The following is a 57,671-nucleotide window of genomic DNA, read 5'->3' on the forward strand; positions in this document are numbered from 1 at the left end:
GTTTTACTGGACTTGATGCTGGTTTTAGGGGTGTTGGTGAAATTGTGAAATTGCCCAGGTGTTACCTCGCCTCTCGGTACTATTAAAAAGCAGTTACAATAGTAGCTGCTTTTTTTTGTGTTCAAATATTTAAACAAATGTGGCAGTATGATTTAAACTACCTGCGAAACTCTCTGATTTTAGCATTGAATGATTCTGTGGTGGCATTCGTACTTCTTCCATTGGAAATGAATTTTTAGGATTTAATACTCATTATTTGACTGAACAATTCCTCATTTCAAACCTTTTCTTGTCAAAAAGAATTACCAATGAGTCAATATAAAGATACACTGCACATCGTTTATGGCAGCCGCACCGGCAATGCCAAATCTGTTGCAGTTCTGGCCGATAAATATGCTAAAAGTCTAGGTTATCAGTCGACATTAGTGGCTATGCCTGATATGGATTATCAGGAATTGGCAAAAATCGAAAATTTAGTGGTTATTGTTAGCACACATGGAGAGGGTGAGCCGCCTGTGCAGGCAGAAGGGTTTTACGATTTCTTGCATAGTGAGAGTATTAATTCAGTCAAAGCAAAATATGCCGTTTTAGGATTAGGCGATAGTAGTTATCGCTATTATTGCCAGACTGGTGAAGATATATCACAGCGTTTGGGTGAGCTTGGAGGTGAAATAATGCTGCCTCTGGTTAAATGTGATATTGATTTTGAAGAAACCGCCAAGCAATGGGTATTGGACGTATTTGAAGCTTTTAAACCTGTTCTGCCAGTGCTTCATAAGCCCATGAAAGATGGCTTTACTTTTGATTTAAAACTCGATGGTGATACGCATTCGGCATACAAAGCGGAGTTGCTCGAAAAAAGACTACTAACAAGTTCTGATAGTACTAAAAAAGTACTGCATGTTAGTTTGTCGCTCAAGAATTCAGGGATGGATTATTTGCCTGGTGATGCCATCGGTGTTTACGGTACCAATTCGCGTATGTACGTCGATGAGTTATTGCTTGCTCTCAATGTTGATAAAGCCTACCCGATTAAGGATAAAGAAACAACGCGCTTATTAAAAGATGTGCTGATTCATGATTATGAGTTGACATTAATTACACCTTTAGTGGTTCAGAAATATGCTGATATTTCACAAAACCAAGCATTAAATCAACTACTTGATGATACTCAGAAGTTGGAGAAATATGCGGCAGAAAAGGATGTGTTGGATTTGGTGATGGATTATCCGGGAGTTTATTCGGTAGAAGAATTTCTTGGCGTATTACGTAAGCTAAGTCAGCGATTGTATTCTGTGGCATCCAGCAAGAGTCAGGTAGGTGAACAGGCCGATATTACGGTTAAAGTTATTGAAAATGCCGATGATAAAAGAACAAGAAATGGGGTGTGCTCATCTTTTTTATGGCATCGCCTTGATGTGGGAGATATGGTGCCGGTTACGCTCGAAAGTATTTCTAAATTCAGATTACCAGAAGATGATAATGTACCCATTGTGATGATTGGTGCAGGTACTGGTGTAGCGCCTTTTCGGGGGTTTCTGCAAGAGCGTTTCGCCAGAGACGCAAGAGGAAAAAACTGGCTTATGTTTGGTGAGCGAAATAGTCAATCAGACTTTTTATACAAAGATGATTTAACAGATTTGCAGAATAAAGGAATGCTTCATGAGTTAAATACTGCTTTTTCGCGCGATCAAAACGAGAAAATATATGTCAGCCATATTATTGAAGAAAGAGCAGCTAACTTGCTGGATTGGATTGAAAATGGTGCTGTCGTTTACGTGTGTGGAAGCAAAGATAAACTGGCTGCTTCAGTACGAAATAGTTTTGTAAAAATTCTTAGCAATCATCATGGCATCAATTCTGATGAGGCAAAAAGACGATTAGAGCAGTTGAAGGCCAATAAACAATTTCAGGAAGAAGTATATTAATCACTTCTTCCCGTTTAATTTACTAGCCTGAGTTTCATATTTTAACTTAACTCAGGCTTTTGTTATATAGTTTGCTTTAAGAATGATGATTCAACCGGCTTAAGTTGATCAATCCATGTCGCATTTTCATCGTAATGGGTTAAAAATGGTTTGTACGATAGTTTATAATCACGATGACGGATGTATTGAATTTGAAAATACTTCTCGCCATTTAGTGGATTTTCGATGATGCCCATAATTTGTGCTTTACCTTTGGCTGCCGACATGGATGGTCCGGTTACTGTTTTAGCCAGGCTTGAGGTTACCCGAATAGCATCACTATATATTTTGTAAGCTTTAGCCAGTGGAACCTGGAAATACTCAAACGGACCGGTTTCGCGCTCAACAAACATATAGTACGGAATCATCCCCATATTTACTTGCTGGTCCCACATTTTGGCCCATACTTCAGATGATGCATTGATGTTATTAAGCAATGGTGATTGCGTTCTTATTTCTGCACCCGTTGCTCTTATATTTTCAATGGCTTCGGCCACGGCACTGTTCGACATTTCCTGATAATGGTTAAAATGTGCCATAATAGACAGGTGAATGCCTTTGTCAACAATGCGTTTAAATAAATCCAGCATCTCCTGTGCTTCCTCGTTGTATTGTGGTAAAAACACAAAGGGCCACCAGGTCAGTGATTTTGTTCCGAAACGTATGGTTTTTAGATTCTTAATGTCTGCCTTAAAAATGGTGTCGATGTATTTACTTATCGTACGCGGACTCATAATCATTGGGTCGCCACCTGTAAATAATAACTCGTGCAGATGCTCATGCTGTTTAAAGTAATCACATACCTGACCTATTTCTTTCATCGAAAACTGTAGGTCGAGATCTTTAACGAATTGTGGCCAGCGGAAGCAAAAGGTGCAGTTGGCATGGCAGGTTTGTCCCTGAGTTGGAAAGAACAAAGCGATATCGCGATATTTGTGTTGCACACCTGGTAAAGGTTGTCCGTTTAGAGTAGGGATATTAGATTGTTGTTGTGCCGGGTGCGGGTTTAAACTCATACGGATGCTGTTGGCAATTCTGGTGATTTCTTCTTGTGACTTGCCACTTTCAACCGCCCATTTAATTTTCTCGTAGTCATCTTGCCTGAGCATGTGACGATTGGGGAAGGTAAGTATGTAACAAGGATCGGTTTCGTAATTAGCCCAATCAATCAAGTAATCCACCACATAATTATTGGCTTTAAAAGGCAAAACCTTCGATACAATTTCTATTTCCTGCTTCACCGTTTCAGGTAGCATTTTCATGTATTCGATTTGCCTAAAATTTTTAACGTTATAACTTATAATCTTCATATAATATGCAAGTAAATGGTCCTTAATTATACCAACACGGTCGGGCATAAAATGTTTGATTTTTACTCAACTAAGGCTTGATGATTTATGACACAAAAAAAAGCTACTTCGAATTCAAAGTAGCTTTTAGATGATTATGTATCTGAGTTTGTTTATTTGTCGCTGTCGGCATCAAAAACCTGGATGGCTTCTTCTAGCTGATGGGATAGCTGTTCAAGTGTTCGGGCGGCATTATTAATGTCGTCGGCGCCTGCTGCATTACGCTGCGTGATTTGATTCAATTGCTGCAGGGCACTGTTTATTTGCTCAACGCCACTTAGCTGCTCTAGCGATGCTGTCGATATTTCTTTTACTAATGTGGCAGTCTTTTCAATTTCTGGCGTTATTGTATCTAGTTTCTGACGAGCTACACGCGATGATTCACGTGTGTCTTCAGAGGCCGATGTTATCTCGTTGGCTGCCTGTTGGCTTCGTTCAGCTAGTTTGCGTACTTCAGCTGCTACCACAGCAAAGCCTCGTCCTTCTTGGCCGGCACGAGCCGCTTCAACAGCTGCGTTAAGTGATAATATGTTGGTTTGCATAGCAATATCACTTATTACATTTATCTTCTCCGAAATTTCTTCGATGTACTCACTGGCTATTTTTGAGGCTTCGTTGCTATCGGTAATGCCTTTAGAGGCTTCGCTGGCGATACGTTCAGTGGCTCTTGAATTATCGGTGTTCTGCTGAATGTTGGCAAACATCTCTTCCATTGATGACGACACTTCTTCGGCTGATGAAGCTTGTTGTGTGGCACCATCTGAAAGTTCATTGGCGCCATTTGAGAGTTGCGTGCTTGCAGCCACAATCTGCTTGGCACTATCGCTCACCTCAACCACCATGTTTTTTAAATTAACCACCATCGAGTTTAAGGCATCTGCCAGCTGGCCTACTTCATCTTTTCTGTCAGAGATAAATTCCACAGATAAATCGCCATTGGCCAATCGCTGAGCTTGTGCTATGCTTTGTTCAACAGGTCTGGCGATGGCTTTAGATAAAAAGAACACCAGGCTAAACCAAAGTATTAGAACAATTATTAAGGCATATATTAAAATTTGATGTTGTAGTGAGTTGATTTGTTCGCTATCATCGCCCATTTTCATCATCATATCCAAACCAACATCTGCTGTTGCTCCAACTTCCCACATTATACTCTTAGCTAATTCAAATTGCTTTAGTTCTTCTGTTTTAAGCTGTCGTAAGGTACTTAAATAGTCGTTCATCGAACTTAATGCTGAATAGATTAACTCATCCTCACTTTGATTATAGCTTTTGCTTTCGATTTGACTTTTTACGCTATTGAAATTGTCGATTGTTGATCCTATATCTGAATAATCTTGTATAGACTCTTTATTGTAAATTTCTAATATTATACCTGATAATTGCTGATGTGCCTGCCTGGCGTTGTAGGTGCCAAGTTCCTTCAGCTCATTCGTTAATTCAAGAAATGTTGTCTTGTGTTGAGTCGATTTAAGGAATAGTGTATAATACGATGAGGTCGTTTCGCGATACAGTTTTACTTGCTCGATTAACAATGGCATGTCAACACCGGCCGAAGTCATTATTGTCAAGTCGTTGTTTAAAACGCTTTGAAGTTCGTTTAATGCCGTTGCTGTTTTCTCAAAGCTTTTCTCAGCCCTATTTTTATAGTAAGAGTTTCCTGTAAAGTCATATGAGCGGGCAAACTCACGTGTTTCGTGCCAGTAACGATCTAGCTTTCCAGCTTCTCGTACAATAGGGATGTAGGTTTGTGTTAGCTCTTTGATGCCTTTGTTAACTTTCTGGAGGTTAACTAAAATGACGATTCCTAGCACGATGACGACCGCCATAATAAGGGCGAATCCACTCCCTATTTTGGAGCGAATTTTAAGATCTTTCCACTTCATACTTGTTGGTTGTTTTGTTGCAAATACTTTCCGAAAGTTGTGAAAAAAATCATGTTTTGAAAACAATATTGTGATAAAATGTTACTTTTAGGGCCCCAAACCTGTGATTTAAAATCAATATAAATATGCGCAATATCAATTTGATTGTATTCATGTGCCTGATTGTCATTATTAATGCATGTCAGTCAGACAAAGCTGTAAAACTGGGCTTTATCTATTCAACGCCTAATACAGAGCGATATGTTAAAGAAGCTAACTTCTTTAGAGCATATGCGGAGAAACATGGTGCAACCGTTTATCTTGAACATGGTAATGGTGATGAAGCTATTCAATATCAAAAAGCCCTTGAGTTGTTTGACAAAGGTATTGATGGCTTGGCTATTATTGCGGTAAATGCCAATACAGCTGCTGCTATTGTTAGAGAAGGGCAGGGGCGAGGTGTTAAGGTGATGGCCTATAATCGCTTGATAAAAAACTGTGACCTGGATTTTTTCGTGTCGGGTGATAATAACGCTTTAGGAAAAATGATGGTTGATGAAATCATTAAAGTTAAGCCACGGGGCAATGCGATTATACTAGGTGGTGATAAATACGACCGTAATGCAGTGGAGTTAGCAGCATCGATTAATAAGCATTTAAAGCCGCATATCGAATCGGGCAATATTGACGTGCTGTATGAAACGTTTGTAGAAGAGTGGAGTGATGTGAATGCAGCTTATGAGTTAGAGCAGTTTATTTCATTATCAGGTCAGGTGCCTGATATTATATTTGCCGGTTTTGATGGCATGTCAGGCGGTTGCATAAGGGTGCTTGGGGAGCGCAATGAGGAAAAAGTAGTTTATATCAGCGGGCAAGATGCCACAGTTGAAGGTGTTAAAAATATCGTAGCCGGCAAACAGCAGATGACGGCTTTTCACCCATTAAAAGATACTGGTAGTAAAGCAGCTGAAATAATGCTGCAGTTGGTTGCTAATGAGAAGAAAGCCGAAAAAATGGCCAACTCATATACCAATAACGGACAAATAGATGTGCCTACCGTAAAGGTGCCATCTATTGCTGTAACTAAAAGTAATGTCAAAAAAGTACTTGTTGATGATGCTAAGTTTTACACCTACGAAGAAATTTACAACTAGGCTTTTTTAATTACTTGAAGCGATTCTTTGTTCAACATTGCGGGCGAAGTTTCTTTTAAATTGTACATCTACATAATTATCGATGCGCATGCATACTTCCGATGAAAACTCAATGCCATACGAAGCAATGCTGACCCAATCTTTAGCGGTAATGGTAAGCTCGTTATTCTCTTTGTTGATCTTGTAATCTAGTAGTGCTTTAATAATACCGGCATTAAAATTATCACCTGCACCAATGGTGCTAACAGGATTGATAATAGGTACCTGAAAATGATGATGGTATGATGTGCCAAAAGCATAAACACCATTGGAACCAGCTGTTATAATCAGATTGTTACAATGAGCAGCCACTCGGGCATATACTTCTGTGGGATTTGATAGGCCGTAGATGTTTTCAAAATCTTCGTCGCTCCCTCTCACTATATCTGCTATCTGGAAATTTTCTTCAATTATCGGAATAAGTTTCTCTCTGTTTTTAAGATGGTGTTTTCTGAAGTTAGGGTCGTAAATGATTAACGCACCATTGCTTTTAGCCACTCGTAAATAATCCATTAGTCTTGGGCGTATGGCTGGGTTAAGCCCAAAGTAAGAGCCAAAAATGATGATGTCGTTATCAGTAAAATCAGGAATATTGCCTACGAGTCTTTGTTTAGGATATTCTTTAAAGAATTCGTATTCGGCATCATTATTCTCATTCAGATAGGCGAGTGCCAAGGCCGACTTCCCTTCGGTAAAACGACATACGTACTCAGTGTTAAGCTGGTTGTCACTCAGAAATTGCATGATGTTCTCACCAACTTTGTCTCGTCCTATTTCGGTAATGAAGTTAACTGGTACGTCTACTCTTGCTAATGATACCAATGTGTTTAAAGCGCTACCGCCTGCTTTGGCAGCAATTGGTTGATGATTCTTAAAAATGATGTCCAAAACGGTTTCTCCTATCCCAAAAACTCTTCTCTTGCTCACGTTACGTTTTTTAAAATATCCCAATAAAAAAGCCACCTCTTTAAAGGTGGCTCGCAAAATATGTATTTTCAGTTACTTAACCAATTTACTGATGGTTTTAAATGCATCAGAACCTGCAATACGACATAGTTCAAATAAGATAGATTCGTAGCTACTCACGATAACTCCTTCATGGCGTAGTCGCTCAAGCGCAATGCGTTTGTTTTCAGTAGTACGTGAACTTACACAATCTTCAACTATAACAGGTGTGAAACCTCTTTCTCGTAGGTCAATAGCTGTTTGTAGCATGCAGATGTGTGTTTCCATACCTGCCAGAATTACAGTGCGTTTTGTGCTTGTTTCGAGTGCTTCCATGAATTTTGGATCGTCGCAGCAGCTAAACGCCATTTTCTCAAAATGAGGGTCTTCTTTTACAAATGTTTCAATTCCTTCAATGGTATCGCCCAAGCCTTTTTTATATTGCTCAGTTACTAAAAAAGGAACCTCCAAGGCTTTAAGTCCCTGAACCAATATTTTTGTGTTGTTCTCTAACTGCTCATGCTCATTAATATGAGGGAATAATCTCTCCTGAATGTCAACAACAACGCCAATTACATTCTCTTTTAATAGTCTCATCTTATCTGTTAATTAATGATTTTAAGTCTAGTTCATTAAAATTCTCAAAAAAGCTTACCAACTCTTTGGCAATGACTTCAACACCACCTTGGTTATCTGACTCAATATTTAAGGGGATAACGGGGTCATGCAGCGACAAACGCAATAAAAACCATCCTTTGGTTCCGTTGCTATTGATGCTTACGCGCACGCCTTCATAATTATTTGGCACCAATTCCCAACCTGTTTTTGAAGCAGCCAAATGACCCAATTCACTGATCACCTTCTCGCCATATGACTTAAAGTCTTCAGCATTTATATTGATTCGAAATTCTTTACTTTCGGCAGGAACAGGTAGTTGGCTGATTAAAGAAGTAAGCGATTTACCTTCTTTTTTTAATTGTGCCATTTTGATAACACATTTCGTTACCAGATAAGCACCATCATCTAAAAAGTAATTTTCTTTTAATGCTGCGTGGCCTGATGTTTCAATTGCTAACCACGATTCTTCGCCTGTTTCGTTTAGTCGAATGGCTTCGTTTATCACATTTTTATAGCCCCGCTTAAAACGATGATGCTGACCTTTTAGTACATCAGTAATAAACCAGCCAAGGCCATCTGAAGTAATAGAATCAGTTACCACTGTTGAGCCCGGATGCTCTTCATTAACAATAGCTGCCGAAAGGGCTACCAATTCGTTACGGTTAATCGGGTTGCCATTTTCGTCAACAATTGCTGCCCGATCCACATCTGTATCGAAGATGATACCTAAGTCTGTATTGTTGTTTTTTACAGCATCGCAAATCGATTTCATGGCAATGGCATCCTCCGGGTTAGGCACATGATTGGGGAAGCGTCCATCTGGTTCTAAAAACTGACTACTACTCACATCAGCACCTAATACTTCCAATACTTTACTGGCATAAAAACCACCGGCACCATTTCCGGCATCAACAGTCATCTTAAAGCCACTTAATGGTTGTTCGTAGTTACTTATTGAGTTAACTTCTTTTCTGATTTTGTCAACCAGTAAATTTGAATAGACGCTTATAAAATCAATTTGCTCAACAGAGCCGCCATCTTTTTGAGTTGGCTCAGTCAGAGTTTCAGCTATGGCAAGAATTTCTGTAATGTCCTTTTTTTCTAATCCGCCTTCAGGTGTAAAGAATTTTAAACCATTGCGGTTAAAAGGCAAGTGACTGGCTGTTAGCATAACGCCACCATGGGCCTTATAGGGGGGCGTAATGGTTGTCATAAACATGGCTGGAGTTGAAGCCATACCACAATCCAAAACTTCAGCACCGCTATCGGCCAAAGAATTAATAAAAGCGGTTTTTAATTCCGGACCTGATAAGCGAGAATCCATTCCAACAGCAACTTTAATACGGCCAGAATTTCGCTTTTCTAACCATTGGTAGAAAGCTGCCCCTAAAGTGGCAACAATGATTGCATCAAGGTTAACTTCCTGACCGGCAATGCCTGTTAACGCTACACCTCGTATGTCAGAGCCGTTTTGTAGTTTCTTCCAGTTGAAATCCATACTTATTTGTTTTGTTTGGCTGCTTCACGTGATTTATGCCCCAAATACCCACCGTGGTGACGTTTGGCATAATCTGCATTCGTAAAGTTTATCATTTTCATGAGTAAGACTACTAATACATCTCCAATCACAGTCATGGTGGTAGTTGATGTAGTAGGTGTTAAACCTAGAGTACATACTTCTTTAGGATTGCCGGTATTGATGCAGACATTAGCTTCCTGAGCTAAAACAGACTCTGTGTTGCTGGTTATAACCACAATAGGGATATTTGGACGAAGTCCGCGGGCTAAGTCAATTAACTCAATAATTTCGCGTGTTTTGCCAGAGTTTGAAATCATCAATAACACATCGTTTTCTTGTACCACACCTAAATCGCCATGTTGCGCTTCGCTTGGGTGTAGGAAGCATGATGGTGTGCCGGTGGAACTAAATGTTGTTGCCATATTAATGGCAATTTGTCCGGCTTTCCCCATGCCCGATGTAATTAGTTTTCCACCTTTTTGATGTACAAACTCATGTATCAGCTCTGCAGCTTTAATAAAATCATCTGTTGCAGGGATGTTTTTTACAGCTTGAGCCTCATGTTCTAATATGCTTTTTACGTCTTCTAAAACCATGGTTTTAATTTTTAGGCTACAAATGTACCATTTTAATTAGGAAAATATTTTGAGCTTTATCATTGAAATTGGACTGTTCCTGATATCTTAATTGGGATATATGTTCTGGAGTTGAAGCAGCCACTGTTGATATGTATCTGGTTTATTATGCTTCTTGAGTTTTCTTAGCAGGCGTTTCAGCTCTTGATTTACCTGTAATGGATAGTGCCAAAAACTCATTAGGTGATTGAAGGCCTGGTTCCAATCTTTGAAATGAGTGGTGATAAGGTTGAAAAAATGATGGTGCAAAGAAAATATGGATGGAAAAGTTTCTTTCTTATCTTCAATCAGTAGGTGTAAGTGGGGTTGGGTAAGCAGGCCTCGCCCAAGCATTATTGTATCAATGTTCTGTAGTTGCTTTATTGCTTCAGCATCATTTGGTGAATTGATATCACCATTAGCAATGATAGTATGTTGACTGAAGCTGCAAAGGTGTTGAAATTCACCCCAATTAACGTCACCACTGTATTTCTGAGTAACCAGCCGTGGATGAATGATCAGCTCTTCGATTGGAAATTGATTAAGTAATTGCACTACATCGCGGCCTTGGTCTATTGAGCTTGTGCCCAATCGCATCTTCACCGACAGTTTTATATCTGTGGTTTTTGCATAAAAATCATTCAGCAGTTGTGTAATAAGCTCTGGGTGCTGCAGTAGTCCACCGCCTTTATTCCGCTTTACCAACATTGGGAATGGACACCCCATGTTTAGGTTAATTTCATGATAACCCAGTTGCTTAACTATCGTTGCAAAATTAACAATGCTATCGCCACTGTTGGTTGCAATTTGGGGTATTATGTTTAAGTCTTCATTTATGGCTGTAGATAGTTCAGGGTGTGCTTTTAAAGTGCAAAGCTCCACATCTGCATCTTCAAAGAATGGTGTAAAATATTTATTCATACAACCGTAGGTAAGCGCATGTGCTTTCCTGTAAAAAGAAGTGGTGTAGCTTTGTAAAGGCGCCATATATTGCTTCATAGCCATTTTAATATCGAGTTTTTAGAGCCTGATAGTTCTTGGCATTATGAAAATTGATTAAATCAACTACATAATTAGGTTGCTCAAGTACATTGAATCTTTCTTTTACTTCTGTGCTAAAAGGGATTGTGCCGTTCTTCATACTTTACGCTTCACTTCAATGAAAAGACAAATTAAACAAATCTTAATGGAAGCTTTGATTGTTTAAAGAAAGATATGGTAATGCAAGTTGCGTATCCTTTGTAATAAAGGGCTTGGACTTACGAAGATATATCAAAAAAAGCGTTAAAAAAGTTCTGACCCTTATTTTTATGACTTGCTTAATAATGAATAGTAACTAAATTGCTTTCATATGCTTGCTCAATAATATTTTTGCTTATTTTGTAGAAATAATTGTTAAGAATTAAGAAGTCAAACACTAACTCTAGATAAGTAAAGAACGTAAAATGAATAATTTCGATCCGACAACAACAGTTGGCCGTCGTGGCTTAATACTCAAATTATTAGACGAGAAAGGTCAGGTTAATGTTCATGAGTTAAGTGAGCAGTTTAAAGTAAGTGAAGTGACCATTCGAAATGATCTGACTCAATTGGAGCATAAGAATTTGTTGATCAGAGCTCGTGGGGGTGCTATTAAAACAGATAAGGTTACGCTCGACATGAAGCTTTCGGATAAGAAAGTAAAAAATGCAAGAGAGAAAGAGGCGATTGGCAGACGGGCATCACGACTAATCGAAGAAGGTGATACAATTGTTTTGGATAGCGGAACAACAACTAAGGAAGTATCAAACCATTTGGGCAAGTTTAAAAGTTTGACGGTGATTACAAATGCGTTGAATATAGCTGGTCCCTTGGCCGAATTAGAGCAGATCAATGTTATAATGCCGGGTGGTGTTATGCGCAAGAAATCCTTATCACTGGTAGGTTCAATTGCACAAAATAGTTTTAAAAACTTCTTTTGCGATAAGCTGTTTATTGGAGCTGATGGAATTGATGTTAATTTAGGCTTTAGTACGCCACATCTTGAAGAAGCGGCTTTAAACAGGACCATGTTAAAGATGGCCAAAAAGGTGATTTTGGTAATGGATTCGAGCAAGTTTAAAAAGCGTAGCCTAGCTGTTATTGGCCAAATTACCGATGTTGATATTTTAGTAACGGATAGAGGTATTTCAGAAGAGGAGCGAGAGAAGTTACTAAATGCAGGTGTCGAGGTAATTATTACTGAATAACGATTAATTTTATAATAGTAAGAGGACTGCATTTTTGTGGTCCTTTTTTTATGGTAGTGCCTGAACATTGAAAAAAATAAAATGTTTAAGCAATAATAGAACTTGTAAGACTAACAATTAACAGATAAAAATGCACATAATCATATCTCCGGCCAAGTCGCTTGATTTTGAAACGCCGGCACCAAAGACTGAGTTGTCCGATATAAGATTTCCCAAGCAGTCTAAAGCCATAGCTAAAGTGCTTAAAAAGAAAAAAGTTGAAGATTTGATGAAGTTGATGAAAATAAGTTCACAACTGGGGCAACTCAATCATCACCGTTTTCAACTTTGGCATTATCCGTTTTTGTCAGAGGATGTTAAGGCGGCACTTTTTGCTTTTAAAGGCGATGTGTATACTGGTTTAGATGCTTATTCATTAGGTACTGATGATGTAAATTATGCCAACGATAAGCTGCGCATGCTTTCTGGATTATATGGTTTGCTCCGGCCGCTCGACGGCATAATGCCTTACCGCTTGGAGATGGGAACAAAGCTGCCGGTTGGTAAAAACAAGCACCTTTATGAGCTTTGGGGAGATGATATTGTTCAATTGCTTGAGAAGGATATGGACGAACAAAATTCAGAAGTGTTAATCAACCTGGCTTCCAACGAATATTTTAAAGTGATCAAGAAGAAGCAATTTGGCAAACGCATTGTCACACCGGTTTTTAAAGACTGGAAGAATGGAGAATACAAGGTTATTAGCTTCTTTGCCAAGAAGGCAAGAGGTTGGATGACACGTTTTATAATTCAGAACAAAATTGACAACCCAGATGATTTAGTGGCATTTAATGAAGGAGGATATTACTATAAACCTGAATTGTCGAAGGAGGATGAGCTGGTGTTTGTTCGTGACCATGAAGTATAAAATGATGGAAGGTGTTTGATTGCCATTGTTTTTTTTAATAACTTTTTAGATGACAAACTGAATGTAATAACGGAGGTTAAACAATTTAAACACACATCTATGAGTACTAAAAAAATTATTTTACAGCGCTATGGAAACCTCCTAAAACAGGAGTCATTGGTGACCATGCAAGACAAAATTCTTCCGAATACTTTTGTGTTGGAAGCACCTGAGCCATTTCCTGGTTATTTTGGATATTATAGTGATATTCCGTCAGACTCTAAACCATTGTATATTTATCTGGTACTAAAAAAGCTATATACATTAGAAGAGGTTACGCGAGCTACGCAAAATATTAAGCGATACTTTAGTGCTGATTTTAATGCGGCAGCAGGTACTGTTCATCTTTATAATAAAGATTATCATGTAATTAGGGTGCGTCATTTGGATTCCTTTGATCAAATCATTGATTTGCAGGCAGGTTATATCGACGAAGGAATAGAGTTTAAAAAGAAACCTAAGAATCTCGAAGGCCAGGCAATTATTCGATTAAAAAAATTCTTTACACTGGAAGAAATTGAAGAAGGGGTTTATTTTGATTTGGATGAAAAGGATCATGGTTATTTTACTATACCTGATAAGCTAGGGTGGAAGTACTTCGAAGATTTAACAATTAAGGTGAAGCACAATTGGGATTTTAGCAAATTTGATGCCGCCATTGGGCATATTCATCAAGACTTCGGCATAGTTGATATAGTGAGGGTTTATAATCCGAATATTGATCGAGAGTACCTGCTGGGAGTAAGAAAAAAATATCTTGAACGAATTAAATAAAATGAAAATATGAGAGCTGCCTTTGGCGGCTCTTTTTGTATTCAAAAGAGTTTAAAAGTATTGAGTTGAAATATTCATAATAATTTAATCAATCTGTCAAAACCTTTTTGTAATCTTGTGCCTTATATTATAATTAGATTTAATCCATTTTAGCTAATGATTAGAGGTAAAATTCACATAATCAGTGCATGTATCTTGTTGATTTCGATATTGACAGCTTGTCAACATAGCGGATATAAGATCAATAATTCACAGGGAAGTTTTATTAAAACAGACAGCCTGGTCGGTTCTGGTAGATTAATTGAAGCGATAATTAGTCCATATAGGGATAGCCTCAAGTTGGAGATGGGTAAAGTTATCGGTAAAGCCGAGTACGAATTGTCAGGAGGATTTCCTGAAGGGCTATTGTCTAACTTTGTTACCGATTTAGTACCAGTTGAATGTGAGCGAAACGGATTTCAGAAACCTGATATTTGTATCGTGAATGTAAAAGGTTTACGCATACCAATAAGTAAAGGTGATATTACAGTTGAAAATATCTATCAATTAATGCCCTTTGAAAATGAGATTGTTTATCTGACAATGTCAAAAGATCAAGTACTTGAATTATTTGATTTCATGGCTAGCGTTGGTGGTGATGGTATGTCAGGTGCGTCGTTTGGTATTAATGGTGCCAGAGCTGTTGATATACGTGTTCAAAACAAACGTTTAGAGAATCGGAATTATATCATCGCCACATCGGATTACCTGGCAGATGGAGGTGACCATTTTGAGGTATTTCAGACGGCCATTGAACGAAAAAGTACCGGTTTAAAAGTGCGTGATGCCATCATTAAACACATCAAAGAACTGACTGCATCGGGTGATATGATAAGTAGCAAATTGGATAAAAGGATATACTATGCACAGTAGCAGGCGAAAATTTATAAAAAAATCATTAGTTGGCGTTTCTGCTTTGGGGCTAAGTTCATTGTTGAGTAATTGCGTCACTTCTGATTTGAAGTTAACGATATTGCACACCAACGATGTGCACAGTCAAATTGATCCTTTTCCCAAGAATCATTCACGATGGCCCAATCAAGGTGGTTTTGCCCGAAGAGCAGAATTGATTCAACAAATTCGTAAGGAGCAGGAACATGTTTTATTGTTCGATTGTGGTGATATTTTTCAGGGTACCCCTTATTTTAATATCTACAAAGGCAAATTGGAAATAGAACTGATGAACAAGATGGGGTATGATGCGGCTACTTTGGGCAATCATGAATTTGATAATGGTATTGAAGCATTGGCTGAGAACGTATCTCGGGCTGATTTTCCATTTGTTTGCAGTAATTATGATTTATCTGATTCGGTATTAAATGGCTTAACCATCCCTTATAAAATCATTCAAAAAGGACGATTGAAAATAGGTATTATTGGCCTGGGTATTGAATTGGCCGGATTGGTGAATCCGAAATCGTATAAGGAAGCAAAGTATAATGAACCTATGGAGGTCGCTAATGAGTTGGCTTCAAGGTTAAAGGGTGATGATGCATGTGATGCGGTTATTGTTATATCGCACCTGGGTTACAAATACAAAGATGAGAGGGTTTCGGATGTCGTTGTGGCTGAAAATTCAAAGAATATAGATGTCATCTTAGGTGGACATACACATACATTTATGGATGAACCGGATATGGTGCTTAATCAGGATGGTCGAAAGGTAATTGTTAGCCAGGCTGGTTGGGGTGGACTTCAATTAGGGCGTTTGGACCTGAATTTCTCTGTAAATAATGAAAAAACGGTAGCTTTGGTCAATTCAATTTATCATGTCTGATTCATTATTATTAAATACCGAGGGAATTGAACTTTTAAAGGAGCGTTTTCTTCTTGACGAACATTTTCAAAACATTGCATTGCCGCGCTTGCGTTTGATTTCGGCTGTCAAAGAGCAGTTGTCAGGCTTTGAAAATCTTCAGTGGAAAGTTAATTATGCACCTGTTAATCGTTCAGAAAACAGTGTGAGTATATCATTGTCAGATCCACGAAAGAAGTTCAATTTTCACTATGTTATTCCTTTAAGTTTACGTTTAAGTGTTCATTTGTATTTAGGCGACAATACCTTCAATTTTTTTGAAGCCTATCCTGTTCTTTTGAAGAATAATGTCATAAAAGAAGATGACTATAAGGTGAATGCAACCATGAATACACTACCGCATCTAATTGTTAACAAAGGAAGTGATAAATACGAACTGGAACTCTTGCGAAAAGAGAATTTGTTGACTACCGATGTTCATCAATCAAATTTGTACCTTTTATTAAAAAGTGCTTTTGAGAGATTCAACAGTTCTTTGTTCGATATTATTATCGGAACTGTACAGATATAACAAAGGCCCCTTTAAAGGAGCCTTTTATATTTATTTCAACAAATTCAATTTAGTCAATTGGCAATTGTCTTTTAAAGCTTTCGTCTAACGAAATAATTGTTTCAGTAGCCGAGATGCCTGCAATGGCTTGTAGCTTGTCGTGCAATATGCGCTTTAAATGCTCATTGCTTTTGGCATATATCTTAATAAAGATAGCATACTGTCCGGTTGTATAATGACATTCAACAATTTGAGGTACCTCTTCTAGCATCTTTACCACTTTGTCAAATAGGCTTGCTTTTTTAAGGAAAATACCCATAAATGCACAAGTGTGATAACCAATTTTGGCCGGATTGATAATAAACTCAGATCCTTTAATAACACCCATGTTCATTAAGCGCTGAATGCGCTGGTGAATAGCTGCTCCGGAAACTTTACATTCACGAGCAACTTCTAGAAAAGGGATTCTTGCATTTTTTGTGATAAGTGATAAGATTTTCTTATCAAGACTATCGATTTGTAAATTGGTCTCCATACTGTATATGACAAATGTTAGGATTCGTAACTAATTGCGCTTTTTTATTAATAGTTTGCTACGAAAATAAAACATTATAAGTAAATATCCAACGATAATTAACAATCAAACACCTAATTATCGGTGTAATGCTTTTAAATTCAAACCTTACGGAGGTTCTTAAAAATATCTAATTAACAATTGATTACAAAAATATTCTTCTTTTTAAAGTGTGGTGTTAACTTCAATTTATAACCATTATAAAGAGTGATTTCCGTAATTAAGCGAGTTAAAATCATTTCCACTTGGTAATTGATATATTTTTAAATCAAATTCGTTAACAACAGCAAGAATGTGATCGAAAATGTCAGCCTGAATAGATTCGTAATTCTTCCACTCTTGATCTTTGCTAAAAGCATAAATTTCAATGGGCTGCCCTTTTTCAGTTGACTGAAGTTGTCGTACCATAAAGGTCATATTATTGAGTGTCATTGGATGTTCACTCAAGTATTCGTTGAGGTATTTCCTAAACACACCAAGATTTGTTAATCGTCTACCATTGGCTAAGCTTTCTGAAACTGATTGCCCTTCAATGGTAGTGTTATGATTTAATAGTTCATCTTCTTTTTGCGATATGTAATCTTTCAATAATCTGATTTTTTTGAATCGCTCTATCATATCTGCACTACAAAATTTAACGGTTCGCATATCAATATTAACCGAGCGCTTAATGCGACGACCGCCAGATTGTTCCATTCCTTTCCAGTTTATGAACGAATCTTCAACCATTTTATAGGTTGGAATGGTGGTAATGGTTTGATCCCAATTCTGAACTTTTACAGTGTTTAGTGAAATATCGATAACTGTTCCATCGGTTTTATAAGTAGGCATGGTAATCCAATCGCCGGTAGTCACCATTTTATTGGCCGATAATTGTATGCTGGCCACAAAGCCAAGAATGGTATCTTTAAAAACCAAAAGTAGAACCGCTGCTGTTGCTCCTAATCCGGTTAATATCTTCGTAATATCGATATCAAATAATATAGATATAATAACAATTGCTGCTAGTGCCGAAACCGCAATTTGAATAATTTGAATAAGTCCTTTTATAGGACGTTCTTTGGCGTATGAGAAAGTGTTGTATATATCGTTAACCACACCTAAGAGGGCAATGAACGACAAAAGCAGAATAAACACAATGACACTGCTGGTTATTTTTTGCAAATGTCCAACAATGTCAGAATCGGCAAAGGCTTCAAAAATTATGCCCAACATCGAATAGATTATTATCGCTGGTACCAGGTTAGCTAATCGCTTAAATACCTGACGTTCTAATAGAATATCGTCGTATTTCGACTTTGTTTTACGGATAATTTTCTCAATAACTCTGGCAATGTATTTTTTAGTAATGCGATTCGACAGCCAGGCAATTAGCACTGTTATGATAATCCAGAAAGTGGCTAGCAGGTATTTTGTATAACCTTGATCAATTCCTACAGAGTTTAGGTATTCTTGTAAAATCTGACTGATTTTGTTTAACTCAGATATGTCCATTTGACTATTGTTTGATTTAAAAGTGTCATAAAACTACTATTATTGCAAAGAAAAATAAACACACATACATAGAAAAGAAGTAAGTTGGTTTAATTTCATTCGTTCATAAAATAGCACGTTTCTTAGTCTTAAAACAAATTCTTCATATGAGAACAAGTATCATAAGTTTATTGAGTCTTTTGTTGTTGGCATCGTGTATGCAGGCACAAAATGACTTTGAAAAGTTCTTTCAAAATTACTCGATGAGGGTTGATTTGGTATTAGCCGGTAATGAAAATGCGCAATCGGCTTATTTATTGGAATTAAAACAAGAGCCATTTTGGGGTGGTTCACAATCAAAATTGGTTGACAAGTTGGGCTATGGCGAATACCATTTTACCATAACCGATCTGAAAACAGATACACTTATTTACTCTCGTGGCTTCTGTACTTTATTTGAAGAATGGCGAACCACTGAGGAATCAAAATCAGTTAACAAAGCTTTTTTTCAAACAGTGACTTTCCCTTATCCAAAGCAAGAAGTGATTTTTACATTGAATGAGCGCCAGAAAGATGGTGCTTACAACCCCCTTTTAACCACCATTATTAATCCTGATGATACCAATATTCGTAAAGAAAAAGTACCAGAATACGAAGTGTTACAAGTGATAAATAATGGCGAGGCTGTAAATAAGGTTGATTTCACATTTATAGCCGAAGGGTATACGGTCAATGAAATGGATAAGTTTAAAGCCGATGTTAAGAAAATGGCGGATTATATATTATCGATGGAGCCATATAACTCAAATGTTGATAAATTTAATTTTTGGGCTGTTTGCTCTCCGTCAGCGGATAGTGGAACCGATAATCCACGTGAAGAAAAATGGGTAAGCACAGCTGTTAATTCGTCTTTTAATACCTTTTATATTGAACGATACCTTGAGACGTACGATGTGCGCGCTATTAGAGACATAGCTGCCTGTGCGCCATATGATCACATTTGTGTTCTGGTTAATTCTGACAATTACGGAGGCGGAGGTATTTATAACCATTTTTCAATTGGCACAGCCGATCACCCATTCGCCAAAGAGGTGATGCTGCATGAGATTGGACATGGTTTTGCAGGCTTAGCCGATGAATATTATACCTCTGATGTGGCCTACCAAAATTTCTTTGATTTAAATGTAGAACCATGGCAACCAAATGTCACTACTTTGGTTAACTTTGATAGCAAGTGGAAGCACCTTGTTGATGATTCAACGCCTATACCAACACCTGCTGATAAAGAATACGCTGATGTAACAGGTGTTTTTGAAGGCGGAGGTTATGTCGAGAAAGGTGTTTACCGGCCAGCTGTTAATTGTCGTATGAAAACGAATCAGGCCGAAGGATTTTGCCAGGCCTGTCAGGCTGCAATTGTGAAAATGATTGATTTTGTAACCGATTAAATGAGAACTATGAACTACCAAGCTGCAAGTACCAGATACAACAAAATGCAATACAATCGCTGTGGCAGAAGTGGACTTAAACTTTCTGCTATTTCCTTAGGCTTATGGCATAACTTTGGCTCTGAGGACGTATTTAGTAATGCCCGAGATATATTGCTTCATGCATTTGATAATGGCATTACGCACTTTGATTTGGCCAATAACTACGGACCTGTTCCGGGTTCAGCCGAAGAGACGTTCGGAAAGGTGCTTAAGCAGGATATGGCTGCCTATCGCGATGAATTAGTAGTGTCAACCAAAGCCGGTTATTACATGTGGGAAGGGCCATACGGTGAATGGGGCTCAAAAAAATACCTGGTATCGAGTCTTAATCAGAGTTTAAAGAGAATGGGACTGGATTATGTTGATATTTTCTACCATCATCGCCCGGATCCTGATACGCCCTTGGAAGAAACCATGGCAGCATTGGATTTAATTGTGCGTCAGGGAAAGGCATTGTATGTGGGACTATCAAACTATAGTGCGGAGGATACACAAAAAGCCGAATCGATATTGCGTGAGTTAGGCACGCCTTGTTTAATTCATCAGCCACGTTATAACATGTTTGATCGCTGGGTGGAAGATGGATTGTTAGAGGTGTTAGATAAACGAGGAATTGGAGGTATTCCTTTTTCGCCATTGGCCCAGGGTTTGTTGACCGATCGCTACTTAAAAGAAATTCCAAGCGACTCTCGTATGGCCAAAGCTCATTTTTTAAAGGAATCGGCTCTAACGGAGGTGAAACGAAATGCCATTGTAGCCTTAAATGAGATGGCAAGTAAGCGTAATCAGTCATTGGCTCAAATGGCCATTGCCTGGTTATTGAGCAACAAAACAGTGACTTCAGTTTTGGTAGGGGCTTCATCTACTAAACAGCTTGATAATAACCTGGCAGCATTGGATAATCTGAGTTTTACCGATGTTGAGTTAAAAACGATTAATGAAATTTGTGAACCTGTTCTAAAGGCATAAAAACACTTCAAAGGCCTTAAGATAATCGAAACCTTGAGGCCTTATTTCTTCTCCAGAACAAGCCCAATTCACTTCTTCAACAATTCACTACATTTTTCTTACAACTCACTACTTTTCGTTTTTCTTAAGGCTATTCATATTTTAATATTGTATTATCAAATATTGTAGATGAACAACTAAAGAATATACCTATGAGAGCGAAAATTACACACAGATTTAGGGGATTCATGATAGCATCGATGCTTATTGCATTAGGTGTTTCGGTGTCTCAGGAGGCTTTGGCCGACGAAAAGCGCGAACGAAGCAGAAGTCGCGAGCGATCAAGTATGTATGAACAGCGCGATGAATTAAGAAATGATTACCGCGAATTAAGGGCTGATTTACGTGAGAGTCTGGGAGAGATGCGCCGAGATTTGAACGGACGCAGAGAGATTAAAATATCGACCAGTGCGTCGGATTTCCCATTTGATTTAAAATACAAGGGTATTATTGAATTATCTGAGGATAACAAAATGATTACGGGCATTTCGGCCGATGGTTTTGTTGAAATTAATAAGACTGCTTTTGGTAATAACCGCCGATTATTTATTCATGCCGATGACAAGGGTACCATTACCTATGAGTATTTTGTAGGTAAAACAGAAACAGCTTTTAATCCGGAAGGCAAAAAATGGCTGAGTGAGGTGTTGCCTGATATAGTAAAGCGTAGTGATTTAGGTGTTGAGTCGCGTGTGCGTCATTTATATAATAGTAAAGGCTTGAACGCTGTGTTAGATGCTCTTGATGATTTACCTTCTTCATCGTCTTATTCTTATTCGAGTGAATGGAATGTATTTACTATAAAAACATCCTCATATAAATCAGGGAGTTCAGCCTCAAAAAACACCTATTTAAAAACATTGGTATTTGATAATCAGCTAAAAAGCAAGGACATTGTTCCGGTGTTAAATCAAATCGAAGAAGTGCGTTCAAATAGCACAAAGGGCACATTGATTCGTCATATTTTAGAGAATTATAAGTTAAATACAGAGCAGTTATCAGCTGTGCTTGACGCGACTTCAACACATGATTATAATACCGAGAGAGGTTCGACATTGCGCATTTTCAATCAGTTTTATTCAGATGATTTTGCAATACGTAAAGGCTATTTCGATATCATTGAAGACATGGAAATTAATTCTGAAAAAGGCAATGTGCTAAAGCATTTGTTAAAAACGACTAAGCTTTCTAATGATAGTTGGATTAGTATGTTGCAGGCCATTGACGAGTTTTCATCGGAACGCGAAAAAGGAGCCTTGTTACTGTATTTGATAAAATACATGCCCGATAATGAAGTGGTGATGGATGAGTTCAGAGATGTTTTGGATAATATGTCCGATAGCTACTACATTTTAAAGGGTGAAGTTACAACGGCTTTGTTAGATGCTGCTCTTGAATCAGGAAAGAAAAAGAGTGACAAAAGTACCTTATTGAACTATTTAAAAACAGCCAATGGTATTTCGTCAAACAGCCAGCGAGGTATGATTCTTCGCAAAGCCAATCGTTTATTCATTAATGATGAAGAAGTGGTGGATGCATACTTCGAAACATTAAATGGCTTGGATAGTGAAATGGAAATGTACAATGTGATGCTCGACTTGCTAAATACTAACAAACTAGAAGAAGCAGCCATGTATCGATTGTTAAAAACCTTAGATCGTTTGGTGGGCGATTTTCAGCATGGCACAGGCGCTGTTATGCGCGAAGTGGTAGCTCAATTTCCATTGTCGGCTAATAATTACAACCAATTCTTTCGCTTGATTAATCGCATGGATCAAAATAGTACCATTGAAGAATTGTTACGCTATGTAATTGACAGCTCAGCCATGGATGAAGGTATTGCGGCTAAGGTGATTGAATGTACACAACAAATTGATGTGGATGTTGAAAAGGCGACAGTTCTGGTACGTTTAAGTCCACATGTAAACAACAAAAACTCATCAACTGCTTATATATTTAAATCAATGGCCAAAGACTTTGACTCCGAATATGATAAAAACAGAGTGCTAAAAACTTTGAACTAAATTTATATTGACTAAAATGAATTAGAAAAGTCAGCATTCATCTTCTCTTTAGGTGGATGTTTGACTTTTATTTAGTTACTAATGTTCAGTGACAAAGTGATATAAGCAAATGGCATTGGTAAATAAAGATAATATTGTCTTAAATGCATTGACAGATATCTTTTTGAAATCTATATTAATGATATAACTTAGTGTTTCAATGACTGCCAACACCCAATTATATTCATCAAAAAAGCTGGTAACACAAATACTGGTCAGTACTCTATACGGTGTGCTGGCTTTTGTGTATCTGTATTATAGTGAAAACGGAGGATTACCAGTTCTCATAGAAAATATTGATTCCATCTCCTTCTTTACACTAAGTTCCTGGCTAATTTTTGGAATTCTCACACTCACTGCTCGTGGTATCAATATGATTTATCCATGGATTAAAGGGATGCCATCGCGATTTATGATTCAATTTGTACTTAATACCATTGTGGCAACAGTCTTCTTGTGGTTATCCATCAAGTTGCTTATTGCCATTAAGTACGATAATATATCGTTCAACCTCTTTATGGAAGAAAAAGGTGATGTAACCATCAAGTTCTTTATCATCTTCTTGTTAACGAATTTGATTTTTATCCTTGTTGATTTGTACCAGTATTCATTTACAAGTTTTATACAAGCCAATATTGAGAGTGAAAAGATGGTGCGAGAGCGCTTGAAATTACAATATGAGATTCTTAAGAGTCAGCTTAGTCCGCATTATCTGTTTAATACTTTAAATACCATTGCATCTCTCATTCATCGTGATGCGTCGACTACCGAAGGCTTTATTCGGAAGTTTGCACAAACATTTAGCTATATTCTCAATAGCCATCAAAAGGAATTGGTTCCGCTTTCACAGGAAGTAGATTTTATTAATGCCTATTATTATTTGTTGCGCATTCGGTTTGAAAAAGCTCTGGAGCTTGATATACAGCTCGATAAAAATGGCATTAAGAGTTATATTCCACCAATGACACTGCAATTGTTGGTTGAGAATGCCGTCAAACACAATCAGTTTTCAGAAGATAAGCCTCTGAAAATATGCATACGTTCAAATGGTGATGGTCGGATTGAAGTACGAAATAATTTTGAACGGAAGCCTGGATTCATAGAGGTAGATAATCAATTGGTTAAGAAGCCAGAGCCGCACGTGTCGCATAAAATCGGATTGGAAAATATTAAAAAGCGCTATGCGTATTTTACCAAGCATGAGGTTGAGATAAGCAAAAATGAAAACTTTGTTGTTCTTCTCCCATTGTTATTAAAGCACAAAATTATCAGGTATTAAAGCCTGATGTATTTAGTTGATAATATGAAAGCATTCACAACAAGTAAGCAACAAAAGTGGTTAAGGTTTATTCTTCCTTTCCCCATTGGAGCAGTCGGCTATATACTAATATTGTTGGTGTTTGATACCCTCAACCAGTTCAGTGCTAATTTCTTTAGTCAGGAAGTAGTGGTAACTGTCTTTCTGGCCTTTGTATTGCTTGAGAGTTTGCGTGCCGTATTAAATGGTATTGATAAAAGATATCCGCTCATTGAAAAAATGCTGACGACAGAATCGGAAGAGGTGAGCGATAAAGGACCTAATCATTCTCTGAGGATTGTACTTATTCCGTTGCTAAGTTTACTTGTATCCTTTATTGTTACAAGTTTTTTAGTAAGTATCTATTTTCGGTTTGTATTAATTATAAGCGATTTTAATACCGAGCTGATAGTTTTTAATGGCGTTTATGGGGTCGTAGCCATATTGTATGCAATAATTCATGTGAGCACTTCATTCTTAGCCGTTCACAAACAAATCCATTACAAGCAGGAAAAAGATTTGCGAAAGGGCCTGGAAACCGATTTGGAGAAGTTTAAGATGCAGATTAATCCACAGTTGCTTTATGATGGTCTTGAGAATCTGATATCCATTGTGCATGCGCAACCTCGATTAGCCGAGCAGTTTATTAATCACCTCTCACGAATTTATCGTTATAACCTTGATAACCGACATGTTGAGTTGGTCGATTTGAAGCAGGAGTTGGCGCTGAGTTCATCTCTGCTCCATGTGTTAAATGTTAAGTATAAAAATGCCATCTGCTTAAAGTCAGACTTACCCGATGAATGGTTAAGCAGACAAATAATACCTTGCACCATATCTGCTTTAATTCAGGAGCTGGTTGAGCGCTCTATTGTGAATGATTTTCAGCCAATTAATATAATGCTTGAAATAAAAGAAGCAGAGTTAATGTTTGTTTGCAAGCATAATCCAAAAATTGGTTTAAATGGTAATAGCGAATGGAATCTTAATTTTATAAACAGAGCCTATTCGTTCTTTAGTGAAAATAAACAGCTCGTAATCACCCATCATAATCAACAATTACACATCAATATTCCTTTATTTGAAATAGAGGAAGAATAATAATTTAAACCGCATGAGAGTATTAATTATTGAAGACGAAAAGCCAGCTGTTGAGAATCTGAAACACCTCTTAACGCGCTACGATAGCAGCATTGAAGTGGTTGGTGAGTTGGATTCCATTGCAGCCAGTGTCGATTGGCTATCAAATCCACTTAACTCCGTTGATTTAGTGTTTATGGATATCCACTTATCTGACGGCTTAAGCTTTGAGATATTTAATAAAACACAATTAAACCTTCCGGTAATCTTTACTACAGCCTATAATGAATATGCTATTCAGGCCTTTAAGGTGAATAGTATTGACTACTTATTAAAGCCGCTTGATTATGATGATTTGTTTCGTGCTATGGAAAAGCTGGAAAGCTTGCGTGAAAATTTATCGTCGGCCAGTCAACGAATTAAACTGGAGGAATTAAACGAAGCGCTATTGCACTACCGAAAAACATATAAAGAACGTTTTATGGTGAAGCTGGGCGAGCGTATTAAATCAGTGACTTCCGATAAAATTGTACTTTTTTATGCCGAAGGACGTAATGCGTTCATTTTAACTGCAAAAGGTAATCGATACATCATTGACTATAAACTTGAAGAGTTGGAGGAGATGTTAAATCCATCCACTTTTTATCGCATTAGTCGCTCTTTTATTGTTAATATCAATCATATTCAGGATGTGTTGGTGCACTCCAATAGTCGCTTAAAAATTCAATTTGAGCAAGCGTTTGATCGCGAAGTGGTTGTGAGCCGCGAAAAAGTAACACATTTCAAAAGTTGGTTTAGCGGGGCAGGAATTTAGGTCAACAGTTTTATCAGAGCGTTAAGTTTATCGTGTTTACTCTAGCATTATCATCATTAGTACCTGCTTAATTGGAGCTTCTGAGTTTCCCGTAAGCTAAAAGCTATTGTTGATGTCAGGTATAGTCTATGTTGTAAAACACTTATATCCTGTCCTATTTATTCGAGCCCACTCTTCTTTTTTTATATTTTTGGCATCTCCTAATAGTAAAACTTTCACTGTATGAGTACTGCTGTAAAAAAGAAAAAATCATTTGTTGATATATTCCTGAATGGGGTTGAACGTGTTGGTAATGTACTGCCACACCCGGCTTTGTTATTTGGTATTTTTGCTGTTATTGTTCTGCTTTTTTCAGGTTTATTTGCCTGGATTGGTTCAACAGCAACACATCCAACCACAGGCGAAACCATTGAGGTAATTAATCTTTTATCTGTCGAGGGCCTAAATCAGATTCTTACCGGTATGGTAAAGAATTTCACCAATTTTGCTCCCATGGGCATTGTTGTGGTGGCCATGTTGGGTATTGGTCTGGCCGAGAAGTCTGATTTAATTGGTGCGCTCATACGTAAATTGGTTTTAGCAGCTCCTAAAGGCTTACTCACCTTTGTAATCATTCTGGCAGGTGTCATTTCTAATGTTGCTTCAAGTGTTGGATATGTTTTATTAGTACCATTGGGCGGTGTCATCTTTCTGGTGGCAAAGCGTCATCCAATTGTAGGAATGGCTGCGGCTTTTGCCGGTGTTTCCGGGGGGTTCAGTGCCAATCTGATTATTGGAACCATCGACCCGTTATTAGCCGGATTAACCGAAGAAGCTGCACATATTGTAGATAAAAGCTACACCGTTAACCCGGTAAGTAACTATTATTTTATGGTAGTGTCTACTTTTATGGTGGCCCTCGTGGGTACCTGGGTAACCGAGAAAATTATAGCACCGCGCTTTGGTGAGTATAAAGGAGAAGTATCTGAAGAAGAAACACGATTGGACGAATTATCCCATACCGAGAAGAAAGGCTTACGTTGGGTTGGCATTGTTTCTATGGTGTTTTTATCCATCATGGCCTGGGGCCTAATACCTGCTGATGGTTTTTTACGTGGAGCTGATGGTCAATTGCTAACTTCGCCGCTATTAAAAGGAGTTGTAGCAGTACTGTTCCTTTGGGCCGGAACATGCGGCATTGTGTATGGAAAGATAACCGGTACTTTTAAAACCGACAAAGATATAATGGGCGCTATGGGGGAGGCCGCTAAATCATTGGGACCTTATCTGGTGCTGGTGTTTTTCGCGGCTCAGTTTGTTGCTTATTTTAACTGGAGTAACCTGGGCTTAGTCATGGCCGTAAATGGTGCAAATGCCATTAATGAATTGAACCTTTCTGTGATTCCATTGATGTTAATGTTTGCCTTATTCTGTGGTTTAATCAATCTGGTGATGGGAAGTGCTTCGGCCAAATGGGCCCTGCTGGCACCTATTTTTGTACCCATGTTTATGATGCTTGGTTATTCGCCTGAATTAACGCAGGTTGTTTATCGAATAGGCGATAGTGCTACCAATATTATTTCGCCGATGATGAGCTTCTTTGCACTTATCATCGTGTATTTCCAGAAGTATGATGAGAAAGCGGGAATTGGTACCATTGTATCCACCATGTTGCCTTATTCAATGGTGTTTTTGGTATCATGGATGATTCTATTGGCTATTTGGCTGCTAACAGGTTTGCCACTTGGTCCAACTGGAGGCTTGCATTACAGTATGTAAATAAGCTAATGACCTGAGTTTTTAAATTCAAATCGAACTCAACTTAGGATAGAAAATAAAGCGGGAATTATCCATGTGATGATTCCTGCTTTTTTTGTGCAGTTTTATTAGATGAAATGCATCTATTCAAAAGGAGAGGTGGTTTTTGACAGGTTGATAATATTTACAACAAAACTCCAATAAATATGACAGGCGTTTGGAAACTAATTGTTTACATGCGCCTGTCATGATTAATCTTTTCCTACTGAAATTATGTTTGACCAGCTTAAAAACGAGAAAGGCCTCTTTAGCCTAACCTTGCTTTATCGTTAAGATTGTATTAGCTGGCTCTTGTTTCTCTATTAATTGGCGAACAATAAGGTTTTTGGTGATTTGGCGGCCTAATGCTTTTAAATCAACTGAAACGTTTAGTGTTTCCTCAGGCTTGCTGCTCATTGAAAATTCCGGACTTTGTACCTTTCCATTGCTATTGCTTTTGAATTTGTCTGATACTAAAAAACCGCCGCTATAATTAAATCTTACCGGTATCATTTTTGCCGGATGCTTGTAACAATAAACAGAAACAATGGCACTCGACTCAGCAAGTTTCTCTTGAGCTGTCGCCGTTAATGTGCTAGTATTATATTCCAACTGTAATTCACTAATCAAATCGTTCAGAGCATCTTTGTTGACTTCAAATAGATCAATGGTGCCATTCTCAGTTTCAATAGATGTTTGCTCGTTTAAATACCCGCTAATGGCATCAATAGCTGCAGCATACTGCTCCAGTGCCAGAATGAAATCATAATTATTGCGAGCTTCTTGTGCTTGTTTGTATTTAAGTAATGATAACTGTAAGGCTTCTTGTTTGCGCTTAGCTTTAAGGGCATAAAACTCACTTTTCGATAATCGATAATAGGCGTAGTAATAACTCTGATCTTCCCATTTATCAACAAACTCATAACCCTCTAAAAACTCATTGGAAGTAGCCTTTACACGACTCTGGATATATTCATAAACGCCTTTGTTATCTTCCATGCGATAAAGGCTTTGCTCGCTTTTGATTTTGGTGCTTATTTGTTTCGACAGGTCAGCCAGCGCTTTTTCTTTGCCTTTGTCTTCGTAATAAATAACTCCACCAACTTTAGGCGTGATGCCAATTCCATAAAAGTAAATTGACGAAACAGGTCGATCTTTTAACCAGGCTGGTTTTGAAAGTTCCAGTAATTCAGCTTCCTTCTTTTTCGAAGAGCAGGCAAAAAGCACTAATGTTGCCAGGCATATAATTGTTAGAGCCTTCATTGGGTTTAGTTTTCAGGTTTGTATTCGGTCACGTTTTTAGCAACGTGCTGTGCGCATTCTTTTAATAGATTATTTTCAAGGCTTGAAAGTGATTGTATCTCTTTATCATTCTTGAATAAAGCATGTAATTGTTTGCTTGAAGCTTCTGTATCGTACACCTGATCTTCAGATGACTCCTTATCGATGTATTTCCAGGTGCCGGCAATCAATTGTTTGTAGCTGCCGTCAAAGGTGGCATAGTGTATTTTATCTTTTTTGCTGCCCTGAAAATTATCGGTAAAAGCCAGTTCATCTTTATCAATACGATCTAAACCATAGCTTAAAGCTATTTCAATACTGTTTTCTTGTTCGTATTCATAATAGCGCACTTTGGTGTATTTTACCTTTTGCTCTTTAAGTTTTGTTTCTGGGTTAGTAACTTCTATGGTTTGTTTGATGTAGCCTTTTTTCTCCTTTTTATAAATCTGACCTTGTTTTCTGGTGTATTTATCAATGCGAGCTGTAAAAATGGTTTTCGCTTCAAAATATGGGCCTTCTTGCTTGGCAATCTTTATCGCAGCGCTTAAATCTTTAGTCTTTGACCAGTTGGGGATGGAAGTTATTGCTTCGTCACTAATGAGTTGATAAAAAGGTGATTTGATTTGAGATAACTCATTCACAACCCGATCCTTCATTACTGAAGTGTAGTTGCGATAGTTACGGTACTTGTAGGTAAAAGGCAGAATGGCAATGGTAACCTTGGCTTCATCCAGACATTGTGATTGTAATTCGATGCTCTCTTTGTAGCCTTTGGTGGCTGTGTTAATCACATTGAAATCGTTGTAAGCACTTCTGAAAGATTCGGTTTGCATCAATCGGTTACCATGGCGATACACAGGTTCGTACCTGGCAGTAAGCCATTGTGTTTGTACATCTTTAAAGTTCTTATCGATGCTGATGATTTCATTGAATTGGGCTTCTGCACTGGGAAATTCCTCTAATGTGAGTGCTTTCATACCTTGCTGGTAAAGGATGTCAAGATATTTATCCTTTACCTCCAGATAGTATTCCTTTTGCTCTTCTGACAAGATGAGTTTTACACCAAGGACAGATAGTTGATTGTAATAACTCTCGGCTTCTCTGTATGCGTACACGGCATCTTTGGCCGTACCATTATTATATTGCTTCTGAAAAGCATCTACTTTATCTTCCAGTACTAATTGTCCGGTACGTTGAAGACCCAGCTTGGCATCAATGTTATTTTTGTTGGCTTTCAGTGATTTGTAATAAAGCGCAGCGGCATCAGCGTATAAACCGGCATTATCGAACTTTTGTGCTTTATTATAGTTGCGTTTACTGGCACATGCAGATAGTAAAAACAGGCCAATAAGTATTGGTAAAAATCGTTTCATATAATGATTTGAGTTATTCAATTTTGAGCTATTGAACGTGAAGAAACAAAAAGAGTTCCGATTTATAAGAGATTAATTTAGATTTGTAATACAAACCGTCAATACAGATAATTATGGGACTCGTCAAGCATATGGACATTAAGCAGAATTTCAAACAGTTAATGAGTAATTGGGGCTTGTTAATCATTTTGTGCTTCACCATATTTGCATTACCCATTCTGACCACGTTTATTAAATTTCGATTATTTGAAATCTTCATCACATTAATCGTTGTTGTTTCATCGTATGCCACTAGTGAAGATGGTAAGCCCAAAGTGATGTTGCAAGTACTGGTGGCTATTGTTGCCATATGGATGACTGATATTGCTAACTTGCAATTGATACATTATCTGTCATCTTTGTGGTTAGTGGTGTTTTTTTTGTTGCGGGTATTTCGTTTTATAGGAAAGGTGGCGCGCAAAGAGGATATTAACTCATTGGTTATTATCGAGGCAATAAATGGATATCTTCTTATTGGTGTCGGTTTTGGAGTATTGGTCAGTATGATTTCTCGTGAGCTTCCCGGTGCTTTTAATTTTGCTGTCGATAATTCTATCAGTCATGTGTATGACTCGTTTTACTATACTTTCGTTTCGATGACCACATTGGGTTATGGCGATTTGTTGCCGGTTACTCCCGTGGCTAAATCACTGGCTTTATTAATAACGCTTTGCGGACAGTTTTACCTGGTTATTATCATGGCATTTCTGATTGGGCGTCTTTTATCCAGACCTGATAATGGTGATGCTTAAAGCATACTGATTCGTTTGCCTTCTGTCGTTAAGTATTCGCCCATTAAGTTAGATGTTAGGCACGAGTGAACAGGCAGTATCGCGAGCATATCACCAATGTTAATTTGTTCGAACTGGTCAGTCGGTACTTTAATAATGCCGTGTTCCTGCGATAACTTAGCGATGTGTCCGATTTTGTGATTAGTATCCCAGTTTAAGCCGTCGAGTTTAATGACCGTACCAAATTGCGGCTTTCCATTAATAGATATCTGGTCCTTTGAAAAGTGCACGGCACCACCATGAATGATGATTTCCAGTCGTTCTGCATGTTTAGCTACTACCGGGCAAGCCATAGCAACAGCAATGTCATTTAGATGACACGAACCCAGGTGTGCTTGCATATTATCATAAAAGGCAAAATTGCCCGGGCGTATTTCATCGAAGCCTTCAAAATTATCGAATTGTGAGCACGATGGCGTGTCGCCATATGATAGTTGAATCAAAGGGAAGTCATTGGCCATAAAGGTTTTTAATGCCAATAGTTGTTGTCGGGATGATTCCATTATTTGGCCAACTTCATCATTGCTAATAGTGTTGTAAGTATGGCCTGCATGGCATAAGAAGCCAATGAATATAAGGTTTTTGCAAGTTTTTAATTTGCTTAGAAGCATTTGCATGGTCTCATAATTTTCCGCATTTACACCTGTTCGCCCGTAGCCGGTATCTGTTTTGATGTAGATCCCCACCGGGTTGCTAAGTTGCTTTTCCAGTGCTTGTATTGTTTCTATCGATTCAACAACAATATTGAGATTGATTCTTCCTGCCAGCTTATTAATAGTTGACCACTCTAGTATGTTAGCAGGAAAGGCAATCGTAATATCTGTCCATCCATTGTTAGCAAAATAAACAGCCATTTTAACTGAAGAAACCGTGATGCATTCTACTTCATAGTCTCTGAACCACGAACCAACTTCGGCCGATTGGTGTGTTTTAAAATGTGGTCGGAATAATACATTGGCATTTTTAGCTTTTGTGGCCATGCGCTCAATGTTGGCCAGGCATTTGGCTTTATCGAGAAGTAATGTTGGTTGTGTCAGCATCATCAATTGGTTTGTTACAAATATAGCTATTGATTAATTATTGATATATTTTTAGAGCATGAAGAATATTGGATTGTTAAAGAAGATGACCAGTCAGGCGCTTTATTATTACTATAAATTATCAGGTATAGCCAATAAAAAAGTAATGGTAAAATCAGTGAAGAGTGAAGTGTCATTTAATCATATTAGCCTGCCACAGCGTGAGTTTTCAGCATTGAGTAAAAGCGGTAAAGTGATGGCATCGGGCAAAGTGATGCTGGGCCGGTTTCAGGAATATAAATATCATTACTGCATATTAAATGGAACAATTGTATTGCCTTTGTATCGACGTAGGAAACTGGCCTCAAAACTCGTGAAGGCACGCATTCTGTTTTGCAGGAAAGAAGGTTTTGAAGTGTTAATTGTGGCAGTTGAAGCAAGTAACACTCCTTCGTTAAAAATGCTAAGTGCTTGTGGTTTTACATTTCCGGATAAGGAGCAATGGACGCCCTGGATGTATAAAGAGGCTCAGCTCTATAAGGAACAAGACATATTAATAGGACAAATTATTTTGCGCGATGTAAAATAAAAAGAGGCCAATCTTCCGAAAGGCCTCTTGAAATATAGAAAGTGATATTCTACATAAATACAAACTTCAGTGCAAATAAGACTGCCAATACATAAGCAATGATTGATATGTCTTTGTGTTTGCCCGAAAGTAATTTTAAAACCACATACGATAAAATACCAAATACGATACCTTCTGCAATTGAGAACGTTAATGGCATCATAATTAATGTGAAGAAAGCAGGGATAGATTCAGTGAAATCTTCTAAATCAAGATTCTGAATCGGCGTCATCATCATAACACCTACCAATACAAGGGCAGGAGCTGTTGCTGCTGCAGGTATCATTAAGAATAATGGTGATAAGAATAATGCTAAGATAAATAATCCGGCAGTTGTTAATGCAGTCAGACCTGTACGTCCACCTTCGGCAACACCAGCTGCTGATTCAACATAGGTTGTAACGGTTGAAGTTCCTAAGGCAGCACCTACAGTTGTACCAATCGAGTCAGCCATAAGCGCCTGCTTTACGTTTGGAATACGACCATCTTTGCCAATCATCTTCGCTTTAGTTGATACGCCGATAAGTGTTCCTACTGTATCAAACATATCCACAAATAAGAATGTGAATAATACAGTAATCATTGTAAAGATACCCTCTGCAGAATTTACCCAGCTCCAGTCAAATTTCCATGCAATTGAAGAAATTGAAGGAACAGAGAAATCAAAATGAGGTAATTGTGTTACACCTAATGGTAATCCAACAATGGTAGTTAATACCATACCTATTAATAATGCACCTTTAACTTTTAAGGCTAAAAGAACACCTGTAATCATGATGCCTCCTAGTGCTAAAAGAACGCCAGCCGATTTCATATCACCTAAATGAACGAAAGTAGCATCGTTGGCTACGATAATACCGGCGTTTTTCATACCAATAAAGGCAATAAATAAACCGATACCAACTGAGATGGCATTCTTGATGCTCGAAGGAATAGCATTGATAATTAACTCACGGATATTAAAGGCCGTCATTAGAATAAATAAGATACCTTCAAGGAATACAGCTGTTAGAGCAAATTGCCACGACATGCCCATTCCAATACACACACCAAATGCGAAGAAAGCATTTAATCCCATTCCTGGCGCTAATGCAAATGGTAGTTTAGCCCAAAGAGCCATTACCAATGTACCAATAGCGGCCGAAATAGCTGTAGCTGTAAAAAGTGCACCCTTATCCATGCCTGTAGCCGAAAGAATATCCGGGTTAACAGCCAGGATGTAAGCCATTGTCATAAACGTGGTAATACCAGCGATTACTTCCGTTTTAACAGTGGTTTTATTTTCTGATAATTTGAAGAATTTTTCTAACATAATAGTCTTGGATTAATTAGAATGTCCATTTAGCAGCTAAGGTTGGGTTAACCTGAAAGCCATCTTCAACAAAGTTGTTACTCATTTCAATTTCGCCACCAAATGAGAAGTTAGAGTTGAAGTTGTACCACAACTGAGGTTCAGTTAGGAATCTGTATTTCTTATCACCAAAGAAAGTGTCTTCTCTCCAGAAATCTGCAAAACCAAGACAAGAAAGTTTACCTTCCATAAATTGTAAGGCCCAAACAGCAGTTAATTGAAAGCCAACAAGATTTTCCTGAGAGAAATCGTCATTGATTGTGCCATCTTTAATGTGCTTTAAGTTGGCTTGCAGCGTAAGGATTTTAGAAAAATCAGCAGTATTGAAAGTATACTGTCCACCAACTAACCATGCATTGTTGATAGGGCCAAACCAGGCACCACCACTGTTGAACTCCACGCGTGGTTCAAACTTTTGAGTTTCTTTCCACTTAAAGCTTCTTGCAATTTCCATGTATCCTAAAGAAATACCGTTCTCTGTACCACGATTATCTTCGTTACTATAGTCGAAATCAACAAAGAAGAAAGTACTACCATATTTGTCTGGCTTAAACATTTCTAATGTGGTGGTAATCATTTTACGTTCTTTACCTAAATCGTAATGAACTTGTAGGTTTTGAGCTTTTGCAACGGTCCCAAATGCCATAGCGGCAATCAATGAAAATAGAATTCTTTTCATAAGTGATGTGTAATTAATAGTTTGTACAATGTTATTGATGGCGCAAAAGTAACTATTTTATCAAAGTAAATGAAGATTGATTTCCGTAATTGTTTAATGAAATGCTTATTTATAGTGATTAAAAGAAAGTAGGCAGAATTGTTTTGTAGAAGTGTTTAAGTGTTTAGAATCATTTGTTTTTCACTACACAACATCTATATTTGTAGACTTTTTAAAATTAAGGGTAAAAATATAGAATTAATGAGCGCAAAATTTCCGGAATATAAAGGTTTGAACTTGTCGCAGGTTAACAAAGATGTGTTAAATACCTGGGAAGAAAACGGAGCATTTGAGAAGAGTATCACTACGAGAGAGGGTAAACCAACGTTTGTGTTCTACGAAGGACCACCATCGGCTAATGGTATACCTGGGATTCACCACGTGATGGCGCGTACCATTAAAGATATTTTTTGCCGTTTTAAAACGCAGCAGGGTTTTCATGTTAAGCGCAAAGCTGGTTGGGATACCCACGGATTGCCAGTTGAGCTGGGCGTTGAGAAGGCCCTTGGAATAACCAAAGAAGACATTGGTAAAAGCATTACCGTAGAGGAATACAATGAAGCATGTCGTAAGGATGTGATGAAATACACCGATTTATGGGAAGATCTAACCCATAAAATGGGGTATTGGGTTGATATGGATGATCCATATGTAACCTACGACAACAGATATATGGAAACGCTGTGGTGGTTATTGAAGGAGTTGTATAAGAAGGATATGCTTTACAAGGGCTATACTATTCAGCCATACTCTCCGGCTGCCGGAACAGGTTTAAGTACACATGAATTAAATCAGCCGGGTTGTTATCGCGATGTGAAAGATACTACCTGTACTGCTCAATTTAAAATTGTTAAAAATGAAGCTTCGGAAAAGTTATTTGATAACGATGAAGAACTAAGCTTCTTAGCCTGGACGACCACTCCATGGACACTGCCGTCAAATACAGCTCTGGCTGTCGGTCCAAAGATTGAATACCTTAAAGTAAAGTCATTTAATCCATATACCGGAGTACCTGTTTCTGTCATTGTTGCCAAGTCTTTGGTCAATAACTATTTCAACCCAAAGAATGCCGATCTGGATTTTGATGCGTATCAGGCAGGCGATAAAAAAATACCTTTTAAAGTAGTTGCTGAATACAAAGGGACAGATTTGGAAGGTGTTCGTTATGAGCAATTAATGCCATGGGTTAAGCCCGATGGAGATGCTTTCCGGGTGATATTAGGTGATTACGTCACAACTGAAGATGGTACAGGTATTGTGCACATTGCACCTACTTTTGGTGCCGACGATGATCGGGTGGCTAAGGTAGCAGGTATAGCACCGCTTATTTTAGTTGATAAAGAAGGTAAGCGTCAGCCAATGGTTGATAAAACCGGTAAGTTCTTCAAAATTGAGGATTTAGACGACGATTTTGTTGCAAATTTTGTTAACAAAGAAACCTATGGCGAGTATGCAGGTCGTTTTGTAAAAAATGCTTACGATACTTCTTTAGCAGATGATGCACCTACACTCGATGTGGATTTGGCAGTCATGCTCAAGAAGGAGAATAAAGCATTTAAAGTTGAGAAACATGTTCACAACTATCCGCATTGCTGGCGTACGGATAAGCCAATCTTATACTATCCATTAGATAGTTGGTTTATTAAAACGACCGCGGTGCGCGATCGCATGATAGAGCTAAATAAGACCATTAATTGGAAGCCGAGCTCAACCGGAACGGGACGTTTTGGAAAATGGTTAGAGAATTTGGTAGATTGGAACCTGAGTCGTTCGCGCTATTGGGGAACGCCGCTTCCAATTTGGAAAACTGAAGATGGAACGGAAGAAAAATGCATTGGCTCTGTAGAGGAGTTGATGGACGAAATTAATAAAGCTGTTGAGGCTGGAGTAATGGACAAGAATCCATTCGAAGGTTTTCAGGTTGGCGATAACTCAAAAGAGAATTACGATAAAATTGATTTACACCGTCATCATGTCGACGGAATTGTATTGGTGTCAGAAAGTGGGCAACCAATGCAGCGCGAATCGGATTTGATTGACGTGTGGTTCGATTCAGGAGCTATGCCTTATGCTCAAATGCATTATCCATTTGAAAATAAAGAAGGTTTCGACCAGGTATATCCGGCCGATTTTATTGCCGAAGGTGTTGATCAAACGCGTGGTTGGTTCTTTACATTACATGCTATTGCCACCATGTTATTTGATACTGTTGCCTTTAAGAATATTATTTCTAACGGTTTGGTCTTAGATAAAAAAGGTAATAAGATGTCGAAGCGCCTGGGCAATGGTGTTGATCCATTTGAGGTGATTGAAAAATATGGTTCTGATCCATTGCGTTGGTATATGATTACGAATGCACAACCATGGGATAACCTGAAGTTTGATGTTGCCGGGGTTGATGAAGTGAAGCGTAAGTTTTTTGGCACCTTATATAATACCTATTCCTTCTTTGCTTTATATGCCAATGTAGATGGTTTTAATGGTAAAGAGGCAATTGTGCCAGTTGAGAAGCGACCTGAAATTGACCGTTGGGTAATGTCATTGTTGAATTCATTAGTGAAGGAAGTGACTGAAGCTTATGAGGCCTACGAACCAACGCGTGCAGGACGAGCTATTCAGGAATTTGTGATGGAGAACCTGAGTAATTGGTATGTGCGTTTGAATCGCAAGCGTTTTTGGGGTGGTGAAATGAATGAAGATAAGTTAGCGGCATACCAAACACTATATGCATGTTTGGAGAAGGTGGCTTTATTGTCAGCTCCTATTGCACCATTCTTTACCGATCAGCTATTTGCCGATTTGAATAAGATGTCAGGTAACTATTCTGATGTGTCAGTTCACCTGGCCGAGTTCCCGTCGTTTGATGAGAAGATGATTGATAAGGATTTGGAAGAGCGTATGGAATATGCTCAGTCCATCTCATCCATGGTGCTTAGTTTGCGTCGCAAGGTAAACTTAAAAGTGCGTCAGCCATTGAATAAGATTATGATTCCAATTTTGGATGAAGCTTTTGAGCATCAGTTGGAAGCTATTAAAGATTTAGTGCTGACTGAGGTGAATGTGAAAGGGATGGAATACCTGAAAGAAGATGCAGGGGTATTGGTGAAGAAGATAAAGCCAAATTTCAAAACCCTTGGTCCTAAGCATGGTAAGAATATGAAAGCAATTTCGGGGGCAATAAATGCCATGGGTCAGGAAGAAATTGCTATCTTCGAAAAAGAAGAACAATATAAATTGGATGTCAACGGGCAATCCATCGTTCTTACTTTAGAAGATGTTGAAATTATGTCAGAAGATATTCCGGGTTGGTTGGTTGCCAATGAAGGTAAGATAACCGTAGCCTTGGATATTAATGTGACCGATAAATTGAGAGAAGAGGGTATTGCCCGTGAGTTTGTTAATCGCATCCAAAACCTACGAAAAGATTCTGGATTCGATGTAACCGATAAGATTCGTTTACAGATACAGAAACACGATGCAATCAATACTGCAGTTGAGAAGCACGCCGATTACATCGGGGCACAAACACTGGCTGTTGAAGTTAAATTAGTAGAACAATGCAATAATGATGGTGTAACAACCGTTGAGATTGATGATGAAATAACCACAAGTATGTCTGTAGAAAAGGCATAAGTGGACTGTTTGATAACTAAAATTAGTCATTATGGCTGAAAAAACCCGTTACTCAGATGAAGAGCTTCAGGAATTCAAAGAGATTATCCTGAAGAAACTCAATAAGGCCAAGAAAGATTACGAATTGCTTAGAAATACCATCACTCACCAGGATGGTAATGATACGCAGGATACCTCACCAACATTTAAAGTGTTGGAAGAAGGGGCAGCTGTGTTGTCAAAAGAAGAGGCTGGTAAATTAGCCCAGCGTCAGCAAAAGTTCATTCAGCATCTTTCGGCAGCTTTGGTGCGCATCGAAAACAAAACCTATGGTGTTTGTCGCGTAAGCGGAAAATTAATTCCGAAAGAACGTTTACAAGCGGTTCCTCATGCTACATTGAGTGTTGAGGCAAAGCAAGGGCAAAAATAGACTGTTTTCGAGCCTGAAATTATTAAAGAACAAAAAAAAACAGTGGCCAATGGAGAGCTTATATCCATTGGTCATTTGTGCGTTTAATCGGATAACACTATTTAATGTTTATTTCGAAACTTGTAGCTGCTTAATACGTAGGTACAATCACAATTATATAACACCGCAACTATGTCTGTACTAAAAAAGTCATTTCTTATCATATTCTTAATCCTGCTGGTTGATCAGGTAAGTAAGTTCTACATTAAAACACACATGATGTTAGGCGACGAGATACCGGTTCTCGGCGATTGGTTTATCATTCATTTTGTTGAAAACAATGGTATGGCCTTTGGCATGCAGTTGGCTGGTAAATTTGGAAAGGCGTTTTTAAGCATCTTTCGTATTGTGGCAGTTATTGGAATTGGTTGGTACATGGTTAACCTAAGCAGGAAAGGTGCGCCCAATGGATTGATTTATTGTGTGGGACTGGTTTTGGCTGGTGCACTCGGCAATATCATCGATAGTGCTTTTTATGGTGTGATTTTCGATCATAGCTATGGACAGATTGCCAGCTTTATACCCGAGGCCGGTGGCTACTCTTCGTTTCTGCATGGCAAAGTGGTGGATATGTTGTATTTTCCTCTGATAGAAGGTCGCTACCCTGAGTGGTTTCCCTATGTAGGTGGTAATCCTTTTATCTTTTTTCGCCCCGTATTTAATATCGCCGATTCATCAATTACCATTGGTATATTTATAATATTATTCTTTCAAAAGCGTTTTTTCAAAGAGTAGTTGATTGAGTATCATCATTGATGATTTATCTCAGATATTATTATGTTGAAAAACCATTGTATTGATTAGCGTATTATGGGTATTTATCCATAACTTCGCGCCGTCTTTTTTATCACTGAAAGACGTTTTTTGCAGGCTGTTTGTTATCAGCTAATTAAGCTTTCTGCTACTGGTGAATCTTAGGATTTGGTGGGAGTGAGGAAGCGATAGCGTATTTAAAATTAACCTTTGAGCTCTAAGAGTTCAATAATTTGAGGATAAACGAATGAACTTACGTTGTTTTATTTTTTCTTTATTGATAATATTGAGTGCTTCGAGTATTCAGGCACAAAGCATTGATCCCAATTCAGTTGATGTCAGATCGATGAATGTGGATGATATGACAGATGCACAGGTGATTCGAATGATTCAGGAAATGAAAAAACGAGGCTTGTCTGAACAGCAGGTCATTGCATTGGCTCAGGCACGAGGCATGAGTCAGGATCAAATTGCCAAGCTGCGTCAACGTATCAATGAAGTGAAGTTAACAGGCGGAACGGGAGCCGGAAGTGTCGGAGCGTCAGGTATGACCAGTGATTCTGGTATGACCGAGTCCATTAAAAAGCCGGTTGATTCGGCTGTTGCTGACCAACGTATTTTTGGATTCTCCTTCTTTAACAACGAAAATCTCACTTTTGAACCCAATATAAACTTGCCGGTTCCTCCATCTTATGTGCTTGGCCCAGGTGATGAAATATTAATTGATGTATGGGGCGTCTCACAACAAAACTACAATTTACCAATTGATAAAAATGGTTCTATTAATATTCCAAATGTTGGTCCCGTTCAGCTTGGCGGTTTAACGCAAGAGGCAGCCCAAAAACGCATTTTTAGCAAGTTAACATCTATTTATAGCGATTTAAAATCATCGAATCCACGTACTTTCGCCAGTATCAATGTTGGTACGGTGAAGTCCATAAAAGTGAATGTCATCGGCGAAGTGTTCCTGCCCGGAACCTATACATTGCCCGGAACTGCAACGGCTTTTAACGCTTTATACCTTTCTGGGGGTCCTAACAAGGACGGTTCGTTTCGTAATATTCAGGTGATTCGCAATGGTGAATTGCTGGCCACATTAGATGTGTATGAGTTTTTAATTCGGGGTAAAAGTGATATCAACGTGCCCTTGAGTGATGGCGATGTAATATTGGTACCAACCTATGAGAAACGCGTAAAAGTAGGTGGAGAATTTAAACGCAATGGCATTTTCGAAGCCAAAGGCGAGGAAAAGATAAGCGATTTGGTAGAGTATGCTGGTGGATTTACCGAGGATGCCTATACGTATCGTGTGGAGCTATATCGTACTACCTCACGTCATCGGGCATTTAAAGATGTACTGGCCGATAATTATGAAAAGATTGTTATACAAAGTGGCGACAGTGTGTTTGCCGGTTCTGTATTGGAACGTTATGAAAACAAGGTAAGCATTGAAGGCGCTGTTTATCGACCAGGAAATTATGAGTTAAGCGAAGGCTTGACATTAAAACAATTGATTGATAATGCAGATGGCGTGCGTGAAGATGTATTCCTAAATAGAGGTTTGGTCACACGTTTAATGGATGATTTGACACTGCAGAATATCACCTTCAATGTCGGAGAAGTGCTTCGTGGCGAAACGGATATAGAATTGCAGCGGGAAGATATGGTGACCATTTCTTCTATTGATGATTTGCGAGAAATTAGAACCGTTGAAATTTTCGGTGAAGTACAATATCCTGGTGAGTTTGACTACAATGAAGACATGACTTTATCTGATTTAGTATTTAAGTCAGGTGGCTTTAAAGAATCAGCTTCTGAAGCCTTTATAGAAATTTCTCGTCGTTTGTCATATGATGAAGCACATAAGGCGGGTGATAAAATTGCGCATGTCTACCAGTTTACCATATCGCGCGAGTTGAAAATGAATGGTGAGGATGCTAAGTTTATTTTGAGTCCATATGATCAGGTGTTTGTTCGACAGTCGCCGGGTTACGAAAGAAAATCGGTGGTGAATGTCAAGGGTGAAGTGAATTATGCCGGGCAATTCAGTTTGACATCTAAGAAGGAGCGTGTTTCAACCATTATAATGCGTGCAGGAGGACTATCTCCTAATGCTTATTCAAAGGGTGCCATGCTAACGCGTAAAGTGGAAGTTTCCCAAAAGGTGAAGCGCCTTCGTGAACAATTAGCTGCATCTGATACCTCATTGGTATTTGATGATTTAGGCTTCGAGGTGGTGAGTATCGATCTTGAAAAAATATTAAATAACCCTGGTGCAAAGGATGATATATTCCTTCAAAATGGTGATGAACTGGTGATACCTCGTGAATTACAAACGGTTAAGATCAGTGGAGGGGTACTAAATCCATTATCAGCTTCATACATAGAAGGTAAAGGGATGAAGCATTACATTCGTTCTGGTGGTGGGTTTGATTTACGCGCTAAAAAAGGAAAAGCATACGTGATTTATCCCAATGGAGCAGCTGCTTCTACGAAGAGCTTTCTGTTCTTTCGAAACTACCCGAAGGTCATGCCAGGTTCTGAAATTGTGGTGCCACAAAAGCCAGATAGAGATCCTATACCAGCAACGGCCTGGATTGCTATGGCCAGTGCTTTGGCGTCTCTATCGTTGACAATTGTAACGATTGCTGATAGAATGTAATTCGTCTTTAATCTTATGTCTTTAATCTTGAATCTAATTAAATGACCCAAAATAACGAACGAAAAGAATTGCAAATAATCAAAGGCGATGAAATCGATCTCATCGCTCTTGTTAAAACCATTTGGAATGGCCGTAAAACCATTTACTACTCGGTTGGCCTAGCTGTTTTTATTGGATTGGTTATTACTTTTACCAGCCCGGTAAAATACCAGGCCTACTGTACTTTGATTCCATCAAAAGAAAAAAAAGGGGGAATGGGAAATTTGGGCGCTTTAGCTGGCATAGCAGGTATTAACTTAGGTGCTATGATGGGGCAATCATCAGGTATCCCTACTGTAATCTATCCGCAGGTAGTAAATTCCTACTCCTTTAAAAAAGAAATGGTGCATCAGAAGTTTCATTTCGCAGAATATACGGAGCCAATTTCCTTGTATGAATATGCATTAGCAGATACCGTTGAGTCGTTTGGTAGTAAAGTAATCAAATACACCATTCGCTTGCCATGGACCATAAAAAATGCTTTGTCTGCTTCAGAAATTGAAGAGAAGGAGCTTCCTGACTATGGTGTGCTTAATTTGAGTGAAGAAGAATTAAGAGCAATGGCTGCTGTTGAAGAGGTAATTAAAATCGAGGTAGACAATAAAACAGGCCTAATTTCAGTTTCTGCGGAAGTGGTTGAACCAGTTTTAGTAGCTCAATTGGTTCATAAAGCTGTGGAGCTGCTTCAAAATTATGTAATACGATATAAGACAAAGCAAGCTCGTGAACATTTAGAGTTTATACAAGACCAGTATAATAAAAAGAAGGATGCATACGAACAGGCTCAAAGAGCATTGTATGAATACAAGGACCAACACCGTAACATGGTATCAGAACGAGTGAACCTGGAGTTTCAACGTTTAAGTGATGAATACGAAATGTCTTCGACCGTGTTTAAAGGTTTGGCTCAACAGTTAGAGCAGGCCAAGATTGCCGTGAATGAACAAACACCTGCTTTTACCATTTTAGAACCAGCTAAGGTGCCCATTGAAAAGAGTGCGCCAAAGAAAAAGATAATTTTGGTTGTGAGTGTGTTTTTAGGTGGATTTGTTGGGCTCGGATTGATTTTTGGCCGATTAGTTTGGGATAACTTGAAACGAAGTTTCTAAGCAAAATGACTCAGGTAAATATATGAAAAAAGTACTTATTGTATTCGGAACAAGACCGGAAGCGATCAAGATGGCGCCGGTTGTAAAAGAATTCAAGAAAAAATGTAAAGAATTTGAAACAAAAGTTTGTGTAACCGCACAACATCGGGAGATGCTGGATCAGGTATTAAGTTTCTTTGATATTAAACCTGATTATGACTTGGACCTAATGAAACCAAACCAGAATCTATACTCTTTAACTGGGGATATCATTAATGGAATGAAACCAGTTTTGGATGAGTTTAATCCTGACGTGGTTTTGGTTCATGGTGATACGACTACTTCGAGTGCTGCAGCATTAGCAGCATTTTATAGTGGTGCGAAGGTCGGACATGTTGAAGCAGGTCTCAGAACCTATAATAAACTGGCACCCTTTCCCGAGGAGTTAAACCGACAGTTGACCGGGCGTATCGCTGACTATCATTTTGCACCTACAACAAAATCACAGAATAATCTATTGTCAGAAAATACTGATGCTAACTCAATTGTAGTAACTGGTAATACAGTAATTGATGCACTTTTTGAGAGTGTTGAAATTGTAAATAAAGTTGAAGGTAATGAGGATATTGATAAACTAAAACAATTAATTAATCCTGATAAGAAGTTAGTTGTTGTTACTGGTCATCGAAGAGAGAATCATGGACAGGGCTTTCTAAATATATGTGATGCTTTAAATAAGCTTGCTCAGCGAGACGACGTACAGGTTATTTATCCGGTTCATTTAAATCCTAACGTACAAAAGCCCGTCTACTCAATTTTAGGTGATAATGCCAATATTCATTTGATTGCTCCACTGCCTTATGAGGCTTTTATTTGGTTGATGGATAAAGCCTACTTGATTGTAACTGATAGTGGTGGTGTACAAGAAGAAGCGCCTAGTCTTGGAAAACCGGTATTGGTTATGCGTGATACGACAGAGCGTCCTGAAGCTGTTGAAGCTGGAACCGTAATACTAGTAGGTACTGATAAAAACAAAATCGTTAATGAGGCGACTGATTTGATTGTGAATGAGGAAAGGTATTGTCAAATGAGCGAATTGCACAATCCTTATGGAGATGGGAAAGCTTCTCAACGAATTGTTGAATTTTTAATGAATAATTAATATCTCATAACGATGACTAAAAATATAACAGTAACAACGGTTGGGCTTGGCTATATTGGTTTGCCTACAAGTGCCTTAGTGGCATCAAATGGGATCAGAGTAAATGGTATGGATGTTAATCCCAAAGTGGTAGAGACGATCAATCAGGGCAAAATTCATATTGTTGAGCCTGAATTAGAAAGCTATGTCTCTAAAGCTGTACAAGAAGGTTATTTAAAAGCATCTATAGATGTCAAGGCTGCAGATGTATACCTTATTGTCGTTCCAACACCTTTTAAAGGGAATCATGAGCCTGATATATCTTTTGTGGAAGCGGCTACTAAAAATGTTATTCCGCTATTGAAGGAAGGTGATTTATATATCATTGAATCAACTTCACCAGTAGGGACTACAGAGAAGATGGAACAGCTGATATACCTAGAACGTCCAGAGTTAAAGGGTAAAATATCATTGGCATATTGCCCGGAAAGAGTTCTGCCAGGTAACGTGATGTATGAACTGGTTGAGAATGATCGTGTAATCGGTGGTGTTGATGACACTTCAACTCAAAAGGCCATCGATTTTTACACTTTGTTTGTTAAGGGGCAATTGCACCCTACCAATGCTCGTACAGCCGAGATGTGTAAATTGACGGAAAATGCGAGTCGCGATTCTCAAATAGCTTTTGCAAATGAATTGTCTTTAATCTGTGATAAAGCGGATATTAATGTCTGGGAATTAATAGAGTTGGCTAATAAGCATCCACGTGTTAATATCTTGCAACCAGGTTGTGGTGTTGGCGGGCATTGTATTGCAGTTGATCCATATTTTATTGTGTCCGATTATCCTCGTGAAGCACAAATGATTGGTAAGGCACGTGAAACAAATAATTACAAGTCCTTTTGGGTAGCAGAGAAAATTCAAACGGCTAAATTAGAGTTCGAGTTAAAGCAGGGGCGTAAACCGTCTGTAGCCGTTATGGGTTTGGCTTTTAAGCCAAATATTGATGATTTACGTGAATCACCAGCTAAATACATTGCACAAAAGGTGCTGCAAAGTGCAAATAATGAGGAAATATTTTTCGTTGAACCGAATATTGAAGAGCATCAAGTATTTAAATTAACTAATTACAAAGAAGCAGTCGATAAAGCTGATATAATTGCTTTTTTAGTTGCACATAATGAGTTTATCGGGTTAAAATTACAAGAAGAAAAGGTGGTTTTAGATTTCTGTGGAGTGTTATATTCGTAACAAGTATTAAAAATGCTAAACAATTTTAGAAGTATTGCAAAATCTAAAGGATTTGCAAAATACTTTAACAATACCTCATGGCTATTTGTAGAAAAAATTCTACGAATGAGTATTGGCCTTATAGTTGGGGTCTGGGTTGCTAGGTATTTGGGACCAGAAGAGTATGGGATACTTAGTTACTCACAAAGCTTCGTGAGCATATATGCTGCAATAGCAACATTAGGTTTGGATAGTATAGTTGTAAGGGAACTTGTTAGAGATGATAGTAAGAGAGATATACTTATTGGAACTGCTTTTCGTCTTAGACTAATTGGAGCAATGAGTGTGTTAGTTTTAATAATTACATCTATTTTAATAATATCTAATGATAACGATATAAATTTATTGGTTTTTACAATAGCATGTGCAAGTATTTTTCAAAGCTTCAATGTTATTGATTTTTATTTTCGTTCTAAAGTACTAAGCAAATTTGTTGTATATGCCAACATAATATCCCTTTTACTATCTTCTCTTGTGAAAGTAGCTCTTATTCTTAATGAAGCACCACTCATTACATTTGGTATTGCGATATTATTTGATAGTATAATACTAGCATTGGGATATATTTATTTTTATTGGAAACACAAGTTATTAATTCGAGAATGGAAGTATGATAATTTACTTGCAAAAAAAATGTTAAAGGATTCTGCACCTTTGATAATTGCTGGTGTGATGAATTCAATATACATGAAAATTGATCAGGTCATGTTGAAAGAAATGGTTGGAGCAAGTAAAGTTGGGTATTACTCAGTGGCAGTGAAATTTAGTGAAATATGGTTTAGCGTTGGGGTTATAATTTGCAACTCTCTATTCCCTGCAATTATTAATGCGAAAAATGAATCGGAAAAATTATATTATCAGAGATTGCAAAACTTGTTTTCATTTTTGGTTATTATATCTTATTTAGCCGGGATAAGTATCTTTTTCATCTCAGATTGGTTAATACTCAACCTTTATGGAGAGGAATATATTTTAGCTTCAGCAGTTCTTTCAATACATTTCTTTTCAGGAGTATTTGTTTTTCTAGGAGTTGGTAGTGGTCGATGGCTAATAAATGAGAATAGAACAATGATTAATTTATATAGAAATATTTTAGCTGTAGTAGTAAATGTGCTGCTTAATATCTTGCTTATTAAAAATTACGGTATTATTGGTGCGGCTATTGCAAGTTTAACTGCTTATGCATGTGCCTTTTATTTTTATGATTTCTTTTTTAAAGAAACTAAAAGAATGGCTATTATGAAATCGAAAGCCTTAATGTTACTTAAATGGTGAAAAAATGAGGAAATTTATTACAATCATAAAGGGTAATAAAAAGCTACTATTATTAATTAGCCTTGCACGCTTTATTATGTCCTCTTCATTAAGGGGGATTAAAGGAGGTAAAAGGAAGTACCCAAAAGTTATTCAGCTACCTATTACATATAAATGTAATAGTAGATGTGTCATGTGTAATATCTGGAAAATGGGAAGTGCTCATGAAGCCTCTATTAATGAATTCAGAATTTTTCTTCAAGATGATATATTCAAAAAAGTCGAAGCTGTCGGGATTAATGGCGGTGAACCAACACTCTTGTTAAACCTTGTTGATTATGCAGAAGCGATCCTAGAATTGCCAAAAATAAAGTCATTAAACATCATCTCAAATGGTTTTAGAACAGATATTGTTCTTGATAAAATAGAATCTATTTATGGAGCTTGTAAAAAGAAAGGGGTTAATTTTCACGTTGCATTTTCGTTAGATGGTTATACCGAAATTCATAATACAGTGAGAGGAAAAGATGTTTTTAAACGAACAACAGCAACCATTGATAAATTAATAAGTAATATTGGTAAATATTGTGACAGCTATGATCTCGGTTGCACGATAGTTAAGCAAAATGTTAATTATCTAATTCAGTTAGATGAATATTGCAAAAAGAAGAATTATAATATAAAATATAGACTCGGGATTGATAACAAAAGAATTGAGAGTGACAAGTTGCGTAATCAATACTCGGTTATTTATAGTCCATTAAAACAAAGTGCCTTAGAGTTTTTTATTTATCAGCTTACACAAACCAAGGAATTAGGAAAGCGCTTCAAATATTATGCGATAATGAAATGGTTAAGTGAACAAAATCCAAAGAGACTATTAGGTTGTATTTGGAAAGATGAAGGCATAACTATGGATGCTAGAGGAGATTTGTACTATTGTGCTGTTGCAAGTAAAAATATTGGAGGGTTGAGGCATAAGAAGGGTGAGGATATTTTTTTTAATCCTGATAATATAAAACATAGGCAGGAGATAATTTCTGACAACTGTGATTCATGTATACATGATTATAATGGGAAGGTTAAATTGTCTAGTATTTTGACCTTTTTGTCAGATACATTCACCGAGATATATGGTAATAAATTGGCAATGAACTTGTATAAAATTAAAGCAAGATTATTATGAGAATAACGATCATAGGATGGTATGGAACAGAAACAATTGGAGATCGTGCTATCCTAGCTGGTATTATATCTATATGTAATAACGTTTATGAGAGTTTGGAAATTTCTCTTGGAAGTTTGTATCCTTATTTTAGTGATCGAACTTTAAATGAAGATTATGACTTCTACAAGAATTTAACTCAAAAGGATATAAAAATAAATATCTTTAATTCAACAAAACCAAAGGAACTTGTTAATGCAATCAAGAAAAGTGATTTGATCGCAATGGGAGGAGGTCCTTTGATGGATGTTAGGGAGCTTTATTTGGTTGAGTATGCTTTTAAGAAAGCAAAGAAACTTGGAAAAAAAACAGCTCTATTGGGATGTGGTATAGGTCCATTATTTAATAAAGAATTTAAAAAATCTGTTATTAATATAGTGACATATTCAGATATTGTAATATTAAGGGATAGTAAATCTGTAACCAATTTAAAAGAGATTATTTTGGAGTTCAATCACTCAACTTTTGATGTTGATTATAGTTATGATCCTGCAGTAGAGTGTGCTTTAAGATTTAATGAGTTAAATAGTAAAAGAGAAAGCGATTATATCTGTTTTAATTTAAGAGAGTTTCCTGTTTCTTATAGCAATACAAAAATTCAAAAAGATATTGATCGTGAATTGACTGTTTTTTTAGAACAAATAGCTAGGAAGTATGCAACTAAGGAGATTAAGCTTTTACCTATGCATTATTTTCATAAGGGCACTGATGATAGGGTTTTTTTAAATAAGATCGCTTTTGATTTAAAACTTGATAATATAAATGTACAAAATCCTACTTTAACCTTATCAGAAACGATGGAGGTATATCAACAAGCTGATATAAATATAGGTATGAGATTTCATTCAGTGGTTTTACAGACTATCGTTAGTGGGAAAAACTTCGTGTTGGATTATACAGAACCTTATAAAGGTAAGATTTCTGGATTCATAAACGATATTGATTGCAATAGTTTTTATGCTGATAGATATTTGAACTTACAATCAGATGATATTGATGCGAATATTATTAAGGATGTAGAGAAGAGGTTTGAGATTGATAAGGATGATGTCTACAAACGCCTTGATGTCTATAGTAAGAAATTAAAAGGATTAGTCAATTGAAAGTACTTATTGTTAATTTATCTGATATTGAAGGAGGAGCGGCAAGAGCAGCTTATAGGTTGCATCAATCTCTTTTAGGAGAGGGTGTTGATTCTCAGATGCTAGTAATTAATAAAAGAACTACGGATTATACTGTATTGAGTTCTAATACAAAGAGCTCAAAATTGCTTGATGCTGTTCGCCCGAGTATAGAACAATTGCCAGTAAAATTTTATAAAAACAAATCCAAAACAACATTTTCAAACTCCTGTATTGGAAAAAGAAATCTTTTTAAAATAATAAATGAGATAAATCCAGATATAGTTCATCTTCATTGGATATGTGGAGGAATGATACGTATAGAAGACTTTAAAAAAATTAAAGCACCTATTGTTTGGTCATTGCACGATATGTGGGCATTTACAGGCGGTTGTCATTATAATGAAGATTGTAATAGATACCAAGTTGGCTGTGGTGAATGTAAGGTGCTACATAGCAGGCATGCAAGTGATTTAAGTTCAAGAGTCTGGAAGAGAAAGAATAGAACTTACAATAGGGTAAATAGTTTAACGATAGTTGGTTTAAGTAGTTGGTTAAATGATTGTTCTAAAAACAGCTTTTTACTTAAAGGGAAGAAACATTATAATTTGCCTAATCCAATTAATACTAACCTTTACAGGCCTTTTGATAAAAGCCAAGCACGAGACCTATGGAGGCTCCCAAAAGATAAAAAGCTTGTTTTGTTTGGCGCAATGGGAGCGACAAGCGATCCACGGAAAGGTTATGTTTTGTTAAAGGAAGCCCTGGCTGAAATCAAACATAATGATGTAGAGTTAATAGTTTTTGGTAGTAGTAAACCAAAAGATTCCCAGAACCTGGGGTTTAAAACGCATTATTTGGGTCATATTCATGACGATGTAAGTCTAGTTACACTATATAGTTGTGTGGATGTAATGGTTGTACCTTCTGTGCAAGAAAATCTTTCAAATGCGATAATGGAAAGCCTCGCTTGTGGTACTCCTGTTGTTGGGTTTAATATTGGAGGAAATAGTGATATGATTGAGCATAAGCTAAATGGTTATTTAGCGCCAGCTTTTGATATTACAGAACTTAGTAGAGGGATTGACTGGGTTATTAATAATAATAGTAAAAATGAGATTTCAGAGTATGCTAGAACTAAGGTTGTAACTTGTTTTGACAGTGAAAAAGTAGGGAAGCGTTATCTCTCTTTATATAAGGAAATACTCAGAAACTAAAAAAAAGGAAGATTGGGAGATATGATTCGGAGTTTAGATACTAGATATAGTACGACAAGGCTAAATAGTGATAGAAGACCAACTATAACAGTCACATCTTCTGATAAATATAAAAGGAAATTGTTTCAGAAGGAATGTAAGAATGCTGGAGGTCTCAGAACTGAAGGTCATTACAAGCATAGCTATGAAAAGGTTAATAATGACTGGTGCATTGTTGATGAATCAGATAATGTAAAAGAAAAAGTAGTCTTTGAAAAGCCAATTGAGAAATACAATACATTACCACTTATTACGGTAATTACTGTGGTTTATAATTGCGAAAAACTCATTGAAGATACAATATTAAGTGTTATCAATCAGTCGTATCCTAATGTTGAATATATTGTTATTGATGGAGGCTCGAATGATGGAACTGTTGATATTATAAAAAAGTACGGAGATTATATTGACTATTGGATTAGTGAAAAGGATTCTGGAATTTATGATGCGATGAATAAAGGAACCGTTTTAGCTGGAGGTAGTTGGTTAAATTACATGAATGCAGGGGATAACTTCTTTGAGAATACAACTATTGAAAAATTGAAATTGGCTAAACATGAGCAGGATATTGTTTGTGGTAATATCTATGTAGTTGATCATTTGGCCAACTCAAGTGCAGTCTATAAGCCTATTGATTGGAGTATTAAAAGTTTTTATACGAGTATGCCAGTATTTCATCAGGGACTTTTTGCAAACGTAAAAGCGTTCAAGACAGTTGGTCTTTATGATGAATCGTTTAGATATAGTGGCGACTATGAGTGGTTAACAAGATTGTATCTTAGTGGTGGAACTTCCTTTTATTATGATATTAACGTTGCAAACTTTCTTGCCGATGGAGCAAGTTTCGATTATTATAATAAAATAGAAAACCTTAAATTGGCTAGGAAGTATTTTCCTCCTTTTCAAGTCTTTCGAAGATATATTATATTAATTTCAAGTTTGGTGAGGATATTCGTATTAAAAAAAATAGTTAATAAAAAATTGCATGGAATATATCGCAGGAAAAAATATGCAAAGAATATTGGAAAGTACATAAGATAAACAATTTATAAAAGCAGAATATTGAATGCAATAATTCGAAATACAGAACAAAATTCAAGCTTAATTAATTTTGTTTTTCTTATATCTATAGTTTTTTTGCCCCTTATGTTTATTTCTGATGGAGTTTCTAAAGTTCTTGCGATATATGGTAGTAGCTTTAGTCGAATTTCATTAATAACAAGGTTTGCTTTTGAAACTATAATTGTTTTTTGGATAATTTTGAAAGTTAATTATTCAATTGTAAAGTATCTCACCTTTATATTTATACTTTTAGTATTCTTTTTATTAGGCCAGTCAAGCATTGGTAACATAAATGATATATCTGAAAGTTTTATTACTTTTAATAAGTATATATACCTATTCTTGGTATATCTATTCTTAAGGGAAATAATTCAATTGTCAGAAGCTCAGTGCAATATTGTCTTTAAACTTTTATATTTTCTTTTTTTTATAAACATTTTATGTGTTTTGTGTGGATATATGTTCAAAATTAATTTTTTTGAAGCATATTATTCTAAAGAATATAGATTCGGGTATAATGGTGTTTTTCTTGCTCCTAATGAATCTTCATATATTTTTATGTCAATGGTTAGTCTGTTCTACTACAGGGCAATATATGAAAATAAAAGTAAAGTAATCTTAATTTTATCCATTCTAGCATCTTTGATTACAGGTATGAAAGCTGTTTATTTGTTCTTAATTTTGCTTCTTCTTTTTCATGCTATTAATCACATGAAAAAGAAATATTTATTTATATTAATCTCCTTCTCGATATTGTTATTTGGATATTTAATTAGATACTTGCAAAGTGATGAATTCAAATCTTTAATAGCACTCTTCATAAGGTTATATGAAGAGAAAGGCTTACTTCATATGCTATTGACAGGAAGAGATGACCTTCTTATCAATGAATCTCCATTAGTTTTTAAAAAATGGACATTTATTAATTACCTCACTGGAGGTGTAAACATAAAAATCTATTCAATAGAAATGGATTTTTTTGATTTGTTACTTTTCTTTGGTCTGCTGGGTAGTATCTTATATGTATTTATATTTTTTCAAACATTTATAAATGGTCTTTTAAAACATGCATTCGCTAAGTTTTTTATTTTCTCAATTCTTGCGCTTTCATTTTTTGGAGGACATTTCTTATACAGTCCGAGTTCTGCGGTTTATTTTTCACTAGTTATCATATATTTTAGGATGTCTAAATAAGATCGCGCCTATTGAACATGGAAAAAGAATAAAATTAGTTGCTTTTATGAAGAAAATATTAAGACTACTATCACCTTATTTTTGGTTAAAAATCTTTCTCTATTTAGCAAATAAAAGAAGGTTTAAAAGAGTGGGTGTTAATTTTAGGTTTGATCCATTTAGTTCTATTTCTTATGATAGAATAGTAGTTGGGGATAATGTATATATAGGTCCAAATTCGCATATTTCAGCTGAATTAGAAATTGGTAATAATCTTATGGTTGGTCCAAATTTTGTCGTTCTTGGTGGTGATCATTTGTTCGGTATTAAAGGCAAAAGAGCAAGGTTTATAAAACCCTGTAACGATTCAAATCAAGGAAAAATTAAGATAGGTGAAGATGTATGGATTGGTGCGAATGTAACAATCTTAAAAGGTGTCGTGATAGGAGATGGGAGTGTTATAGGTGCAGGAAGTGTTGTTAATAAAAATATCCCTCCATATGTAATAGCTGTAGGAATGCCAGCAAAGCCTAAAAAACGAATATTTGCTGATGATGATTTAATTTATCATTTAAAAGAGCTTAAATATTCGGACAAAACTATTTTGGATGTTTTAGATACCAGAAAAGGTTATATTGATCTTCCTGTATTCGATAATAGTAAATTAGCAGAAACGGATTATACCTATGAAATTGATTAATATTGATATATTCAGAGGTTATGAGTAAAGTAAAAGAAGCATTAGAGCGTTACAATAGGAAATTAATTCTTGGCCCGTATCCTCCTCCTTTAGGAGGTGTTTCGGTTTACATTTACAGATTAAATAAGCTATTATTGAATACTCATGTTTCAGACTTTTCAAAGAGTAATTATTTGGGAGTTTTACGAGATGTGCTGTTTAGAAAATATGATGTTATACATTTGAATACTAATGATGTTAGAATTTTTATTCTCCTAATTTTAGTTAAAAGGTTTTGGCAATTCGATATATTTCTCACTAGCCATAACCCGAGGTTATTCGATACGAAAAGCAAGCTGAAAATCTATGTTATAAAAAAGTTTTTTAAATCGGTTGATTGTTTATGTGTTGTTGGTCAGCATATTCTTGATAGTTATAAACAACAAAAGGTTACTTTACCTAAAGAAATAATTATTGAACCTGCTTTTGTACCACCACCTTTGGATGAAGAAAAAAAAATAATTAGTACATATCCAAAAGAGCTAAATGATTTCATTAATAGTCATAGTCCTGTTTTAGTTGCAAATGCCTTTAGAGTTGTTTTAATAAACGATGTGGATTTGTATGGCTTAGACTTGTGTGTTGATTTAATGACTAAAATTATCAACGAAAGACCAAATATAGGTTTTGTTTTTGCAATTGCAGATGAAATGACAAACGCTAGCTATCTTGACAAGATTAGAGATAAAATTTATGAAAGTAATTTAGAAAAAAACTTTTATTTCTTAACCGGTCAAAAAGAACTATGGCCATTGTTTAAGAAAGCTGATTTGATGATAAGGCCTACAGCTTCAGATGGATATGGTGTTAGTATTGCAGAGGCATTATTTTTTGATTGTCATTCTATTGCTAGTGATGTTTGCGATAGACCAAACGGAACCATTATATTTAAAAATCGAGATATAGAAGATTTATATAATAAAACAAAAATGGTTTTAGATAAAAATGTTTAAAATTATAAATAGCTCAGATGAAACAAGTAATACAAAACTTTAAAACAGGTGATCTTTATGTAGATGATGTTGCCACACCTTCTATTTCGAAAGGAATGGTTTTGGTTGAGAATGCCTTTTCGTTAATTAGTGCAGGTACGGAAAGAGGTACGGTGAAAGTTGGTAAAGCAAGTCTTATTGGAAAAGCGAAACAACGTCCGGACTTGGTAGCGCAGGTACTTCAAAATGTTAAAAAGGAAGGCATCAAGGCAACAATGCAAAAAGTTCAAACCAAGCTTGATTCATTAAAAGCACTCGGATATAGTACAGCTGGTATTGTGAAGTCTTCCCTTGATACAAATAATTATTATCAGCCAGGAGACAGGGTAGCATGTGCAGGTCAGGATTATGCTTCACATTCAGAGTATGCTAGTGTTCCTCAAAACTTAGTGGCTAAAGTGCCAGATAATGTTTCTCTTGAAGATGCTTCATTTACTACCGTTGGAGCTATTGCATTACAAGGAGTTCGTCAGGCAGAACCAAATTTGGGAGATAATGTCTGTGTAATTGGATTAGGATTAATTGGACAGATTACATGCCAGCTTCTAAAAGCGAATGGTTGTAATGTATTTGGAATAGACCTATCAAGTAGATTAATTGAAATTGCTTCGGAGAATGGTGCGCATAAAGCGATGCATCGATCAGATGATGCATTATTCGCAGCTATACAATCATTTACTAAAGGCAACGGTTTTGATAGTATTATTATTACAGCTGCTGCTCCATCAAATGATCCAATTGAATTATCTTCAGAGATAGCACGAAAAAAGGGAAAAGTCGTTTTAGTAGGAGCTGTAAAAATGGATATTCCTCGCGATCCGCATTTTTATAGAAAAGAGTTGGATTTAAGAATGTCATGCAGTTATGGGCCAGGTCGATATGATGTTAATTATGAGGAAAATGGAGTTGATTATCCTTATGCTTATGTTCGTTGGACTGAACAACGTAATATGGATGCTTTTTTAAACCTTCTTTCGAATGGTTCAATTACTTTAAAACACCTTATAACTCATATATTCGATATTAATGAAGCTGAGAAAGCTTATGATATCGTTTTAGGTAAAGTACAAGAACCTTCAATAGGTATATTGTTGAAGTATGAAAAGAAAGATACTGAGGTAAAGTCTTTTGTTCAGGTTAATACTAATCCTGAAAAGGAAGTCAATGTGGGATTTATTGGCGCAGGCAGTTTCGCACAGAGTTATTTAGTGCCAAATGTGAAGGCATGGGGTGCTTCTCTTGATACTGTTATGACCTCAAAAGGAATTACTGGGAAGAATGTAGCCGAGAAATTTACGTTCAATAAAGCAACTTCAAGTCAGGATGATATATTAAAAAATCAAAGTATTAATACCGTTTTTATTGCCACTCCTCACAATTCCCATGCGAAATATACGCTTGATGCATTAAAAGCCAATAAGCATGTTTTTGTTGAAAAGCCACTTGCCATGTATTTGGAGGAGTTAGATGAGATTGCTTCACTATATGAATCTTCAAAATCCAAATTAATGGTTGGATTTAATCGACGTTTTTCTCCAATTGCAGAAAAGATTAAACAAGAGTTTAAAGGTGTAAACCAACCGTTGGTTATGAATTTTCGCGTTAATGCAGGATTTATTCCTAAAGACCATTGGACACAAAATCCCGAAGTTGGCGGTGGCCGTATAGTAGGTGAAATGTGTCACTTTATCGATTTGATGCAATTCTTCACTGATTCAAAACCAACTTCTGTATATGCAGATTGTATTAATATGCAAAACTCTGAGATTACAAGTGAAGATAACATAACTGTTATCGTTAAGTTCGAGGATGGGTCTATAGGTAATTTAATTTACCTGGCTAATGGTGATAAATCAATGCCAAAAGAGCGCTTAGAAGTTTTTGGTGGCGAAAAGATAGGTGTTATTCATGATTTCCGTTACGGAGAAATTTATAAAAACGGTAAGTGCCAGAAAATTTCTGATAGTGGCAAAGGACATAAGCAAGAAGTTACAGCTTTTCTTGATTCGATAAAAGAGGGCAAGTGTGTTCCAATATCTTTTGAGTCAATTTATTTAACTACATTAGTAACTTTTAAAATCAATGATTCATTGGCTACTGGAGTAGTTCAACAGATTGACGCTTAAACTAATTTTAAAATCATTAATCTTGTAACAAAAAAATATAAGGTAACGTTAAAGGATATCCGTCTTAAGTTAAAGTCGGATATTTCTTTGTTATTACAATAAATTGTGTTATCAGTTCTTCTTTAATTTTTATAGGATAGCAGTTATTACTATAAACCATACTATATGATTGTGGTCTTAATTAACGCATTTATTATTAGGTGATTATAATGGCTTTGTTGTTGTATTATACTGTAGGAGTTGTAAAAAATGAATAAGGAAGTTTTGACTCAGATAAGTGATGTTTTTGAGAGACTAAAATCATTCGTTGAAAAGGAAGATTACAAAGGATGGGATCCCTTTGATGGGTTAAATAGTCAAATTTTTAATAAGTTACCTGTAAAAAACAGTCGTTTTATACGCCTAGCATGGTTACAGGCATTTAAGATATCTCCAATTAACATGCGACCACTGTTGCATGTGCCGAAACAGCATAATAATAAAGGATTAGGCTTGTTTCTAACTGGATATTGTAATATGTACAAGGGGGGG

48 protein-coding genes (1 of these 48 running past the window's edge) are annotated in these 57,671 nt (G+C 36.9%); 34 read left to right on the forward strand and 14 right to left on the reverse strand.

Translation table 11 applies throughout. From position 1 onward, the window contains the following. Window positions 1–308: 308 nt before the first annotated feature. Entirely contained in the window at window positions 309–1,928 is a 1,620-nt protein-coding gene (locus JIV24_RS11550) for a diflavin oxidoreductase (protein WP_200465199.1), read from the forward strand. 62 nt (window positions 1,929–1,990) lie between these two features. Here the strand turns inward: JIV24_RS11550 and JIV24_RS11555 are convergent, their stop codons facing one another. Together JIV24_RS11555 and JIV24_RS11560 are read right to left on the reverse strand one after the other, a co-directional pair. Beyond that, a complete protein-coding gene (locus JIV24_RS11555; protein ID WP_234445805.1) occupies window positions 1,991–3,229 on the reverse strand; it encodes a KamA family radical SAM protein in 1,239 nt (412 codons plus the stop codon). A 200-nt stretch (window positions 3,230–3,429) separates the two neighbouring features. Then, the gene (locus tag JIV24_RS11560) at window positions 3,430–5,202 is read right to left on the reverse strand and encodes a HAMP domain-containing methyl-accepting chemotaxis protein (RefSeq protein WP_200465201.1); all 1,773 of its coding nucleotides are present in this window, start codon (window positions 5,200–5,202) and stop codon (window positions 3,430–3,432) included. A gap of 125 nt (window positions 5,203–5,327) precedes the next feature. Here JIV24_RS11560 and JIV24_RS11565 point away from each other — a divergent pair, with 125 nt between their 5' ends. Continuing rightward, the gene (locus JIV24_RS11565) at window positions 5,328–6,335 is read left to right on the forward strand and encodes a substrate-binding domain-containing protein (protein WP_234445806.1); all 1,008 of its coding nucleotides are present in this window, start codon (window positions 5,328–5,330) and stop codon (window positions 6,333–6,335) included. 6 nt (window positions 6,336–6,341) lie between these two features. Here the strand turns inward: JIV24_RS11565 and JIV24_RS11570 are convergent, their stop codons facing one another. The 5 genes from JIV24_RS11570 to JIV24_RS11590 all read right to left on the reverse strand — a co-directional run bounded on the left by JIV24_RS11570 (window position 6,342) and on the right by JIV24_RS11590 (window position 11,075). Continuing rightward, the gene (locus JIV24_RS11570; RefSeq protein WP_200465202.1) at window positions 6,342–7,301 is read right to left on the reverse strand and encodes a carbohydrate kinase family protein; all 960 of its coding nucleotides are present in this window, start codon (window positions 7,299–7,301) and stop codon (window positions 6,342–6,344) included. A 72-nt stretch (window positions 7,302–7,373) separates the two neighbouring features. Then, window positions 7,374–7,916, reverse strand: coding sequence for a hydrolase (locus tag JIV24_RS11575; protein ID WP_200465203.1), 543 nt, complete (start codon window positions 7,914–7,916; stop codon window positions 7,374–7,376). 1 nt (window position 7,917) lies between these two features. Next, window positions 7,918–9,435 carry a phosphohexomutase domain-containing protein gene (locus tag JIV24_RS11580; RefSeq protein ID WP_200465204.1) on the reverse strand — a complete coding sequence of 506 codons (1,518 nt, stop codon included), beginning with the start codon at window positions 9,433–9,435 and terminating at the stop codon, window positions 7,918–7,920. A 2-nt stretch (window positions 9,436–9,437) separates the two neighbouring features. Beyond that, complete coding sequence (locus JIV24_RS11585; RefSeq protein WP_200465205.1) at window positions 9,438–10,052, reverse strand: SIS domain-containing protein; 615 nt, start codon at window positions 10,050–10,052, stop codon at window positions 9,438–9,440. An 87-nt stretch (window positions 10,053–10,139) separates the two neighbouring features. Beyond that, window positions 10,140–11,075, reverse strand: coding sequence for a tRNA-dihydrouridine synthase family protein (locus JIV24_RS11590; protein ID WP_200465206.1), 936 nt, complete (start codon window positions 11,073–11,075; stop codon window positions 10,140–10,142). A gap of 440 nt (window positions 11,076–11,515) precedes the next feature. On the opposite strand from JIV24_RS11590, the gene agaR reads away from it, so the two are divergent. The 6 genes from agaR (at window position 11,516) to JIV24_RS11620 (ending at window position 16,384) form a co-directional block, all read left to right on the forward strand. Then, window positions 11,516–12,298 carry a transcriptional repressor AgaR gene (gene agaR / locus JIV24_RS11595; RefSeq protein WP_200465207.1) on the forward strand — a complete coding sequence of 261 codons (783 nt, stop codon included), beginning with the start codon at window positions 11,516–11,518 and terminating at the stop codon, window positions 12,296–12,298. Between the two features lie 130 nt (window positions 12,299–12,428). Then, a complete protein-coding gene (gene yaaA / locus JIV24_RS11600; RefSeq protein WP_200465208.1) occupies window positions 12,429–13,205 on the forward strand; it encodes a peroxide stress protein YaaA in 777 nt (258 codons plus the stop codon). A gap of 99 nt (window positions 13,206–13,304) precedes the next feature. Next, window positions 13,305–14,018, forward strand: a complete 714-nt coding sequence (locus JIV24_RS11605; protein ID WP_200465209.1) for a hypothetical protein — start codon at window positions 13,305–13,307, stop codon at window positions 14,016–14,018. Window positions 14,019–14,174: 156 nt separating this feature from the next. Further along, complete coding sequence (locus JIV24_RS11610; RefSeq protein ID WP_200465210.1) at window positions 14,175–14,930, forward strand: 5'-nucleotidase C-terminal domain-containing protein; 756 nt, start codon at window positions 14,175–14,177, stop codon at window positions 14,928–14,930. Beyond that, window positions 14,920–15,834 carry a bifunctional metallophosphatase/5'-nucleotidase gene (locus tag JIV24_RS11615; protein WP_200465211.1) on the forward strand — a complete coding sequence of 305 codons (915 nt, stop codon included), beginning with the start codon at window positions 14,920–14,922 and terminating at the stop codon, window positions 15,832–15,834. Before JIV24_RS11610 ends, JIV24_RS11615 begins: the two co-directional genes overlap by 11 nt. Further along, window positions 15,827–16,384 (forward strand): hypothetical protein, encoded by a 558-nt coding sequence (locus JIV24_RS11620; RefSeq protein WP_200465212.1) that lies wholly within the window; start codon window positions 15,827–15,829, stop codon window positions 16,382–16,384. Before JIV24_RS11615 ends, JIV24_RS11620 begins: the two co-directional genes overlap by 8 nt. Window positions 16,385–16,433: 49 nt before the next feature. Here JIV24_RS11620 and JIV24_RS11625 read toward each other — a convergent pair whose 3' ends face one another. Both JIV24_RS11625 and JIV24_RS11630 read right to left on the reverse strand, forming a co-directional pair. Next, the gene (locus JIV24_RS11625) at window positions 16,434–16,898 is read right to left on the reverse strand and encodes an Lrp/AsnC ligand binding domain-containing protein (RefSeq protein WP_143304083.1); all 465 of its coding nucleotides are present in this window, start codon (window positions 16,896–16,898) and stop codon (window positions 16,434–16,436) included. 237 nt (window positions 16,899–17,135) lie between these two features. Next, the gene (locus JIV24_RS11630; protein WP_200465213.1) at window positions 17,136–18,431 is read right to left on the reverse strand and encodes a mechanosensitive ion channel family protein; all 1,296 of its coding nucleotides are present in this window, start codon (window positions 18,429–18,431) and stop codon (window positions 17,136–17,138) included. 146 nt (window positions 18,432–18,577) lie between these two features. On the opposite strand from JIV24_RS11630, the gene JIV24_RS11635 reads away from it, so the two are divergent. The 7 genes from JIV24_RS11635 (at window position 18,578) to JIV24_RS11665 (ending at window position 27,920) form a co-directional block, all read left to right on the forward strand. Continuing rightward, complete coding sequence (locus JIV24_RS11635) at window positions 18,578–19,858, forward strand: M64 family metallopeptidase (protein WP_200465214.1); 1,281 nt, start codon at window positions 18,578–18,580, stop codon at window positions 19,856–19,858. Between the two features lie 9 nt (window positions 19,859–19,867). After that, window positions 19,868–20,869 (forward strand): L-glyceraldehyde 3-phosphate reductase, encoded by a 1,002-nt coding sequence (mgrA, locus tag JIV24_RS11640; protein WP_200465215.1) that lies wholly within the window; start codon window positions 19,868–19,870, stop codon window positions 20,867–20,869. Window positions 20,870–21,060: 191 nt separating this feature from the next. Then, the gene (locus tag JIV24_RS11645; RefSeq protein ID WP_200465216.1) at window positions 21,061–22,932 is read left to right on the forward strand and encodes a hypothetical protein; all 1,872 of its coding nucleotides are present in this window, start codon (window positions 21,061–21,063) and stop codon (window positions 22,930–22,932) included. Between the two features lie 199 nt (window positions 22,933–23,131). Next, the gene (locus tag JIV24_RS11650) at window positions 23,132–24,250 is read left to right on the forward strand and encodes a sensor histidine kinase (RefSeq protein WP_200465217.1); all 1,119 of its coding nucleotides are present in this window, start codon (window positions 23,132–23,134) and stop codon (window positions 24,248–24,250) included. A gap of 24 nt (window positions 24,251–24,274) precedes the next feature. Beyond that, a complete protein-coding gene (locus JIV24_RS11655; RefSeq protein WP_200465218.1) occupies window positions 24,275–25,369 on the forward strand; it encodes a histidine kinase in 1,095 nt (364 codons plus the stop codon). 13 nt (window positions 25,370–25,382) lie between these two features. Then, window positions 25,383–26,162, forward strand: coding sequence for a LytR/AlgR family response regulator transcription factor (locus JIV24_RS11660; RefSeq protein ID WP_200465219.1), 780 nt, complete (start codon window positions 25,383–25,385; stop codon window positions 26,160–26,162). Between the two features lie 222 nt (window positions 26,163–26,384). Next, window positions 26,385–27,920, forward strand: a complete 1,536-nt coding sequence (locus tag JIV24_RS11665) for an AbgT family transporter (protein ID WP_200465220.1) — start codon at window positions 26,385–26,387, stop codon at window positions 27,918–27,920. A 291-nt stretch (window positions 27,921–28,211) separates the two neighbouring features. Here the strand turns inward: JIV24_RS11665 and JIV24_RS11670 are convergent, their stop codons facing one another. Both JIV24_RS11670 and JIV24_RS11675 read right to left on the reverse strand, forming a co-directional pair. Continuing rightward, the gene (locus tag JIV24_RS11670; RefSeq protein ID WP_200465221.1) at window positions 28,212–29,201 is read right to left on the reverse strand and encodes an LPP20 family lipoprotein; all 990 of its coding nucleotides are present in this window, start codon (window positions 29,199–29,201) and stop codon (window positions 28,212–28,214) included. A 5-nt stretch (window positions 29,202–29,206) separates the two neighbouring features. Then, on the reverse strand, window positions 29,207–30,592 hold the full coding sequence (locus JIV24_RS11675; protein WP_200465222.1) for a hypothetical protein: 1,386 nt from the start codon (window positions 30,590–30,592) through the stop codon (window positions 29,207–29,209). A 113-nt stretch (window positions 30,593–30,705) separates the two neighbouring features. Between JIV24_RS11675 and JIV24_RS11680 the strand changes: the two genes are divergently transcribed. Further along, window positions 30,706–31,383, forward strand: coding sequence for a potassium channel family protein (locus JIV24_RS11680; RefSeq protein ID WP_200465223.1), 678 nt, complete (start codon window positions 30,706–30,708; stop codon window positions 31,381–31,383). Here JIV24_RS11680 and JIV24_RS11685 read toward each other — a convergent pair. Continuing rightward, window positions 31,380–32,465 (reverse strand): alanine racemase, encoded by a 1,086-nt coding sequence (locus JIV24_RS11685; protein ID WP_200465224.1) that lies wholly within the window; start codon window positions 32,463–32,465, stop codon window positions 31,380–31,382. The genes JIV24_RS11680 and JIV24_RS11685 overlap by 4 nt on opposite strands. Window positions 32,466–32,520: 55 nt before the next feature. Here JIV24_RS11685 and JIV24_RS11690 point away from each other — a divergent pair, with 55 nt between their 5' ends. Beyond that, complete coding sequence (locus tag JIV24_RS11690; protein ID WP_200465225.1) at window positions 32,521–33,030, forward strand: GNAT family N-acetyltransferase; 510 nt, start codon at window positions 32,521–32,523, stop codon at window positions 33,028–33,030. Between the two features lie 49 nt (window positions 33,031–33,079). On the opposite strand, the gene JIV24_RS11695 is transcribed toward JIV24_RS11690, so the two are convergent. Together JIV24_RS11695 and JIV24_RS11700 are read right to left on the reverse strand one after the other, a co-directional pair. Then, the gene (locus tag JIV24_RS11695) at window positions 33,080–34,381 is read right to left on the reverse strand and encodes an NCS2 family permease (protein WP_200465226.1); all 1,302 of its coding nucleotides are present in this window, start codon (window positions 34,379–34,381) and stop codon (window positions 33,080–33,082) included. Window positions 34,382–34,397: 16 nt separating this feature from the next. Continuing rightward, the gene (locus JIV24_RS11700) at window positions 34,398–35,099 is read right to left on the reverse strand and encodes a DUF5020 family protein (protein ID WP_200465227.1); all 702 of its coding nucleotides are present in this window, start codon (window positions 35,097–35,099) and stop codon (window positions 34,398–34,400) included. Between the two features lie 240 nt (window positions 35,100–35,339). Here JIV24_RS11700 and ileS point away from each other — a divergent pair, with 240 nt between their 5' ends. From ileS to JIV24_RS11785, 17 genes are all read left to right on the forward strand, one after another. Continuing rightward, window positions 35,340–38,771, forward strand: a complete 3,432-nt coding sequence (gene ileS, locus JIV24_RS11705) for an isoleucine--tRNA ligase (RefSeq protein WP_200465228.1) — start codon at window positions 35,340–35,342, stop codon at window positions 38,769–38,771. A gap of 31 nt (window positions 38,772–38,802) precedes the next feature. Beyond that, entirely contained in the window at window positions 38,803–39,180 is a 378-nt protein-coding gene (locus tag JIV24_RS11710) for a TraR/DksA family transcriptional regulator (protein ID WP_200465229.1), read from the forward strand. A gap of 171 nt (window positions 39,181–39,351) precedes the next feature. Continuing rightward, window positions 39,352–39,954 (forward strand): lipoprotein signal peptidase, encoded by a 603-nt coding sequence (locus JIV24_RS11715; protein WP_200465230.1) that lies wholly within the window; start codon window positions 39,352–39,354, stop codon window positions 39,952–39,954. A gap of 265 nt (window positions 39,955–40,219) precedes the next feature. Next, on the forward strand, window positions 40,220–42,634 hold the full coding sequence (locus JIV24_RS11720) for an SLBB domain-containing protein (protein WP_200465231.1): 2,415 nt from the start codon (window positions 40,220–40,222) through the stop codon (window positions 42,632–42,634). Window positions 42,635–42,675: 41 nt separating this feature from the next. Continuing rightward, entirely contained in the window at window positions 42,676–43,782 is a 1,107-nt protein-coding gene (locus JIV24_RS11725) for a Wzz/FepE/Etk N-terminal domain-containing protein (RefSeq protein ID WP_200465232.1), read from the forward strand. Window positions 43,783–43,804: 22 nt separating this feature from the next. Then, window positions 43,805–44,923, forward strand: a complete 1,119-nt coding sequence (gene wecB, locus JIV24_RS11730; RefSeq protein WP_200465233.1) for a non-hydrolyzing UDP-N-acetylglucosamine 2-epimerase — start codon at window positions 43,805–43,807, stop codon at window positions 44,921–44,923. A 12-nt stretch (window positions 44,924–44,935) separates the two neighbouring features. After that, window positions 44,936–46,153: a UDP-N-acetyl-D-mannosamine dehydrogenase gene (gene wecC, locus JIV24_RS11735; protein ID WP_200465234.1), complete on the forward strand. Its 1,218-nt coding sequence runs from the start codon at window positions 44,936–44,938 to the stop codon at window positions 46,151–46,153. A 12-nt stretch (window positions 46,154–46,165) separates the two neighbouring features. Then, window positions 46,166–47,467: a flippase gene (locus JIV24_RS11740; protein ID WP_200465235.1), complete on the forward strand. Its 1,302-nt coding sequence runs from the start codon at window positions 46,166–46,168 to the stop codon at window positions 47,465–47,467. 4 nt (window positions 47,468–47,471) lie between these two features. Continuing rightward, a complete protein-coding gene (locus JIV24_RS11745; protein ID WP_200465236.1) occupies window positions 47,472–48,632 on the forward strand; it encodes a radical SAM protein in 1,161 nt (386 codons plus the stop codon). Continuing rightward, window positions 48,629–49,774: a polysaccharide pyruvyl transferase family protein gene (locus JIV24_RS11750; protein WP_200465237.1), complete on the forward strand. Its 1,146-nt coding sequence runs from the start codon at window positions 48,629–48,631 to the stop codon at window positions 49,772–49,774. Before JIV24_RS11745 ends, JIV24_RS11750 begins: the two co-directional genes overlap by 4 nt. After that, window positions 49,771–51,009 (forward strand): glycosyltransferase family 4 protein, encoded by a 1,239-nt coding sequence (locus JIV24_RS11755; RefSeq protein WP_200465238.1) that lies wholly within the window; start codon window positions 49,771–49,773, stop codon window positions 51,007–51,009. Before JIV24_RS11750 ends, JIV24_RS11755 begins: the two co-directional genes overlap by 4 nt. Before the next feature lie 21 nt (window positions 51,010–51,030). Continuing rightward, a complete protein-coding gene (locus JIV24_RS11760; protein WP_234445808.1) occupies window positions 51,031–52,089 on the forward strand; it encodes a glycosyltransferase family 2 protein in 1,059 nt (352 codons plus the stop codon). A 21-nt stretch (window positions 52,090–52,110) separates the two neighbouring features. Next, complete coding sequence (locus JIV24_RS11765; RefSeq protein WP_200465240.1) at window positions 52,111–53,304, forward strand: hypothetical protein; 1,194 nt, start codon at window positions 52,111–52,113, stop codon at window positions 53,302–53,304. A gap of 46 nt (window positions 53,305–53,350) precedes the next feature. Continuing rightward, a complete protein-coding gene (locus JIV24_RS22795) occupies window positions 53,351–53,983 on the forward strand; it encodes an acyltransferase (RefSeq protein ID WP_200465241.1) in 633 nt (210 codons plus the stop codon). Between the two features lie 20 nt (window positions 53,984–54,003). Continuing rightward, on the forward strand, window positions 54,004–54,975 hold the full coding sequence (locus tag JIV24_RS11775) for a glycosyltransferase (protein ID WP_200465242.1): 972 nt from the start codon (window positions 54,004–54,006) through the stop codon (window positions 54,973–54,975). 17 nt (window positions 54,976–54,992) lie between these two features. After that, entirely contained in the window at window positions 54,993–57,140 is a 2,148-nt protein-coding gene (locus JIV24_RS11780; protein WP_200465243.1) for a bi-domain-containing oxidoreductase, read from the forward strand. A gap of 249 nt (window positions 57,141–57,389) precedes the next feature. Then, on the forward strand, window positions 57,390–57,671 hold the 5' end (the start) of the coding sequence (locus JIV24_RS11785; protein ID WP_200465244.1) for a hypothetical protein. Its footprint extends 891 nt past the window's final position; 282 of the gene's 1,173 nt are visible here — the first part of the coding sequence; it begins with the start codon at window positions 57,390–57,392; its stop codon lies off the right edge, out of view.

This window comes from Carboxylicivirga marina (assembly GCF_016612505.1).
Classification (GTDB): domain Bacteria; phylum Bacteroidota; class Bacteroidia; order Bacteroidales; family Marinilabiliaceae; genus Carboxylicivirga; species Carboxylicivirga marina.

Bases quoted from the DNA above. Each gene is read 5' to 3' on its own strand.
- JIV24_RS11645 (WP_200465216.1), top strand. From the start codon at position 21,061: ATGAGAGCGAAAATTACACACAGATTTAGGGGATTCATGATAGCATCG.
- JIV24_RS11650 (WP_200465217.1), top strand. From the start codon at position 23,132: ATGACTGCCAACACCCAATTATATTCATCAAAAAAGCTGGTAACACAA.
- JIV24_RS11630 (WP_200465213.1), bottom strand. From the start codon at position 18,431: ATGGACATATCTGAGTTAAACAAAATCAGTCAGATTTTACAAGAATAC.
- JIV24_RS11605 (WP_200465209.1), top strand. From the start codon at position 13,305: ATGAGTACTAAAAAAATTATTTTACAGCGCTATGGAAACCTCCTAAAA.
- JIV24_RS11710 (WP_200465229.1), top strand. From the start codon at position 38,803: ATGGCTGAAAAAACCCGTTACTCAGATGAAGAGCTTCAGGAATTCAAA.
- JIV24_RS11760 (WP_234445808.1), top strand. From the start codon at position 51,031: ATGATTCGGAGTTTAGATACTAGATATAGTACGACAAGGCTAAATAGT.
- JIV24_RS11720 (WP_200465231.1), top strand. From the start codon at position 40,220: ATGAACTTACGTTGTTTTATTTTTTCTTTATTGATAATATTGAGTGCT.
- JIV24_RS11635 (WP_200465214.1), top strand. From the start codon at position 18,578: ATGAGAACAAGTATCATAAGTTTATTGAGTCTTTTGTTGTTGGCATCG.
- ileS (WP_200465228.1), top strand. From the start codon at position 35,340: ATGAGCGCAAAATTTCCGGAATATAAAGGTTTGAACTTGTCGCAGGTT.
- JIV24_RS11550 (WP_200465199.1), top strand. From the start codon at position 309: ATGAGTCAATATAAAGATACACTGCACATCGTTTATGGCAGCCGCACC.
- JIV24_RS11560 (WP_200465201.1), bottom strand. From the start codon at position 5,202: ATGAAGTGGAAAGATCTTAAAATTCGCTCCAAAATAGGGAGTGGATTC.
- JIV24_RS11585 (WP_200465205.1), bottom strand. From the start codon at position 10,052: ATGGTTTTAGAAGACGTAAAAAGCATATTAGAACATGAGGCTCAAGCT.
- JIV24_RS11745 (WP_200465236.1), top strand. From the start codon at position 47,472: ATGAGGAAATTTATTACAATCATAAAGGGTAATAAAAAGCTACTATTA.
- JIV24_RS11625 (WP_143304083.1), bottom strand. From the start codon at position 16,898: ATGGAGACCAATTTACAAATCGATAGTCTTGATAAGAAAATCTTATCA.
- JIV24_RS11555 (WP_234445805.1), bottom strand. From the start codon at position 3,229: ATGAAAATGCTACCTGAAACGGTGAAGCAGGAAATAGAAATTGTATCG.
- JIV24_RS11700 (WP_200465227.1), bottom strand. From the start codon at position 35,099: ATGAAAAGAATTCTATTTTCATTGATTGCCGCTATGGCATTTGGGACC.
- JIV24_RS11695 (WP_200465226.1), bottom strand. From the start codon at position 34,381: ATGTTAGAAAAATTCTTCAAATTATCAGAAAATAAAACCACTGTTAAA.
- wecB (WP_200465233.1), top strand. From the start codon at position 43,805: ATGAAAAAAGTACTTATTGTATTCGGAACAAGACCGGAAGCGATCAAG.
- mgrA (WP_200465215.1), top strand. From the start codon at position 19,868: ATGAACTACCAAGCTGCAAGTACCAGATACAACAAAATGCAATACAAT.
- JIV24_RS11580 (WP_200465204.1), bottom strand. From the start codon at position 9,435: ATGGATTTCAACTGGAAGAAACTACAAAACGGCTCTGACATACGAGGT.
- JIV24_RS11740 (WP_200465235.1), top strand. From the start codon at position 46,166: ATGCTAAACAATTTTAGAAGTATTGCAAAATCTAAAGGATTTGCAAAA.
- JIV24_RS11775 (WP_200465242.1), top strand. From the start codon at position 54,004: ATGAGTAAAGTAAAAGAAGCATTAGAGCGTTACAATAGGAAATTAATT.
- JIV24_RS11615 (WP_200465211.1), top strand. From the start codon at position 14,920: ATGCACAGTAGCAGGCGAAAATTTATAAAAAAATCATTAGTTGGCGTT.
- agaR (WP_200465207.1), top strand. From the start codon at position 11,516: ATGAATAATTTCGATCCGACAACAACAGTTGGCCGTCGTGGCTTAATA.
- JIV24_RS11590 (WP_200465206.1), bottom strand. From the start codon at position 11,075: ATGGCTATGAAGCAATATATGGCGCCTTTACAAAGCTACACCACTTCT.
- wecC (WP_200465234.1), top strand. From the start codon at position 44,936: ATGACTAAAAATATAACAGTAACAACGGTTGGGCTTGGCTATATTGGT.
- JIV24_RS11780 (WP_200465243.1), top strand. From the start codon at position 54,993: ATGAAACAAGTAATACAAAACTTTAAAACAGGTGATCTTTATGTAGAT.
- JIV24_RS11655 (WP_200465218.1), top strand. From the start codon at position 24,275: ATGAAAGCATTCACAACAAGTAAGCAACAAAAGTGGTTAAGGTTTATT.
- JIV24_RS11750 (WP_200465237.1), top strand. From the start codon at position 48,629: ATGAGAATAACGATCATAGGATGGTATGGAACAGAAACAATTGGAGAT.
- JIV24_RS11690 (WP_200465225.1), top strand. From the start codon at position 32,521: ATGAAGAATATTGGATTGTTAAAGAAGATGACCAGTCAGGCGCTTTAT.
- JIV24_RS11665 (WP_200465220.1), top strand. From the start codon at position 26,385: ATGAGTACTGCTGTAAAAAAGAAAAAATCATTTGTTGATATATTCCTG.
- JIV24_RS11680 (WP_200465223.1), top strand. From the start codon at position 30,706: ATGGGACTCGTCAAGCATATGGACATTAAGCAGAATTTCAAACAGTTA.
- yaaA (WP_200465208.1), top strand. From the start codon at position 12,429: ATGCACATAATCATATCTCCGGCCAAGTCGCTTGATTTTGAAACGCCG.
- JIV24_RS11685 (WP_200465224.1), bottom strand. From the start codon at position 32,465: ATGATGCTGACACAACCAACATTACTTCTCGATAAAGCCAAATGCCTG.
- JIV24_RS11565 (WP_234445806.1), top strand. From the start codon at position 5,328: ATGCGCAATATCAATTTGATTGTATTCATGTGCCTGATTGTCATTATT.
- JIV24_RS11715 (WP_200465230.1), top strand. From the start codon at position 39,352: ATGTCTGTACTAAAAAAGTCATTTCTTATCATATTCTTAATCCTGCTG.
- JIV24_RS11725 (WP_200465232.1), top strand. From the start codon at position 42,676: ATGACCCAAAATAACGAACGAAAAGAATTGCAAATAATCAAAGGCGAT.
- JIV24_RS11575 (WP_200465203.1), bottom strand. From the start codon at position 7,916: ATGAGACTATTAAAAGAGAATGTAATTGGCGTTGTTGTTGACATTCAG.
- JIV24_RS11620 (WP_200465212.1), top strand. From the start codon at position 15,827: ATGTCTGATTCATTATTATTAAATACCGAGGGAATTGAACTTTTAAAG.
- JIV24_RS11675 (WP_200465222.1), bottom strand. From the start codon at position 30,592: ATGAAACGATTTTTACCAATACTTATTGGCCTGTTTTTACTATCTGCA.
- JIV24_RS11610 (WP_200465210.1), top strand. From the start codon at position 14,175: ATGATTAGAGGTAAAATTCACATAATCAGTGCATGTATCTTGTTGATT.
- JIV24_RS22795 (WP_200465241.1), top strand. From the start codon at position 53,351: ATGAAGAAAATATTAAGACTACTATCACCTTATTTTTGGTTAAAAATC.
- JIV24_RS11660 (WP_200465219.1), top strand. From the start codon at position 25,383: ATGAGAGTATTAATTATTGAAGACGAAAAGCCAGCTGTTGAGAATCTG.
- JIV24_RS11670 (WP_200465221.1), bottom strand. From the start codon at position 29,201: ATGAAGGCTCTAACAATTATATGCCTGGCAACATTAGTGCTTTTTGCC.